General features: G+C 71.7%; 47 protein-coding genes and 1 pseudogene (1 of these 48 only partly in view). 20 read left to right on the top strand and 28 right to left on the bottom strand.

Annotated features, from left to right (window positions below; translation table 11 throughout):
* Window positions 1-335 (top strand): annotated as a pseudogene (gene rpsA, locus ACIA5G_RS50490) (30S ribosomal protein S1); the annotation flags it as partial.
* Between the two features lie 136 nt (window positions 336-471).
* Here rpsA and ACIA5G_RS50485 read toward each other — a convergent pair.
* Window positions 472-1,086 carry a TetR/AcrR family transcriptional regulator gene (locus tag ACIA5G_RS50485; RefSeq protein WP_395937131.1) on the bottom strand — a complete coding sequence of 205 codons (615 nt, stop codon included), beginning with the start codon at window positions 1,084-1,086 and terminating at the stop codon, window positions 472-474.
* 210 nt (window positions 1,087-1,296) lie between these two features.
* Between ACIA5G_RS50485 and ACIA5G_RS50480 the strand changes: the two genes are divergently transcribed.
* On the top strand, window positions 1,297-1,932 hold the full coding sequence (locus ACIA5G_RS50480; RefSeq protein WP_395937120.1) for an HD domain-containing protein: 636 nt from the start codon (window positions 1,297-1,299) through the stop codon (window positions 1,930-1,932).
* A gap of 5 nt (window positions 1,933-1,937) precedes the next feature.
* A complete protein-coding gene (locus tag ACIA5G_RS50475; protein ID WP_395937118.1) occupies window positions 1,938-2,384 on the top strand; it encodes an OsmC family protein in 447 nt (148 codons plus the stop codon).
* Window positions 2,385-2,394: 10 nt separating this feature from the next.
* Here the strand turns inward: ACIA5G_RS50475 and ACIA5G_RS50470 are convergent, their stop codons facing one another.
* Together ACIA5G_RS50470 and ACIA5G_RS50465 are read right to left on the bottom strand one after the other, a co-directional pair.
* Window positions 2,395-2,643, bottom strand: coding sequence for a hypothetical protein (locus ACIA5G_RS50470; RefSeq protein WP_395937116.1), 249 nt, complete (start codon window positions 2,641-2,643; stop codon window positions 2,395-2,397).
* Window positions 2,644-2,792: 149 nt separating this feature from the next.
* Window positions 2,793-3,020, bottom strand: a complete 228-nt coding sequence (locus ACIA5G_RS50465; RefSeq protein ID WP_395937114.1) for a hypothetical protein — start codon at window positions 3,018-3,020, stop codon at window positions 2,793-2,795.
* A 152-nt stretch (window positions 3,021-3,172) separates the two neighbouring features.
* On the opposite strand from ACIA5G_RS50465, the gene coaE reads away from it, so the two are divergent.
* A complete protein-coding gene (gene coaE, locus ACIA5G_RS50460; protein WP_395937112.1) occupies window positions 3,173-4,357 on the top strand; it encodes a dephospho-CoA kinase in 1,185 nt (394 codons plus the stop codon).
* Here coaE and ACIA5G_RS50455 read toward each other — a convergent pair.
* From ACIA5G_RS50455 to ACIA5G_RS50425, 7 genes are all read right to left on the bottom strand, one after another.
* The gene (locus tag ACIA5G_RS50455) at window positions 4,354-4,977 is read right to left on the bottom strand and encodes a response regulator (RefSeq protein ID WP_395937110.1); all 624 of its coding nucleotides are present in this window, start codon (window positions 4,975-4,977) and stop codon (window positions 4,354-4,356) included. The genes coaE and ACIA5G_RS50455 overlap by 4 nt on opposite strands.
* A complete protein-coding gene (locus tag ACIA5G_RS50450; RefSeq protein WP_395937108.1) occupies window positions 4,974-6,242 on the bottom strand; it encodes a sensor histidine kinase in 1,269 nt (422 codons plus the stop codon). The genes ACIA5G_RS50455 and ACIA5G_RS50450 overlap by 4 nt, the downstream gene beginning before the upstream one ends.
* Window positions 6,239-7,747, bottom strand: a complete 1,509-nt coding sequence (locus ACIA5G_RS50445) for a glycosyltransferase family 39 protein (protein WP_395937106.1) — start codon at window positions 7,745-7,747, stop codon at window positions 6,239-6,241. Before ACIA5G_RS50445 ends, ACIA5G_RS50450 begins: the two co-directional genes overlap by 4 nt.
* A gap of 93 nt (window positions 7,748-7,840) precedes the next feature.
* Window positions 7,841-9,352 carry an ArnT family glycosyltransferase gene (locus ACIA5G_RS50440; RefSeq protein WP_395937104.1) on the bottom strand — a complete coding sequence of 504 codons (1,512 nt, stop codon included), beginning with the start codon at window positions 9,350-9,352 and terminating at the stop codon, window positions 7,841-7,843.
* A complete protein-coding gene (locus ACIA5G_RS50435; RefSeq protein ID WP_395937102.1) occupies window positions 9,343-10,086 on the bottom strand; it encodes an ABC transporter permease in 744 nt (247 codons plus the stop codon). The genes ACIA5G_RS50440 and ACIA5G_RS50435 overlap by 10 nt, the downstream gene beginning before the upstream one ends.
* 11 nt (window positions 10,087-10,097) lie before the next feature.
* Window positions 10,098-11,003, bottom strand: coding sequence for an ABC transporter ATP-binding protein (locus ACIA5G_RS50430; RefSeq protein ID WP_395937100.1), 906 nt, complete (start codon window positions 11,001-11,003; stop codon window positions 10,098-10,100).
* A 69-nt stretch (window positions 11,004-11,072) separates the two neighbouring features.
* Window positions 11,073-12,551: an MFS transporter gene (locus ACIA5G_RS50425; RefSeq protein WP_395937098.1), complete on the bottom strand. Its 1,479-nt coding sequence runs from the start codon at window positions 12,549-12,551 to the stop codon at window positions 11,073-11,075.
* 120 nt (window positions 12,552-12,671) lie between these two features.
* On the opposite strand from ACIA5G_RS50425, the gene ACIA5G_RS50420 reads away from it, so the two are divergent.
* The gene (locus tag ACIA5G_RS50420) at window positions 12,672-13,304 is read left to right on the top strand and encodes a TetR/AcrR family transcriptional regulator (RefSeq protein WP_395937096.1); all 633 of its coding nucleotides are present in this window, start codon (window positions 12,672-12,674) and stop codon (window positions 13,302-13,304) included.
* Here the strand turns inward: ACIA5G_RS50420 and ACIA5G_RS50415 are convergent.
* Window positions 13,301-13,819 carry a DUF402 domain-containing protein gene (locus tag ACIA5G_RS50415; RefSeq protein WP_395937094.1) on the bottom strand — a complete coding sequence of 173 codons (519 nt, stop codon included), beginning with the start codon at window positions 13,817-13,819 and terminating at the stop codon, window positions 13,301-13,303. The two genes, ACIA5G_RS50420 and ACIA5G_RS50415, sit on opposite strands and share 4 nt — an antisense overlap.
* A 101-nt stretch (window positions 13,820-13,920) precedes the next feature.
* Between ACIA5G_RS50415 and ACIA5G_RS50410 the strand changes: the two genes are divergently transcribed.
* From ACIA5G_RS50410 to ACIA5G_RS50390, 5 genes are all read left to right on the top strand, one after another.
* The gene (locus tag ACIA5G_RS50410) at window positions 13,921-15,339 is read left to right on the top strand and encodes a DUF5685 family protein (RefSeq protein ID WP_395937129.1); all 1,419 of its coding nucleotides are present in this window, start codon (window positions 13,921-13,923) and stop codon (window positions 15,337-15,339) included.
* Between the two features lie 105 nt (window positions 15,340-15,444).
* The gene (uvrB, locus tag ACIA5G_RS50405) at window positions 15,445-17,601 is read left to right on the top strand and encodes an excinuclease ABC subunit UvrB (RefSeq protein WP_395937092.1); all 2,157 of its coding nucleotides are present in this window, start codon (window positions 15,445-15,447) and stop codon (window positions 17,599-17,601) included.
* A gap of 80 nt (window positions 17,602-17,681) precedes the next feature.
* A complete protein-coding gene (locus tag ACIA5G_RS50400) occupies window positions 17,682-17,954 on the top strand; it encodes a type II toxin-antitoxin system VapB family antitoxin (protein WP_395937090.1) in 273 nt (90 codons plus the stop codon).
* Window positions 17,951-18,349: a type II toxin-antitoxin system VapC family toxin gene (locus ACIA5G_RS50395; protein ID WP_395937088.1), complete on the top strand. Its 399-nt coding sequence runs from the start codon at window positions 17,951-17,953 to the stop codon at window positions 18,347-18,349. The genes ACIA5G_RS50400 and ACIA5G_RS50395 overlap by 4 nt, the downstream gene beginning before the upstream one ends.
* Entirely contained in the window at window positions 18,346-18,693 is a 348-nt protein-coding gene (locus ACIA5G_RS50390; protein WP_395937086.1) for an MmcQ/YjbR family DNA-binding protein, read from the top strand. Before ACIA5G_RS50395 ends, ACIA5G_RS50390 begins: the two co-directional genes overlap by 4 nt.
* On the opposite strand, the gene ACIA5G_RS50385 is transcribed toward ACIA5G_RS50390, so the two are convergent.
* Window positions 18,690-19,079 carry a VOC family protein gene (locus tag ACIA5G_RS50385; protein ID WP_395937084.1) on the bottom strand — a complete coding sequence of 130 codons (390 nt, stop codon included), beginning with the start codon at window positions 19,077-19,079 and terminating at the stop codon, window positions 18,690-18,692. The two genes, ACIA5G_RS50390 and ACIA5G_RS50385, sit on opposite strands and share 4 nt — an antisense overlap.
* 58 nt (window positions 19,080-19,137) lie before the next feature.
* Window positions 19,138-20,529, bottom strand: coding sequence for a S28 family serine protease (locus ACIA5G_RS50380; protein ID WP_395937082.1), 1,392 nt, complete (start codon window positions 20,527-20,529; stop codon window positions 19,138-19,140).
* A 236-nt stretch (window positions 20,530-20,765) separates the two neighbouring features.
* Here ACIA5G_RS50380 and ACIA5G_RS50375 point away from each other — a divergent pair, with 236 nt between their 5' ends.
* Window positions 20,766-21,269, top strand: a complete 504-nt coding sequence (locus ACIA5G_RS50375) for an SRPBCC family protein (RefSeq protein WP_395937080.1) — start codon at window positions 20,766-20,768, stop codon at window positions 21,267-21,269.
* On the opposite strand, the gene ACIA5G_RS50370 is transcribed toward ACIA5G_RS50375, so the two are convergent.
* The 4 genes from ACIA5G_RS50370 to ACIA5G_RS50355 are packed head-to-tail and all read right to left on the bottom strand — an operon-like array spanning window position 21,266 to window position 26,321.
* Complete coding sequence (locus ACIA5G_RS50370) at window positions 21,266-22,012, bottom strand: enoyl-CoA hydratase/isomerase family protein (RefSeq protein ID WP_395937078.1); 747 nt, start codon at window positions 22,010-22,012, stop codon at window positions 21,266-21,268. The genes ACIA5G_RS50375 and ACIA5G_RS50370 overlap by 4 nt on opposite strands.
* 31 nt (window positions 22,013-22,043) lie before the next feature.
* A complete protein-coding gene (locus ACIA5G_RS50365; RefSeq protein WP_395937076.1) occupies window positions 22,044-22,517 on the bottom strand; it encodes a hypothetical protein in 474 nt (157 codons plus the stop codon).
* A 7-nt stretch (window positions 22,518-22,524) separates the two neighbouring features.
* On the bottom strand, window positions 22,525-23,457 hold the full coding sequence (locus tag ACIA5G_RS50360; RefSeq protein WP_395937074.1) for an ABC transporter permease: 933 nt from the start codon (window positions 23,455-23,457) through the stop codon (window positions 22,525-22,527).
* Window positions 23,454-26,321 (bottom strand): alpha/beta fold hydrolase, encoded by a 2,868-nt coding sequence (locus ACIA5G_RS50355; RefSeq protein ID WP_395937072.1) that lies wholly within the window; start codon window positions 26,319-26,321, stop codon window positions 23,454-23,456. The genes ACIA5G_RS50360 and ACIA5G_RS50355 overlap by 4 nt, the downstream gene beginning before the upstream one ends.
* A 295-nt stretch (window positions 26,322-26,616) precedes the next feature.
* Here ACIA5G_RS50355 and ACIA5G_RS50350 point away from each other — a divergent pair, with 295 nt between their 5' ends.
* The 3 genes from ACIA5G_RS50350 to ACIA5G_RS50340 are packed head-to-tail and all read left to right on the top strand — an operon-like array spanning window position 26,617 to window position 29,960.
* A complete protein-coding gene (locus ACIA5G_RS50350; RefSeq protein ID WP_395937070.1) occupies window positions 26,617-27,579 on the top strand; it encodes a TerC family protein in 963 nt (320 codons plus the stop codon).
* Window positions 27,580-27,631: 52 nt separating this feature from the next.
* The gene (locus tag ACIA5G_RS50345; protein ID WP_395937068.1) at window positions 27,632-29,581 is read left to right on the top strand and encodes a S9 family peptidase; all 1,950 of its coding nucleotides are present in this window, start codon (window positions 27,632-27,634) and stop codon (window positions 29,579-29,581) included.
* A gap of 46 nt (window positions 29,582-29,627) precedes the next feature.
* A complete protein-coding gene (locus ACIA5G_RS50340) occupies window positions 29,628-29,960 on the top strand; it encodes a hypothetical protein (protein WP_395937066.1) in 333 nt (110 codons plus the stop codon).
* A gap of 305 nt (window positions 29,961-30,265) precedes the next feature.
* Here the strand turns inward: ACIA5G_RS50340 and ACIA5G_RS50335 are convergent, their stop codons facing one another.
* The 4 genes from ACIA5G_RS50335 to ACIA5G_RS50320 all read right to left on the bottom strand — a co-directional run bounded on the left by ACIA5G_RS50335 (window position 30,266) and on the right by ACIA5G_RS50320 (window position 33,977).
* The gene (locus ACIA5G_RS50335) at window positions 30,266-30,922 is read right to left on the bottom strand and encodes an RES family NAD+ phosphorylase (RefSeq protein ID WP_395937064.1); all 657 of its coding nucleotides are present in this window, start codon (window positions 30,920-30,922) and stop codon (window positions 30,266-30,268) included.
* A 51-nt stretch (window positions 30,923-30,973) separates the two neighbouring features.
* Window positions 30,974-31,555 (bottom strand): DNA-binding protein, encoded by a 582-nt coding sequence (locus tag ACIA5G_RS50330; protein ID WP_395937062.1) that lies wholly within the window; start codon window positions 31,553-31,555, stop codon window positions 30,974-30,976.
* A 477-nt stretch (window positions 31,556-32,032) separates the two neighbouring features.
* Complete coding sequence (locus ACIA5G_RS50325; RefSeq protein ID WP_395937060.1) at window positions 32,033-33,010, bottom strand: LacI family DNA-binding transcriptional regulator; 978 nt, start codon at window positions 33,008-33,010, stop codon at window positions 32,033-32,035.
* A 106-nt stretch (window positions 33,011-33,116) separates the two neighbouring features.
* Window positions 33,117-33,977 carry a helix-turn-helix domain-containing protein gene (locus tag ACIA5G_RS50320; RefSeq protein WP_395937058.1) on the bottom strand — a complete coding sequence of 287 codons (861 nt, stop codon included), beginning with the start codon at window positions 33,975-33,977 and terminating at the stop codon, window positions 33,117-33,119.
* Window positions 33,978-34,145: 168 nt separating this feature from the next.
* On the opposite strand from ACIA5G_RS50320, the gene ACIA5G_RS50315 reads away from it, so the two are divergent.
* Together ACIA5G_RS50315 and ACIA5G_RS50310 are read left to right on the top strand one after the other, a co-directional pair.
* Window positions 34,146-34,619: an MmpS family transport accessory protein gene (locus tag ACIA5G_RS50315; RefSeq protein WP_395937056.1), complete on the top strand. Its 474-nt coding sequence runs from the start codon at window positions 34,146-34,148 to the stop codon at window positions 34,617-34,619.
* Window positions 34,620-34,638: 19 nt separating this feature from the next.
* Window positions 34,639-35,406: an ABC transporter permease gene (locus ACIA5G_RS50310; protein ID WP_395937054.1), complete on the top strand. Its 768-nt coding sequence runs from the start codon at window positions 34,639-34,641 to the stop codon at window positions 35,404-35,406.
* Here ACIA5G_RS50310 and ACIA5G_RS50305 read toward each other — a convergent pair.
* From ACIA5G_RS50305 to ACIA5G_RS50295, 3 genes are all read right to left on the bottom strand, one after another.
* Window positions 35,369-36,055 carry a histidine phosphatase family protein gene (locus ACIA5G_RS50305; protein WP_395937052.1) on the bottom strand — a complete coding sequence of 229 codons (687 nt, stop codon included), beginning with the start codon at window positions 36,053-36,055 and terminating at the stop codon, window positions 35,369-35,371. The genes ACIA5G_RS50310 and ACIA5G_RS50305 overlap by 38 nt on opposite strands.
* A 63-nt stretch (window positions 36,056-36,118) precedes the next feature.
* Complete coding sequence (locus tag ACIA5G_RS50300; RefSeq protein ID WP_395937050.1) at window positions 36,119-38,002, bottom strand: Na+/H+ antiporter; 1,884 nt, start codon at window positions 38,000-38,002, stop codon at window positions 36,119-36,121.
* A gap of 33 nt (window positions 38,003-38,035) precedes the next feature.
* A complete protein-coding gene (locus ACIA5G_RS50295) occupies window positions 38,036-38,443 on the bottom strand; it encodes a nuclear transport factor 2 family protein (RefSeq protein WP_395937048.1) in 408 nt (135 codons plus the stop codon).
* A 55-nt stretch (window positions 38,444-38,498) separates the two neighbouring features.
* Here ACIA5G_RS50295 and ACIA5G_RS50290 point away from each other — a divergent pair, with 55 nt between their 5' ends.
* A complete protein-coding gene (locus ACIA5G_RS50290; RefSeq protein ID WP_395937046.1) occupies window positions 38,499-39,884 on the top strand; it encodes a carboxylesterase/lipase family protein in 1,386 nt (461 codons plus the stop codon).
* A gap of 33 nt (window positions 39,885-39,917) precedes the next feature.
* Here the strand turns inward: ACIA5G_RS50290 and ACIA5G_RS50285 are convergent, their stop codons facing one another.
* The 4 genes from ACIA5G_RS50285 to rnhA all read right to left on the bottom strand — a co-directional run bounded on the left by ACIA5G_RS50285 (window position 39,918) and on the right by rnhA (window position 45,293).
* A complete protein-coding gene (locus tag ACIA5G_RS50285; protein ID WP_395937044.1) occupies window positions 39,918-42,995 on the bottom strand; it encodes a glycosyl hydrolase 2 galactose-binding domain-containing protein in 3,078 nt (1,025 codons plus the stop codon).
* A 118-nt stretch (window positions 42,996-43,113) separates the two neighbouring features.
* On the bottom strand, window positions 43,114-44,346 hold the full coding sequence (locus tag ACIA5G_RS50280) for a hypothetical protein (RefSeq protein WP_395937042.1): 1,233 nt from the start codon (window positions 44,344-44,346) through the stop codon (window positions 43,114-43,116).
* A 44-nt stretch (window positions 44,347-44,390) separates the two neighbouring features.
* Window positions 44,391-44,771, bottom strand: coding sequence for a YchJ family protein (locus ACIA5G_RS50275; RefSeq protein WP_395937040.1), 381 nt, complete (start codon window positions 44,769-44,771; stop codon window positions 44,391-44,393).
* Between the two features lie 60 nt (window positions 44,772-44,831).
* On the bottom strand, window positions 44,832-45,293 hold the full coding sequence (gene rnhA, locus ACIA5G_RS50270) for a ribonuclease HI (protein WP_395937038.1): 462 nt from the start codon (window positions 45,291-45,293) through the stop codon (window positions 44,832-44,834).
* A gap of 85 nt (window positions 45,294-45,378) precedes the next feature.
* Here rnhA and ACIA5G_RS50265 point away from each other — a divergent pair, with 85 nt between their 5' ends.
* The 3 genes from ACIA5G_RS50265 to ACIA5G_RS50255 all read left to right on the top strand — a co-directional run.
* Window positions 45,379-46,086, top strand: coding sequence for a Crp/Fnr family transcriptional regulator (locus ACIA5G_RS50265; protein ID WP_395937036.1), 708 nt, complete (start codon window positions 45,379-45,381; stop codon window positions 46,084-46,086).
* 110 nt (window positions 46,087-46,196) lie between these two features.
* A complete protein-coding gene (locus tag ACIA5G_RS50260; protein ID WP_395937034.1) occupies window positions 46,197-46,364 on the top strand; it encodes a hypothetical protein in 168 nt (55 codons plus the stop codon).
* Between the two features lie 205 nt (window positions 46,365-46,569).
* A protein-coding gene (locus tag ACIA5G_RS50255) for a hypothetical protein (protein ID WP_395937032.1) crosses the window boundary here: on the top strand, window positions 46,570-46,649 show its beginning. It continues 886 nt past the right edge of the window; only the first 80 of its 966 coding nucleotides appear in the window; its start codon is at window positions 46,570-46,572; its stop codon lies beyond the right edge, outside the window.

Here is a 46,649-nt window from a genome sequence, read left to right as displayed (position 1 = left end):
TGGCCGCCGAGTACGACACCGAGGGGAACTACATCTACCCCGAGGGCTTCGACCCGGACACCCAGGAGTGGCAGGAAGGCTTCGACAAGCAGCGTGAGGAGTGGGAGCGCCAGTACGCCGAGGCGCACACTCGTTACGAGGCCCACATGAAGCAGGTCCAGAAGGCCGTCGAGGCCGACGCGGAGGCCGCGGCCGACGCGGCGACCGGCATCGAGGGTGGCGCGGAAAGCTACACCTCGGGCTCGGCTCCGGCCGACACGAAGAGCACCGGTGGCACCCTCGCCTCCGACGAGCAGCTCGCGGCGCTCCGCGAGAAGCTGTCGGGCGGCGCGTGAGCCTCAGCGCTCTGAGCTGAACCACCACGAACCCCCGGTCCACTTCGGACCGGGGGTTCGTGGTTTTCGCGGCCTCGTCGGACGTCATGAACGACTCGTTCATCGCACCAGCCCGGGGCGCATCGGCCGGGAGCGCTCAGCGGTTGTGCAGGCCCAGGCCGGTGATCATCGCGATGACCCCGCGGCGGTACATCTCCTCGTTCGCCTCTTCGGTCGGCGGGATGAACCAGTCCGGCAGGGGCGTCCGCGAAGCCAGCATCAGCTCCGACCCGACCAGGCCGTGCATCGCCGTCCACAGGTGGTACGCCGCCGTGCGGGCGTCCGCCGCCGGGAGACACACCCGCTGGACCCGGCCGATGAACAGGCCGAACGTCGTGCGCAGCACCGCCGACCGCAACGCCGGGTCGGGGTCGAAGCCGGGCACCGGGCGCTCGAACATCAGCGCGTAGCGGGCCGGGCTCGCCAGGGCGAAGTGCCGGTACTCGAGTGCCAGGTGCAGCAGGTCCCCGATGCCGTCCGGGCCCGCCGGCGGCAGCGCTTCCAGCATCTCCCGCAACGAGTCGAAAGTGCGCTCGTACAGCGCGTCGAGCAGGCCCGAGCGTCCGCCGAAGCGGGCGTACACCGAGATCGTCGACGCGCCGGCGGCCTCGGCCACCCCGCGCACGGACAGTCCCGGAACGCCGCGGTCGAGCAGCACCGACAACGCCGCTTCGAGGTACCGCTCGCGGTTGCCCTGTTCGGCGGGGCGCATCGACAAGTGCCTGGTGGCCACGCGCACCCCCTTCGCAGCAGCCGGCACAGCCGGCTTCCGGGTGACCCACCCGCAGCAGAAGATACGATATCCGGCGTCTCTTGGGAATGCGCCGGATGTCCGGATGTGCGGGATTCCCGTCCGGTGGGCACAGGTCCGAGCACCCAGCGCGCTGGCATCGTCGGAAGTCTCCGACGAAAGGGCTTTCCGATGACCACCTCAGTCGCCGATGTGACCGTCCCCGACACCGCGCTCGCCCGCGAAGCCGCCGAGCTCGTCCGGGACACCGCCGGCCCGCTGCTGTACGACCACTCGTCCCGCGTCTACCTCTTCGGCGCGCTCCAAGGCCGGCGGCGCGGCCTCGACTTCGACGCCGAACTGCTCTACGTCGCGGCGCTGTTCCACGACCTCGGGCTCGTCGACGGCCACCGCACCGACCGCCGCTTCGAGCTCGACGGCGCGGACGAGGCGCGGCGCTTCCTGCTCGGCCACGACGTGGACCCCGAGAAGGCCCGGATCGCCTGGACGGCCATCGCGCTGCACACCACGCCGGGCATCCCCGAGCACATGGAACCCGAGGTCGCGCTGGTGACGGCCGGGGTCGAATACGACGTCCTGGGCATCGGCTACCAGGACCTCCCCGCCGAGGCGCGGGCCGCGGTCGTCGCCGCGCACCCGCGGCCGGACTTCAAGCGGCGCATCCTCGCCGCGTTCACCGAAGGCATCCGTGACCGGCCCGACACGGCGTTCGGGAACGTCAAAGCCGATGTCCTGGCCCGGTTCGTGCCAGGCTTCGTCCGGCAGGACTTCGTCACCACGATCTTGGACTCACCCTGGGAGGACTGACCCGGATGGCACACCCCGAGCCCGGCACCGTCGTCGTCACCGCGAGCGGCGACGGCACCTACACGCAGCAGGTCACCACGGCGACCCACACGCTGCTCGTCGACGAACCGGTCGCGGTCGGGGGCGCCGGCGCCGGCCCGAACCCGTACGAGCTGCTGCTCGCTTCGCTCGGCTCGTGCACGGCGATCACGCTGCGGATGTACGCCGACCGCAAGGGCTTCCCGCTGGCCAAGGCCACGATCCGGCTCCGGCACGACCGCATCCACGCCGAGGACTGCGCCAAGTGCGAGACCGAGCGCGGGATGATCAGCCGGATCACGCGGGAGATCGAGCTCGAAGGTGAGCTGGACGACGACCAGCGCGCCAAGCTCATGCTGATCGCGGACAAGTGCCCGGTGCACCGGACGCTGTCGTCGGAAATCGCGATCGAGACGAGCGAAACCGGCCGGTGAGCGGCGGGCGTCAGGCGGCGCGCGCGACCACCGGCCGCACCGTGGCGACGCCGACGGCCGGTACCCAGATGCGTTCGAGCGCGGCGGCGCGGGCCTTGCGGCGGAGCCCGGCGAAGCTGTGCTTGGCCGGCACCAGCAGGGCGCTCAGCCAGGTCCGCCGGTAGTCGTCGAGGGCCACGGCCACGGAGCGGTGAAGAACGCAGTGCACCAGCCCCGGCGTTCCGAGCCGGTGCTTCCCGGCGTGCTTGCTGTCCGCCATCGTTCCTCCGTGTGGGCGACCCTGACGCGCGCACGGTACGCAATCGCGCCGCCGGAGGTGGGGAATCCACGCGGCGTGTCCGAATATCGGTTGAGTCACGCGTCACGATCGTCTTGCGGATCACCCGTTCGTATGCCCCGGTTACGCCGTTACGCGGGCGGGGCCGTGACCTCGCTCTTCGTGCACGTCGTGGCGAACGGGATCCACGTGCTCTTCACCGTGTACAGCGTGCGGAACGACTGGGCGTGCACCCGGTAGACCCCGGACAGGCAGTGGGCGACCGGCTCGGCCGGCCTCGCCGCCGTGACCTCGGGTACCGCCAGGGCGAGCCCGCCCGCCCCCAGCGCCACGACCGCCGCCCTGCCGATCTTCGTCATCCTCATGATGGTCCCTCCCCTTGACCAGGCGGGCCGGTGACCCGCTGCCCGTCGCATCGGAAAACGATTACCCGCGTTACGGGGCGGGTGCGCGTGTCACACGAATGGGCGCACCAGGCGCTGACCCCGATGGCTTGACTAGGGTGATCGGCATGTTGCGCGTGGGGCTGACGGGTGGGATCGGGGCCGGCAAGTCGACCGTGGCGAACCGGCTGGAAGAGCACGGCGCCGTGCTGGTGGACTCCGACCGGATCGCCCGCGAGGTGGTCGAGCCCGGCACCGAAGGGCTCGCCCGGCTCGTCGAGGAGTTCGGCGCCGAGATCCTGGCCGCGGACGGCTCGCTCGACCGGCCCGTGCTCGCGGCGAAGGCGTTCGCCGACGACGAGTCGCGGCACCGGCTGAACGCGATCGTGCACCCCCTGGTCGGCGCCCGCACCGGGGAGCTGATGGCCGCCGCCCGGCCGGACGCGGTCATCGTCCACGACATCCCGCTGCTGGTCGAGAACGGCCTCGCGACCGCCTACCACCTGGTCGTGGTCGTCGACGCGCCGGTCGAGGTGCGGGTCCGGCGGCTCGTGTCGGCGCGCGGGATGGCCGAGGAGGACGCGCGGGCGCGGATCCGGGCGCAGGCTAGTGCCGAGCAGCGCCGCGCCATCGCGGACGTCTGGCTGGACAACGGCGGCGCCGAAGACGCCGTGCTCGCCGATGTCGACGCGCTGTGGGCGGACCGGCTGGTGCCGTTCGAGGCGAACGTCCGGCTGCGGCGCCCCCGGCCGCCGATGTCCCCGAAGATCGCCGAGTACGACCTCACCTGGCCGGCGCAGGCCGAGCGGGTGCTCGCCCGGGTCCGCGCCGCGGCCGGGGAGCTGGCCCTGCGCGCCGACCACATCGGCTCGACCGCCGTCCCCGGCCTGCCCGCCAAGGACGTCCTCGACCTGCAGGTGACGGTGGCCGCGCCGGACGACGCCGAGGCCTTGACGGAGCTGCTGTCCGACGCGGGCTTCCCCCGGCTGGACGGCGACTGGTACGACGACGCCCAGGACGGCGGCGAGCCGTGGCCCAAGCGCCTCCACGTCGGCGCCGACCCGCGGCGCCCGGTGAACCTGCACGTCCGCTCGACGGAGACGCCCGCGTGGCGGCTCGCGCTGCTGTTCCGCGACTTCCTGCGCGCGAACCCGGACGAGCGTGACGACTACCGCGACGTGAAGCTGCGGCTGGCCGAGGCGCACGCCGAGGACGGCACGGTCGAGGCCTACGCCGACGAGAAGCAGGAGTGGGTGAACGCCGCGTTCGGCCGCGGGGAGAAGTGGGCCACGGCCACCGGCTGGACGCCCTAGGAGCCCAGTAGTCCGCGCTCGAACGCCACCGCCACGGCGGCCGCGCGGTCCTTCACCCCGAGCTTCGTGTAGACGTGGATCAGGTGCGTCTTGACCGTCGCTTCGCTGATGAACAGCTTCTTCGCTGCTTCCTTGTTCGTCGATCCGCGGGCGACGAGGGTGAGCACCTCGAGTTCTCGCTGGGAGAGCGATTCCTGGGCCGGCTCGCGCATCCGGCCCATCAGCCTGCCGGCAACGGCGGGGGAGAGCACCGCTTCGCCGCGGGCGGCGGCCTCCACGGCGCGGAACAGGTCCTCGCGCGGGGCGTCCTTGAGCAGGTAGCCGGTCGCGCCGGCTTCGATGGCCGGGACGACGTCCGAATCCGTGTCGTACGTCGTGAGCACCAGGACCCGCGCCGGGTTGCCCAGCCGGGCCAGCTCGGTGATCGCCGCGACGCCGTCGGTGCCCGGCATCCGCAGGTCCATCAGCACGACGTCGGGGCGCAGCCGCTCGGCCAGCACCACCGCTTCGGCGCCGTTCGCCGCCTCGCCGACCACCTCGAAACCGCGGCCGGTGAAGATGCCGCGCAGTCCGTCGCGGACGATCGGGTGGTCGTCGGCGATGAGCACGGTGATCGTCACGCGGAGGCCTCCGGCAGGGGCGGGACGGCGGGGAGGGCGGCCGAGACGGCGGTGCCGCCGCGTTCGGACTCGATGTGGAGCGTACCGGCCAGCCGCTGGATGCGGCGCCGCATGCCGGCCAGCCCGAAACCGGGCCCGGGTCCGGGGGTGAAGCCGACACCGTCGTCCCGGACGTCGAGGGTCACTTCGTCGTCCATGTAGGACAGCGTGAGCCAGACCCGGCCGGCCGCCGCATGTTTGTCCACATTGGACAGCGCTTCCTGGGTGACGCGCAGGATCGTCGCCTCGACCTCCGGGTGCAGCCGGCGGGGCGTGCCGGTGGTGGTGCACGCGGCGGGCACGCCGGTCCGCTCGCTCCACCGCGTCGCGACGTCCGCCAGCGCGTCGGGAAGTGTTGCGGTGTCGAGGGGTTCGGGGTGCAGTGCGCGCACCGACCGCCGGGCGGCGGTGAGGTTCTCCCGCGCGAGCGCGGTGGCGGAGTCCAGGTGCCGCCGCCACTCGGCCGGCTCGTCCCCGGCCAGCGCGGCCGCTTCGAGCTGGGTGATGATCCCGGCGAAGCCCTGCGCCAGCGTGTCGTGGATCTCGTGGGCGAGCCGCTGCCGTTCGTCGAGGGTCCCGGCTTCCCGGGCCTGGCTGAGCAACTGCCGTTGCAGGCCTTCGTTCTCCGCCTGCGCCACGTCCAGCTCCTCGAGCGTGCGGCGGCGCTCCTCGTTCTGGCGGGCGACCGCGGACGACAGCAGCCCGCCGCCCCCGATGGCCCCGGTCTGCACGATGACGATCGTGATCCAGAGGCCCGGCCGCTCCTGCAGGGCGTGGACCGGCCCGCCGCTGCCGAGGGTGTTGATCAGCAGCGACGTCACCGCCAGCGCGGCGAAGGCGAGCCACAGGGGCCGCAACCGCATGGCGGCCAGGAACGCGAAGATCATGAAGATGACGTACGTGACGTCCCGGGCTTCGAGGACGCTGCCCAGCCCGATGACGCCGAGGAACGTGAGCAGGGCGAAGGCCGGCTGATCGCGCAGCCGCGACGGCGCGAAGACCGTCGTGCCGAGCAGCCAGCACGTGGTCGCGGCGACCAGGGCGCCGGTGGTCGCCCACCAGCGGCCGTCGTGCCCGCCGACCCCGAGGGTGACCGCGGTCGCGATCGCCAGCAGCAGGCCGGCCAGGTACCGCTCGACCCGGTGCAGCCACGGCTGCCACTCGCTCGGGGTGCGCCCCGGCTCCGGGGGCCACAGCGAGCGGTTCCAGTCGATCTTGGCGGTCACGCTCTCATGTCCTTGAGCGCGGGCCAGATCTCGGCCCAGCTCGCGGTCCGGCCGGTGAGCTGCCAGACCGGCAGGTGCGCGCTCGCGTTGCGGACGCCGAGGGTGTTGCCGACCTGGCCGACGATCCGGGCGTCGCCGAAGTGCTTCGCGAGTTTCGAAGGGTCGTAGCCGACGAAGAGGACGTTGTCCGCGTTGTCGTCAGGGCGGCCGAAGTACCAGAAACCCCGGCTGGGGCTGTACGCCTCGGGCAGGCCGTGCTCCGGCCCGTACCGGTCGAGCGCGCCGGCCTGCCAGTAGCCGCCGGTGACGATCGTGGTGCCCGGCGGCGCGGTCCGGTACAGCGCGGCGACGTCGCCGGCGAGGTCCGGCCAGCCGATCTCCTCGGCCGCGTAGGCGGGCCGCGGCGCACCCGGGTGGTCGACGAGCCAGTGCGCGGGCCACACCGGCAGCGTGAACGGCAGGCTGAACAACGCCGAGAGCACGAAGACCGGCCAGGTCGGCACCCACCGCCACCACCGTGCCGGTTCGCGTGCTTCCAGGTGCACGGCCGCCGCGGCCCACAGCACGCCGAACATCCCGGTCGCGTAGTAGTACCGCCCGTTCGCGACGAGGAAGACCACAACCACGCCCAGCGCCGTCCAGCCCAGGAACCGGTACGGCCGCAGGTCTTTGCTGCCGAGCAGCACGGCGACGCCGTAGAGGACACCGAGCGCGCCGATCACCCAGCCGGCGCCGGCCAGCAGGTCCGGGACGAAGCTTTCGCGGCCGCCCGCCGCGTCGACCTCGGCGCCGACCGCGTCCCCCATGGCGAGTTGCGGCCAGCCGTTCGCGCGCTGCCAGAGGAGCGTCGGCACCAGTGACGCGGCGGCGATCAGCGCGCCGAGCCAGAGTTGGGGGCGGCGCACCAGTTCCCGCGGACCGAACACCAGGACCGCGAGCCCGGCCACCGCCCAGAACGCGGCGATGAGGAGCTTGTCGTTGAGCGCGATCGCCGTCACCACACCGAGCCACACCAGCAGGGAGTCGGCGCGGGTGCGCACCCAGCGGACCAGGAGCCACAGCACGAGCGTCCACAGCAGCGGGTCGATCGTCGACGTCGCCAGGTAGTGGCCACTCCCGACGAACTGCCCGCAGATCGCGTACGCCGCCGCGGCGCGGACCTGCGCCTTGCGCCGCCCGCCGAGCTCACGCGCGATCAGCGCGGTGACGACCACCCCGGCCGCGGTGGCGGCGATCGCGGGCAGCCGGAAGACCACCAGCGAGCCGGGCGCGAGGGTGTTCATCGCCCACGCCAGGAACGGGACGAGCGGCGGCTGGTCGGCGTACCCCCAGGCGAGGTGCTTGCCGGCGGCGAGGAAGTAGAGCTCGTCTCCGAAGTAGCCGTAGCGGCCGGCGGTGAGCAGCAGGACGGCGGCCACCCCGGCCGCGAGCAGGGCGACCGGCCGCCGGGCGAACGGCGCGAGCTCGGCTTTCGCCTGGTCGGGGGCCGTGGTCACGGCGTCCATCGTGCTCCTGTTCCTCGTCCGGCCCGGTCCTTCCCGCACCCTACGTGCCGGGGCCCGGCGGCACCGCCCCGATGGTGACGCCGGGCACGCGGCTCACGTGTGGGTGTTCACGAGCTCCGGCCAGAGCGCGGGCCACGGCTCGGTCCGGCCGGTCGCCAGCCACAGCGGGACGCCGTCGAAGTAGCTCGGCTTCGTCCCGCCGGTGTCCACCTGCCCGATCGGCCGCAGTTCGGTGAAGTGCCCGAGAAGCGGCCGCGGATCCTGCCCGACGAAGAGGACGTCCGTCGCGCCTTCGGCGGGGACGGCCAGCGTCGCGTAACCGCGGTTGCCGCTCGCCGGCTCCGGCAGGCCGAGGTCGCGGCCGTAGCGGTCGAGCGCACTCGCCGCCCAGTACGTCTCGGTCACCACCGCGGTGTGCTCGCGGCCGGGCAGCCGGGCGAACGCGTCCGCCACCGACCGGGTTCCTTCCGGCCAGCCGATCTCGGCGAAGGCGAACACCGGCGCCGGCAGCGCCGGGTGCTCGGTCAGCCACGACTGCGGCCAGATCGGCAAGGCGACGGGCACCACCAGGATCACCGCGAGCGCGTAGCCGGGCCAGGTCGCGATCCACCGCCACCAGCGCGCCGGCTCCCGGCGTTCGAGCGCGACCGCGGCCACCGCCCAGCAGAGCGGGTACATCCCGGCGACGTAGTAGAACCGGCCGTTCACCGCCAGGAACACGACGGTCAGCACCAAGGTCGTCCAGCCGAGGAAGCGCAGCTCGCGGCTGCGCAGCAACCGCCACAGGCCGTAACCCAGCAGGACGGCGCCCACCGGGAGCCCGGCGGTGAGCAGGGCCGTGGGCAGGAACGTCAGCCGGCCGCCCCAGGTCCCGCCGACCTCCTGCGAGATCGCCGCGCCCATGCCCAGTTGCGGCCAGCCGTGCGCGGCCTGCCAGAGGAGCGTCGGCACCAGCGCCACCACGGCGATCGCGGCGCCGGCCCACAACGCCGGCCGGCGCAGCAGCTCCCGCGGACCGCAGACGAGGAGCGCGACCCCGGCGGCGAGCCAGAAGCCGCCGACGAGGAACTTGGTGTAGAGCGCGACCGCCGTCACGACGCCGGCCCAGACGAGCAGGCCGTCGGCGCGGGTGCGCAGCCACCGGACCAGCAGCCACAGCAGGACGGTCCACAGGAACGGGTCCACTGTGGACGTCGCGAGGTAGTGCCCGCCCGCCAGGAAGTTGGTCGCCACGGCGAAGGTCGCGGCGGCCAGTGTCTGCGCCTTCGCGCCACCGCCGAGCTCCCGGGCGATCAGCGCGGTGAACACCACGCCGCCGAGCATCACCAGCAGCGCCGGGATCCGCAGGACGAACGGCGAGTGCCCGAGCTCGTCCATGATCCTGGCCAGCAAGGGAAGCAGCGGCGGCTGGTCGACGTACCCCCAGGCGAGGTGCCGCCCGGCGGCCAGGAAGTAGAGCTCGTCGCCGAAGTAGCCGTAGCGGTTCGCGGTCAGCAGCAGCGGGACCGCCATCAGCCCGGTCACCAGCGCCACCGGGATCCGGGCGACCGGCGCGACCGGCCGGATCCCGGTGGCCGTCGTGGCGGGCGTGGTGGTCACACCCATCGGAACACCCGGGCCGCGATCGTGGTGCAGACGACCGCGCAGGCCGCCAGCGCACCGAGCTGCAGCAGTTCCGGGGCGTTCCCGGCCCACGTGGCGCGCAGCCCGTTGAGCGTCGCCCCGAGCGGCAGGATGTCGGCAACGTGTTGCATGACCGGCGAAAGCTGCTCCTTGGGCACCCAGACCCCGCCGAGCGCCAGCATCGGGAAGAACAGCGCGGTCCCGATGCCGCTGGCCGCGCGGCCGGTCGGCGCGAGCGCCGCGACCAGCAGGCCGACCGAGAACAGGGCCGGCGCGCCCAGCACGATCGTCAGCAGGAACCCGCCGGGGTTGCCCGGCAAGCTGATGCCGAGCGCGAGCCGGCCCACCCCCACGATGAGCAGGACCACGACCACCGCCGCGGCCAGGTTGACCAGCAGCTGCGCGGCGAGCAGCCGGCTCGGCGGCACCGGGCTCGCGGAAAGCCGCTTCAGCAGGCCCTTTTCGCGGTAGGTGCCCATGGTGTTCGGGAACTGCGTCAACGCCAGCATGGCGAGCAGGATCGTCACGGCCATCGGCGCGATCACCGTGGCCAGCGCGCTCTGGCCGCCGTACTTCGGGTCCGGGTCGTTCGCCCCGGGCAGCAGCCCGAACACCAGCAGCAGCGCCAGCGGGATGCCGACGACGACGGCCGGGGCGCCCGGGTCGCGCAGGAACACCTTCGCCTCGGCGGTGGTCAGCTTGGTCAGGACGGTCATGGTCTTCCCCCTCATTCCGGGCGGTGGCCGGTCAGGGCCACGAACGCGTCGTCGAGGCCGGCCTGCTCGACCCGCAGGTCACCGGCGATCACGCCGAGCCGGGCGAGCAGCGACGTCACCGCGTGCAGCACGTTGCCGTGGCCGCTGACGACGACCTGGCCGCCGTGCCGCTCGACCCGGCGGACCTCGGGCAGCGCCTCGAGCAGCCCGGGGCCGAGCGGCGCCGACGGCCGGAACCGCACGACCTGCTCGTCGGTCACCCCGGCGATCAGCCCGGCCGGCGTGTCGACGGCGACCACCCGACCGGCGTCGATCACCGCGATCCGGTCGCAGAGCCGCTCCGCCTCGGCCATGAAGTGCGTGACCAGCAGGATCGTCACGCCCTGGTCGCGCACGGCCTCGATCAGGTCCCAGGTGTCGCGGCGGGCCTGCGGGTCGAGGCCGGTGGTGAGCTCGTCGAGCACCGCGACCTCCGGGCTGCCGATCAGCGCGAGCGCGATGGACAGCCGTTGCTGCTGGCCGCCGGACAGCTTCTTGTACGCGGTGTTCCGGTGCTCGGTCAGCCCGAGCGTCGCGAGCAGCTCGTCCGGGTTCGCGGGAGTGCGGTAGAAGGCGGCGTAGAGGTCGAGCAGCTCGCCGGCCCGCAGCTTGTCCTGCAGCCGGCTTTCCTGCAGCTGCACGCCGAGGCGCTGGCGAAGCTCGGCCCGGTCGTGGCGCGGGTCGAGGCCCAGCACCGAAAGCCGGCCGGCGTCGGGTGTCCGCAGCCCTTCCAGGCATTCGACGGTGGTGGTCTTGCCCGCGCCGTTCGGGCCCAGGACACCGAAGATCTCACCGCGCTCGACGGTGAACGACACGTCGTCGACCGCGACTTTCTCCCCGTACCGCTTGTGCAGGTGCTCGACCTCGATGACCGGCATGCCGCCGTCCCCCTTCGATCCGTTCCGTGACGGATCGAGCGTCCCGCGCGGACCGGGGCCGGCGAATCATCAGGACGGTCCGGGTCCGCGTCCCCCGGCGGCGGACCCCGCATCCACCGTTCGGAGGATGCGCGAAGGGCTGCGGCGGTGTGCCGCGAGCACGAACAGGAAGGTGAGCACGATTCCGCCGGCGATGACGAACACCGCCGTCCGGATCCCGCCGCCGGTCGCGACCCGCAGCGCGTCGCCGTCGAGGTCCCGGGCCCGGGCGTTGGCGATCAGGACCAGCACCGCGAGCCCGGCCGCGGCGCCGATGCCGGAGCCGGTGGTGACGATCCCGGAGGCGACCCCTTGCTGCGGGTCGGGCACCCGCGTCGCCGCGGCGATGTACATGGCCGTGAAGACCATCCCGTCACCGGCGCTGACCGCGATCAGGCCGGGCACGAGCGAGACGTAGGAGCCGTCCGGCGTCAGCGTGAGCCCGAGCAGGCACGCGCCGAGCGCGCCGGCGGCGAGTGCGCCGAGCAGGGTGCGCCGGACGCCGATCCGGGTCACCACCGGTCCGGCCAGCAGCGAGCCGGCGACGACCACGGCGGTGGGCAGCAGGAACCCGAGCCCGGTGGCCAGCGCGCCGTAACCCCAGACGTCCTGGAAGTGGATGGACAGGAAGTACAGCAGCGAGCCGAAGGTGGCGGTGAACATGAACGCGACCACCAAGGCCAAGCGGAGGCTGGAGTTGGCCAGCAGGTGGCGGGGCAGCAGCGGGTCGGCGCTGCGCCGCTCGATCACCGCGAAGGCTCCGATCAGCAGGGCTCCCGCACCCAGGGCGGCCACGATCTCCGGCGAGCCCCAGCCCGCGTCCGGTCCCCGGACCAGCGCGAACGCCAGCAGGGTCACCGCGCCGGTGACGCTCAGCGTGCCGGCCAGGTCGAACCGCCGTCTCGGCGCACGGGGGCGGTCGGCGCCGATGAGCGCGAACGCCGCCACGAGCGCGGCGCCGGCCAGCGGAACGTTGACGAAGAACACCGCCTGCCACCCGAATCCCTGCGTGAGCACCCCGCCGAGCAGCACGCCGATGACGAGGCCGGCGGCGCCGGCGCCGCCCCACACGCTCAGCGCGCGGTTGCGCTCGCGGCCTTCGGCGAAGGACGTCGTGATGATCGCCAAGGTGCTGGGGAAGACCAGCGCGCCGCCCAGGCCCTGGAGCGCGCGGCCGGCGAGCTGGAGGAGCGGCACGGTGGCCAGCCCGCCGACGACCGACGCGACCGCGTACAGCGCCAGTCCGGTCACCAGCATCCGCCGGCGGCCGAGCAGGTCGGCGGCCCGGCCGCCGAACAGCAGGAACCCGCTGGACGCGATCGCGTAGGTGCTGATCACCGCCTGGAGGGTCTGGGCGGAGTAGCCCAGGTCCCGGCCGATCTCGGGCAGCGCGACCACGACGATGTACTGGTCGAGGGAGACGATCAGCATCGCGAAGGCCAGCAGTGCCAGCCGTGCGCCTGAATGGTCGCGGCGCCTCGTCGAGGTCGATTCCGGTTGGGTCAGCATGAGTTCCTCCTGGTCGTCACTCCGGTCGCTGCTGAACTGTACGCTTCAGTACATATGAACTCAACTGTTCAGTTCAGATGAACTGGACGGCACAGTTCAGTGGCTTGGTATGCTGCGAAGATGACCGAGACGCGACGGCGCACCCCCACCGGCGAGCGCGCCGACCTCAAGCGCCGGGCGATCGTGGACGCCGCCCGCGAGACGTTCCTCGCCCGCGGCTTCGAAGCCGGCATCGACGTCATCGCCCGGCAGGCCGACGTCTCGAAGGTGACGATCTACAACCACTTCGGCAGCAAGAGCGAGCTGTTCCACGCGGTCATCCACGACGCGCTGAAGGAAGCGCTCCAGCAGTCGACGCTGGCCCTGGAGAAGAGCCTCGCCGAGTCCGACGACATCCGCGAGATCCTCGTGCAGACGGCGCGAGGCTGGGTGGCGGGCATGGCGCAGCCGCAGGTGCTCGCGCTACGCGCGCTCGTCGCCAGTGAAGCGCAGCGGTTTCCCGAACTCGGCCAGGCGTGGAAGGCCAACGGCCCCGACCTGACCTCCGCCATCCTCGCCGGGGAGTTCCGCAAGCGGATCAACGCCGGCGAACTCGCGATCCCCGACGTCGAACTGGCGCTGGTGCAGCTCTACGCGCTGGTCCTCTACCCGCACTTCACCCACGCCGCCTACGGTGAACGGATCGGCGAGCAGCGCACCGACGACCTCATCAACCGGGGTGTGGACATGTTCCTGGCGTACTACTCGGCCTAGGGATGGCGCCGCCAGGTGAGGGCGATGTCCCGGGTGGCCAGCCAGGCGGTGAGGTCGTAACCGTGTGCGGCCAGCCCTTCCACCGCGGCGTAGGTCGTCTCCAGCGCGGACTCGGCGTCTTCGGCGGTGAGCAGGCCGGCGGCGTGGGCTTCGAGGAGCTCGTCGGTGTCGATCACCCGCAGTGACAGCTTGTCCTTGAGCACCAGGTCGACGTAGAGGTCGGTGGCGACCCAGCGCGGGCCTTCGCGGCGGACGCGGACGACGTCGAGGTAGAAGTCCTGGTCGCGTTCGTGGCCGGGGGAGAACCAGAAGTCGGTGATCCGCAGGCCGAGCCCGGGCAGCAGCCACGACTCGAGGTAGTGGAACTGCGCGCGGCCCGGCGTCGGGCGGGCGAGGTACAGGCCGAACGGTTCCTCGCGGTACTCCTCGACCTCCCGCACGATGCCTTTCGGGTCGATGTTCGCGCGCTCGGCGGGGTCGAAGATCTCGACCTTCGGCGGGTGCAGTTCGGCCATGGCGCTCATCCTGCCGGGCCGGTCACGAATCGCGCACTTCCGCCGCGCGCGCCACACGTTCGGGCTAAGGTTCGCCGACCGTGAGCCGAGGGGAACTGCGGATGTTCGGGATCATCAGGCCGTGCCGGCACCGGCTGTCCGGCGACCTGCACGCGGACTGGCTCGCCCACCTGTGCGGGCTCTGCCTCACGCTGCGCGACGAACACGGCCAGCTCGCCCGGGTCGTCACGAACTACGACGGGCTGATCATCTCCGCGCTGGTCGAGGCCCAGACCCCGGGCGCCGAGCGGCGGCGGGACGCGGGCCCGTGCCCGCTGCGGGGCATGCGGTCGACGTCGGTGGCGCGGGGCGAAGGCGCCCAGCTCGCCGCCGCGGTGTCGCTGGTGCTGGCCGCGGCGAAGGTCGGCGACCACGTCGAGGACGGCGACGGCGCGTTCGGCAGGCGCCCGGTGGCGGCGGCCGCCCGCCGGGTCGCGGCCCGCTGGACGGCGCAGGGCAGCCGCACCGGCAGCCGCGTCGGGTTCGACACGACGGTGCTCACCGAGGCGGTTGCGCGCCAGGGCTCCCTGGAGAGCGCGGTCCGGCTCGGTGATTCGGCGCTGCTCGCGACGGAGCCCGCCGAGCTGGCCACGTCCGCGGCGTTCGCGCGGACGGCGGAGCTGGCCGGACGGCCGGGCAACGTGGCCCCGCTGGCGGAGGCGGGCAGGCTCTTCGGCCGGGCGGCGCACCTGCTGGACGCGGTCGAGGACCTTTCGGCGGACGCAGCCGTCGGGGCGTGGAACCCGTTGCTGGCCACGGGAACCGGGTTGGCCGAGGCCCGCCGCCTGTGCGACGACGCGGTGCTCGGGGTGGAGCTGGCGTTGCGAGAGGCGGAGTTCGCGGCGCCGGCGCTGGTGCACGCGTTGCTGGTGCACGAGCTGCGCCAGGCCGTGCGGCGCGCTTTCGGCCACGGCGGGACCGGCTCGGCACACGGGCACGGCGGCGGAGATCCGTGGTCGGGTGGTGCCGCCGGGCAGCAGCCGCCGCCCGGGTGGATCGGACCGGGGCCGACGCCGCAGCAGCACCCGCACCAGGCTCCGCCGGGGTGGATCGGCCCGGGGCCCGCTCCTCAGCAGTATCCGCACCAAGGTCCGCCCGGAGCCCCGGGACCCGGTTCCCGACAAGGCTTTCCGCCGCCGGGGCCGGTTCCGCCACCCGGTGCGCCTGGTCCCGGTGGCCCGGGCGGACCCGGTGGCCCCGGTGGTCCGGGAGGGCCCGGCGGCCCTGGCGGCCCCGGTGACTCCGGCGAACCCGAGCCGCTCCACGGCAAGGGTGGCGGCCTCTGGTACCCGAAGTTCGCCGTCCCGCCGAAGAAGCGGAACTTCTTCCTCGGCTGCGCGATCGCGCCGTACATGTGCTGCACCTGCCAGTTCTGCTGCCGTGATCCCTATCCCGGGCCGTGGAGCGGGAAGCCGCACTCGAGCTGCGGCTGCGACTGTGACTGTTGCGACTGCTGTTCCTGCTGCGACTGCAGTTGCTGAAGGGGCGACGAGCGACCGGCGGCGAAGTCGCGTCCGTCACGGGGCGCCGGCCCCGCTGACCAGGGCCGACGGAAATTGTCGGTGGTGGGGCCTACTCTGGTCGACGTGGCTTTCGCAACCGAACACCCCGTGCTCGCCCAGTCCGACTTCCGGCCCGTCTCGGAGATCCCGCGGACCGGCGGCCGGTTCGAGGTGATCAGTGACTACCAGCCCGCCGGTGACCAGCCGGCGGCGATCGACGAGCTCGAACGCCGGGTCAACGCGGGCGAGAAGGACGTCGTGCTCCTGGGCGCCACCGGCACCGGCAAGTCGGCGACCACGGCGTGGCTGATCGAGCGCGTCCAGCGGCCGACGCTGGTGATGGCGCCGAACAAGACCCTGGCCGCCCAGCTGGCGAACGAGCTGCGCGAGCTCTTCCCGAACAACGCGGTCGAGTACTTCGTCAGCTACTACGACTACTACCAGCCCGAGGCGTACATCGCGCAGACGGACACCTACATCGAGAAGGACTCGTCGATCAACGACGACGTCGAGCGGCTGCGGCACTCGGCGACGATGAACCTGCTGTCACGCCGGGACGTCATCGTGGTCGCCTCCGTCTCGTGCATCTACGGCCTGGGCACCCCGCAGTCCTACCTCGACCGGTCGTCGATGCTGAAGACCGGCATGCAGCTGGACCGGGACGTGTTCCTGCGGGCGCTGGTGGACGTGCAGTACACGCGCAACGACATCGCGTTCGCGCGCGGCACGTTCCGGGCGCGCGGCGACACGGTGGAGATCATCCCGGCGTACGAGGAGCTGGCCATCCGGGTCGAGTTCTTCGGTGACGAGGTCGAGAAGCTCTACTACCTGCACCCGCTGACCGGCGACATCGTCAAGGAGGTCGACGAGGTCCGGATCTTCCCGGCGACGCACTACGTCGCGGGCCCGGAGCGGATGGAAAAGGCGATCAAGGGCATCGAACAGGAGCTCGAGGAACGCCTCGCGGAGCTGGAGCAGCAGGGCAAGCTGCTGGAGGCGCAGCGGCTGCGGATGCGCACGGCCTACGACATCGAGATGATGCGGCAGGTCGGGTTCTGCTCCGGCATCGAGAACTACTCGCGGCACATCGACGGCCGCGGCGCGGGGTCGGCGCCGGCGACGCTGATCGACTACTTCCCGGACGACTTCCTGCTGGTGATCGACGAGTCGCACCAGACGGTGCCGCAGATCGGCGGCATGTACGAGGGCGACATGTCCCGCAAGCGCAACCTGGTCGAGTTCGGCTTCCGGCTGCCGAGCGCGGTCGACAACCGGCCGCTGACCTGGGAGGAGTTCTCCGACCGGATCGGGCAGACGGTGTACCTGTCGGCGACCCCGGGGCCGTACGAGATGGGCCAGGCGGCCGGCGAGTTCGTCGAGCAGGTGATCCGGCCGACCGGCCTGGTCGACCCGAAGGTGGTCGTGAAGCCCACCGAGGGCCAGATCGACGACCTGGTCCACGAGATCCGGGAGCGCGCGGAGAAGGACGAGCGCGTCCTGGTCACCACGCTGACGAAGAAGATGTCCGAGGACCTCACGGACTACCTGCTGGAGCTGGGCATCCGGGTGCGGTACCTGCACTCGGAGGTCGACACGCTGCGCCGGGTGGAGCTGCTGCGGCAGCTGCGGGCGGGCGACTTCGACGTGCTGGTCGGCATCAACCTGCTGCGTGAAGGTCTCGACCTGCCGGAGGTGTCGCTGGTGGCGATCCTCGACGCGGACAAGGAGGGCTTCCTCCGGAGCGGGACGTCGCTGATCCAGACGATCGGCCGCGCGGCGCGAAACGTGTCGGGCGAAGTGCACATGTACGCGGACAAGATCACCGACTCGATGCGGCACGCGATCGAGGAGACCGACCGCCGCCGCGAGAAGCAGGTCGCGTACAACGTGGAGCGCGGGGTCGACCCGCAGCCGCTGCGGAAGAAGATCGCCGACATCCTCGACCGGGTGTACAGCGAAGCCGAGGACACCGAGCAGGTCTCGGTCGGCGGTTCGGGCCGCAACTCGTCGCGGGGCAAGAAGCCCGAGCAGGGTGACCGCGTGCGCAGCTCGGGCATGCTGGTCGACAAGGACGTCTCGAAGATGCCGCGCGCCCAGCTGGCGGACCTCATCCAGCAGATGACCGACCAGATGATGCAGGCGGCGCGAGACCTCCAGTTCGAGCTGGCGGCCCGGCTGCGCGACGAGATCCAGGACCTGAAGAAGGAACTCCGCGGAATGGACGCGGCCGGCATCAAGTAGCGCTCGCCGGCGGTCCGTGGTGGCCTGCCCGCCACCTCGTCGAATGGTGATAACTACACCATTGAAGGTAGACTTACACCATGGCTATGAACATCAAGGATCCGGAGGCCGAGCAGTTGGCCGCCGAGGTCGCCGAGCTGACGGGCGACACCAAGACCGGTGCCGTCCGCGAAGCCCTGCGGCTGCGCCGCGACCAGCTCGTGGCGCGGGAAACCGCTGCTCGTGACGGCGCCGCGTTCGTCCGGTTTCTCGAGGAAGAGATCTGGCCCCAGGTGTCTCCCGAAAACCGGGGCGTGCCGATCGGCAAAGCAGAGCGGGAAGAGATCCTTGGTTACGGGCCGGGTGGCGTGTGATCATCGACAGTTCCGCGATCATCGCCGCGATCATGGGTGAACCCGTGGCCAAGGTTCTCGGTGCGGCGATCGGCTCCGCGCGGTCCTGCCGCATCGGCGCACCGACGCTGGTCGAGACGACTCTTGTCCTGGTGCACAAGGAAGGTCCGCGGGGCAAGGCGCTGTTGGCGGACTTCCTGCAACAGCGGCGGTTCGACGTGGTCTCCTTCGGTGACGCGCACTGGCGTTCGGCACAGGTGGCCTTCATGCGGTTCGGCAAGGGGAGGCATCCGGCCGGGCTGAACTTCGGGGACTGCCTCACCTATGCCACCGCGTTCGTCGCCGGGGAACCGTTGCTGTGCATCGGGGACGACTTCCCGCAGACCGATCTCGAACTCGTGAAGCTCGGGTCGTGAACATCGAAGCCGTTGTCGCGTACTGCCTCGCCAAGCCGGGCGCCGAGGAGACCTACCCCTTCGGTGACCACGTGCTGGTTGCGAAGGTCGGTGGCAAGGGCTTCGCCTTCATCGGCCAGGACGAACCCGGCAGTGTCGCCGTCAAATGTGGTGCCACCGAAGAAGAAGCGGCCGAGCTGCGTGAGCGGTACCCGGATGCGGTCTCCGTGATGGACTACCTCGGCCGCTACGGCTGGAACCGCGTCGAGCTCGGCGCCGGAGTACCGGACGCCGAGCTCGAGGAACTCATCACCGTGTCCTATGAGGACGTTGTCAACCGGCTGCCGAAGGCGAAACGCCCTTAACCAGGCGCCGGTGCGTTCTCGTCCGGCTGCAGCATGCCGAAGATGTTGCCTTCGGTGTCCTTGCAGTAGGCCAGCCACCCCACACCCGGCACCGGGCTCTTCGGCAGCGCCAGCGTCCCGCCCGCGCGGTTGACCTCGGCGAGGGCCCGGTCGAGGTCGTCGACGCCGACCGTGTTCACGTAACCGTGGACCGGCGCCGTCTCCTCGGGCGCCGGGCCGACCCGGGGGACGAGCCCGCCGTTGATGCCGTCGCCTTCGCCGGTCGAAATCACCCAATAGGGGACGTCGCCCCAGCGCTCGAACTTCCAGCCGAACACCGTCGTGTAGAACGCCACCGCGCGTTCGGGGTCACCCGCGTGGATCTCGAAGTGGACGGGACGAGGCATGCCGCCTCCTCAGGCCGGGCCGTCAGGTGCCGTGAGACTACGCCCGGCCTGAGGAAAGTCACAGCGGCGGACGCGCCGAAAGGGTGAGGTCGGCGTCGAAGTCGGGGAACCCGGCCGGCGCGCTGCGGGCCGACAAGGCAGCAGCCGGCGGCAAGCCGGCCCAGCGCCGGACGGTTGCCGTCGCCGCCGCGGCGTCGGCCGGGGCCAGCTGGGCGATCTTCGACCCGTGGTTGCCGCCCTGGACGTAGTACCGGTACGAATCGCGGCTGCCGAAGCCGAGCTCGAACGGCTCGGCGCCCCACGGGTCGTTCGAACCGTAGACGAACAGCAGCCGGCTGCCGCGGGACTTCACCCAGAAGTCGACGTCCGGCATCGCCAGGTAGTCGAACCGCGGCATCTTGACCGACGAAGGCACGAACGTCTTCGGCTGATCGGCGCCGGGGTAGCGGAGCAGGTCACGCAGGTAACCGTCATACGCCTCGGGCGAGCCCAGCTGGACCGCCGCCTGGTAGTAGTACGGGACGTAGGGCGCGAGGTCCTGGTCGGAGTAGGTGTTGAGGCTCTCCACCTTCTCGTACCAGGCGTAGACCTCGGCCGCGGGCGCGCCGGCCTTCGGCACCGTCGCGCAGTCCGCCTGCGTCTGGTACTGCCAGAAGGCGAAGTACGAGTCGATCACCGAGATCTCGAGGGACTTGTCCGCCGAGCCGACGATCGAGAACGTCAGCCCCCGCTTCGCCGCGTCGACCGCCGCGATCGCGCCCAGCTCGTCACGCCGCTTCAGCGCGTCTCGCTGGATCGCCTTCAGCGCGTCGCGGCACCCCGGGTCGTTGCCGACGCGGGAGAGGAACCGGTTGTAGACGTCGAGCGGGTCGATGACGTCGTTGGGTGCGACGTACGGGATCGTCGCGTCGACGTCGTCGGGGAAGAAGCGGCGGAAGTACGTTGCGGTCATGCCGCCCTTGCTGCCGCCGGTGGCCAGCCACTTGCCCGGGTAGATCGCCTTGAACGCCTGCACCGCGCGGTGTTCGTCCGCGGCGGCCTGCCAGATCGTCAGCTGCTTCGCCCAGTTCTCCGGCTCCGGCCGTGACGGCGTGAAGTAGCGGTACTCCATCGAAAGCTGGTTGCCGTTGACGATCTGCGTCGGCTCCGAGCGGTTCGGCGCGGTGTTGACGTTGTAACCGCTGGTGAAGGCGACGGTCGGCGCGGTGAAGTCGCGGTGCAGCAGGGTGAACCGCTGCTGGAAGGTGCCCGCGCCGGGGTGCCGGTGGTCGGCGGGCTGGGTGTAGGTCAGCTGGAAGAAGCGGTAACCGGCCGGCGCCGGGTTCTCCGACACGACCGTCAGCCCGGGGATCTTCTGCAGCTCGGCCTTGATGTCGGGGGCCGCGCTCACCGCGGGCGCCAGCCCGGCGAACGCGAGCAGAACCGCCGCGGCGGTGAACAGTCTGCGCATGGAAGCACTCTCCCCAGGTCCGGAACCCACCGTGGGACCCTCACAGAATCGGCCGTGGTCGGCAATCGGCTGACCGGGCGCACCCTCGGGCGGAACCCGACTTTCGGCGGGTGGCGTGGCCGCCGGGTGGCGTCCTCCACCTTGCCCGACCACGCGCATCGTGCGAGTTGTCCGCGTGATCAGCGCCACGTTACGGTCCAACGCTGTAGACACCGTCATCGAGCGAGGGGTCCGCCATGAAGGTTTCCGATTGTCCGACGACCCAGGTCGAGGTCCACATCGACGCGCCGCCGGCCGAAGTCTGGTCGTGGCTACTGGACGTCGACCTGCCCGCCCGGTTCTCCAGTGAATACCAGGGCGGCGGCTGGGTCGAGGGCTCCGAGCCCGGCCTGGGCGCGCAGTTCCGCGGCCGCAACTCGCACCCGGTCGCCGGGGAGTGGGAGACGGTCTCGACGGTCACCGGGTACGAGCCCGGGCGGCTGTTCGCGTGGTCGGTGATGGACGTGACCAACCCGGCCGCGTCGTGGAAGTTCGAGCTCGTCGAGGACGGCGACGGCACGCTCCTGCGCCAGTGGGCCCAGATCGGCCCCGGCCCGTCCAACCTGACGACGATCATCGCCTCGATGCCCGAGCACGAGGACGAGATCGTCGCGATGCGGCTCGGTGAGCTGCAGGACAACATGCAGAAGACGGTCGAGGGCATCAAGGCCCTGGCCGAAAGCGGCGTGCACGCGAGCTAGCGGAGCACTTCGTCCACATAGGACTTGACGGCGCCGAGCGCCTCGGGGGACCGCCACATCCGTTCCACCTGCGGGTCGTCGGCGTGGCGGTACTCGGCGATCCGCTCGTGGAACGGCTGGCGGATCTGGGCCTTGGTGTGGGCGAACGGCTCGGCGGGCAGGTCGCCGAGCCGGGTCGCGACGGTGACCGCCCGCCCCAAGACCTCCTCGGGCGGGGCGAGTTCGTCGGCCAGCCCGCGGGCCAGCGCATCCTCTCCACCGACGGTCGCCCCCGAGTACGTGAGCGAGGGCAACGGCGCCGTCCCGTACGTGCAGCGGAGGATCTCCAGCGCGGCCAGCGGGAACGGCAGCCCGACCAGCAGTTCGGTCACCCCGATCCGGCCGGGCCCGGTGGTGAGCACACGGTGGTCGCACGCGGCGGCGAGCACCGCGCCGCCGGCGATGGCGTGCCCGTTCAGCGCGGCGACCACCGGCCGCGGGCAGCCGAACACCGCGAGCAGCGCGTCCGACAGCAGCGGCAGGAACTCCGACACGTACGCCGCGCCGCCGTCGTGGATCCGCTTGAGGTCGACACCCGCGCTGAAGATGCCGCCGGTGCCGGTGAGCACCACGGCGCGGGCCTGCTCGACCTCCTCCAGCCGGAGCACGAGCTCGCGGCACGAGTCCGTGTCGAGGGTGTTGGCCTTGCCGTGGTCCATCCGGAGCACGGCGACGTCCTGGTGGCTCTCCAGCGTGATCGGCACGGCCCGACCGTACCCCGGCGCGGCGGAACTCTCAGGTTCTGCCGCTCAACCGGACGACGCCGAAGTGCTCCCGGCGCACCAGATCGGTGACCTCGGCCGAGGTCGGCAGCCGCCCGGCCGGGAACCGGAGACCGATCTCCCGGGCGGCGCGGCGCAGGCCCAGCTCGGTCATCCGGTCCAGGTAGGTGCGCACGACCGCCGCCTCGTCCTCGACGAGAACACCGTGCATCGGCGTGGTCCGGCCGCGGAACGTCACCTCGGCGTCCGCGCCGCCGGTGAAGTTCAGCCGCCAGCCGGCTGAGGTGAGGACGTACGGCCCCGCGTCGTCGTGGTGGGCGGTCACCGGCACGCGGTAGTGCCGCCCGGACCGGCGGCCGGGGAAGGCGAGCAGCATGAACTCGCCCACGCCCCGGCCGAGCGGGCTCGGCAGCACCACGCGCAGCACCGCGTTGAACGTCCGCACCAGCGGTGCGGGCGGGTGGTGCCCTTCGACGACCGCGGCCATCCGCGCCTCAGCTCGTGATGTCCTTGCGGGCGAACCGCCGCCCGGCGTACAGGAAGAACACCGTTCCGTAGAGCACCGCCGAGAGCAAACCACTGGCCAGGTTCGTCCAGTCGACGTCGGTGGAGATCAGGTCCATCCACGAGAACGCGTAGTGCGTCGGCAGGTAGTTGCGCAGGCCCTCCAGCGCGGTGATCTGGTCGAGGATCTGCGACAGGATCGCCACCAGCACCGCGCCGCCGACCGCGCCGAGCGGGGCGTCGGTCGACACGCTCAGCGCCAGCGCGAGCCCGGCCACCCAGGCCAGCTGCAGGATGATGTACACAGTGGACAGTGCGATGGCCAGGAGGCTGTCGCCGAAGGACACCGCGTCGCCGGTCGGGCTGATCGCGTCACCCGCGCCGTACCAGAGCACGCCGACGCCGAGCGAGACCAGTGGCAGCAGGATCAAGGCCGCGGCCGACAGCAGTCCCGAGACGATCGCCTTCTGCCGCAGCACCCGGTGCCGTGGCACCGGCACGGCCAGCAGGTACTTCAGGCTCGACCACGACGCCTCGCTCGCGATGGTGTCGCCGAAGAACAGCGCGACGATCATCGGCAGCAGGAACGTGCCCGACACGAACAGCGCCAGCACCACGAAGTTCGGCGCGGAAGCCGTGGCCAGGTCGACGAACCCGCCGCTGCGCCGGTTCGGGTTCGACTGCCCCGCCTCGAACGCGATCACCAGGATGAACGGCAGCAGGGCGACGAACCCGAGCAGGAACTGCGTCCGCCGCCGCTTGAGCTGGCGCCGCAGCTCGACGCCGAGCCGCAGCGTCCGCCGCGCGGAGTAGCCCGCGACGGCGCCGTCCGGCCCGACCTCGGTGTGCTCGTGTGACGCGACGTCGGTCAGCTCGTCGAGTGCGTGCGGGTCGGTGTGGACCCCGGAATTCGAAGTGTTCACGACTCGTCTCCGACCAGTTGCAGGAACGCGTCTTCCAGCCGGCGCCTCGGCCCGGCCTGCTCCACCGCGACGCCGGCGCGGACCAGCGCCGCGACCGCTTCGGCACGCGGCAGCCCGTCGAGGTCGGCGTGCACCAGGTCGCCGTCGACGTCGACCGAGGTGACCCCGCCGGCCGCCTTCAGCGCGGCGGCGGCCGCCTCCGGGTCGTCGACCCGGAACGTCGCCTCGCCGCCGGCCGCGGCCAGCTCGCCGACCTCACCCGAGGCGACCAGCGCGCCGCGGTGCATGACCACGACGTGCGTGCAGGTCTGCTCGACCTCGGCCAGCAGGTGGCTGGACACCACCACGGTGCGGCCGGTCGCGGCGTAGCGCTGCAGCACCTCGCGCATCTGGTGGATCTGGGGCGGGTCGAGCCCGTTGGTCGGCTCGTCGAGCACCATGAGTTCCGGCAGGCCGAGCATCGCCTGCGCGATCGCCAGCCGCTGCCGCATGCCCTGGCTGTAGGTCCGCACGCGCCGGTCGACCGCGGAGCCGAGCCCGGCGATCTCCAGCGCCTCGCCGAAGTGCGCCCTTTCCGCCGGCCGTCCGGTGGCCGCCCAGTACAGCTCGAGGTTCGCCCGGCCGGACAGGTGCGGCAGGAAGCCGGAACCCTCGACGAACGACCCGATGCGCGAGAGCACCGGGGCGCCGCCGGTGATCTTGTGCCCGAAGACCCGGATGTGGCCCTTCGTCGGCGTGATCAGGCCCATCAGCATCCGCAGCGTGGTCGTCTTGCCCGCGCCGTTCGGCCCGAGCAGGCCGAGCACCTGGCCCGGCTCGACGCGGAACGACAGGTCGTTCACCGCGACGAACCCGCCCGGGTACTCCTTGCGCAGCCCCTCGATGACCAGCGGCGTCTTCGACAGTTCGGGGTCGATGTCGGTGGCCCGGCGGCGGCGCAGCGCCGCGAAGAGCACCACGGCCACGCCGATCACCAGCGTCACGCCGATGCCGACCAGCTGCCCGACCGGGGCCGGGGAGCCGACGGACGTCCCGGGCACGACCGGCACGGCCAGCGCGGTGCCCCCGGCGAGCGCGATCCGGAACACCGCGGGCGCGGCGGGGGAGGCGAACGCCTGGTCGGTGGTGCCGACGACCAGCCGCAGCGAGTGCCCGCCCTCGATCGGGCGGACGATGCCGGGGAGCGTCACGGTGACCTCGACCGGGGTGCCGTCGGCGGGCAGCCCGCTCACCCGGAACGGCGCGATCGCGTTCGACGGCAGCACCCGCGAACCGTCTTGCCCGACGTCGTAGAGCTTCGCGAACAGCACCGCGTCCGGTTGCGGGTGCGCGGGGTCCGCGGCCACCTGCAGCCGCACGGTGGAGGCGCCGCTGACGACGACCTGCCCGTCCACCCGCGCCGTCGTGAACTGCGCGGCCTGGCCGGGCGGGTCGTTGCTGAACAGCGCGCCCAGCCGCGACGAGCTGCTCGCGACGCCGTTGAGCCCGGGGATCCCGCTGACCGCCGACGGGTTCGCGCCGGCGGGACGCACCACCGCCTGCGCGGGGCCGGTCATCGGCAGCAGCCGGCGCTCGGTGGCCGGCCCGGTCAGCCCGGGGTAGGTGTCGGCGGTGACCGTGCGGACCGACGGTGTTCCGTTGGCGCGCAAGGTGCCCTGGACGTCGTAGCTGAACCCGGTGCCCGGGTCGCCGCCGTTGACGGCGTCCCAGAGGAAGTCGCCGATCTTCGCGCGCAGCTGCGGTCCCGGCTTCCCGCCGTCGTGGCCGCCGGTGTACCAGATCGTCCGGACCTTGCCACCCGCCGCGGTGATCTGCCGGGCGCTCGCGTCGGACTGGTCGAGGCCGAACAGCGTGTCGCTCTCGCCCTGCACCAGCAGGGTCGGCACGGTGATCTGGTCCGTCACCGACGCGGGGGACACGCGGCGCAGCAGGTCGACGCTCGCCTGGCTCGTCTGCCCCGTGGTGCCGAGCTCGGTGTAGGCGCGGCAGACGGCGGCGGTGAACCGGCCGCACGGGTCGGCCGGCCCGCCGCGGGGCCCGCCTCCGCCGGCCGGCGCGGCCGGGACGGCGGCCGCCGCGGCACCGGCCCCGGTGGCGGCGGTGGACCCGCTGTCGGTCTCCTGCCCGGCTTCCGGCGCTTCGGCCGAGGGCGAGCCGCTCGACGCGGCGCCGGAGCCGGCCGAGAAGAAGATGCCGGCCCAGCTCTTCTTGAACACGCCGTCGGTCGCGAACGCGCCGGCGGCCGGCGTGCCCGACGCCTTGAGGCCGGGGGTGGCCGCGTTGGGGACCAGCCCCTGCGCGAGGTCGTTGTAGGTGATCACCGGGGCGATCGCGTCGACGCGCTTGTCGGTGCCGGCCAGCAGCAGCGAGAGCGCGCCGCCGTAGGAGGCGCCGGTGACCGCGACCTTCGGGTCGCCGCCGGCGTCGGTGGTCACCTGGTGCTGCGCGACGAGCCGGTCGATCAGGCGGCTCGCGTCGGCGACCTCGCCGTCCGGGTCGTTGAGCCCGATCTTGCCGGTGCTCTTGCCGAACCCGCGCGCGGACCACGTCATCACGACGAAGCCCTTCCGCGCGAGCTCACGGGCGTCGTCGGCGACGCTGTTCTTGTCCCCGCCGAAGCCGTGCGCGAGCAGCACCGCGGGGGCGGGCACGGTGGCGGGCAGGTAGGTGGTCGTGTCGATCTTGACCTGCTCGGCCGAGCCGGGCGCGGCGGGCATGTCGATCAACGCGTCCTGCGTGGGCACCGGCGGGGGCGCCGCGGGCCGCGTGATCCAGAAGACCGCGCCGGCGGCCAGGACCACGACGACGGCGGCGAGCGCGGTGAGGCGGGCTCCGCGGGAGCGCGGGAGCGGGAGTCGGGGCACGAGGTGACCGTATGTGAACTTTCCTGAGAGTGTCCTCACCGGCTCACCTCGATCACACGCTCGGGAGCACCGGGTGATCGGAATTACAGGCCCAACCCGGTGACGTGGGCAACCCCGGCTGGCGTTGAGGTGGGGCGACCCTGCACACTGAACGCGCTGTGAGGGGAGTATTCCTTCGCGGCGGTGTCGTCAGCACGGTGGCCTTGCGTCCCCCGGCACCGTCGGCCGGTGTTCGCACCGGCGGAAGAGACCTCCGGTTAGTTGCTCATGCGCACTATCCGGAGGTTCGAGTTCCATGACTGTCCCCCTGTGGCTGTGGATCGCCACGATCGGTGGCCTGCTTGCGCTGATCGCGCTGGACCTGGTCATCGTCGATCGCAAGCCGCACGAAGTGACGACGGGGGAAGCCGCTCGCTGGGTGATCTTCTACGTCTCCTGCGCGGTCCTCTTCGGCGCTGGCGTGTGGATCTTCGCCGGGCACGAACCGGGTGTCGAGTTCTTCACCGGGTACATCACCGAGTACTCGCTGAGCGTCGACAACCTCTTCATCTTCATGATCATCATGGCGTCGTTCAAGGTGCCCGCCATCCATCAGCACCGTGTGCTGCTGGTCGGCATCCTGCTGGCGCTGGCGTTCCGCAGCGTCTTCATCGCCATCGGCGCCGCGTTGATCGCGCAGTTCGTCTGGGTGTTCTTCCTCTTCGGCGCGATCCTCGTCTGGACCGCGGTCAGCATGCTGCGCAACAAGGGTGAGGACGAGGAGTACCACGAGAACGCCGTCACCCGGCAGGTCCGCAAGTTCGCGCCGGTGACCGACGACTACCACGAGCACAAGTACATGGTGAAGATCAACGGCAAGCGGATGATCACGCCGATGCTGCTGGTGATCGTGGCCATCGGCTCGGCCGACCTGCTCTTCGCCGTCGACTCGATCCCGGCGATCTTCGGCATCACGCAGGAGGCGTTCCTCGTCTTCACCGCCAACGCGTTTGCGCTGATGGGCCTGCGGCAGCTGTACTTCCTGCTCGGCGGCCTGGTGACGAAGCTGGTCTACCTGACCTACGGCCTCGCGGTGATCCTCGCCTTCATCGGCGCGAAGCTGTTCCTGCACGCGCTGCACGAGTACCACGTCGTGCCGGACTGGCTGGACATCAACAACTGGATCTCCCTCGGCGTGATCGTCGTTGTGCTCACCGTGACCACGGTGGCGAGCCTGGCGAAGGCCCGGCGCGACGAGCGCAAGCAGGTCGCCGCGTAAGTTCCGACGAAGGTCGTTCGCACGGCTAAGGATTTCGGGTACCGTCGAGGACGTGCGTCCTGCCGACATCGAAGACCTCGTCGTTCCCGGCCGTCCCGCCCTGCGCGGGAACCTGCTGCTCACCGCGCTGAAGAAGCCCGACCTGAAGACGAACGCCGCGCACAGCGCGCTGCGGCGGGTGTCCCTGGACGGCGGCGGCGAGGCCGCGTGGACCCACGGTCCGCGCGACTCGGCGCCGTCGATCTCCCCGGACGGGCGCTGGGTGGCGTTCCTCCGCGCGGGGGAGGGCAAGGGCGCCGACGGGAGCCCGCAGCTGCACGTGATGCCGGCCGACGGTGGTGACGCCCGGCAGCTGACGGCGCTGCAGCTCGGGGCCGGGGAGCCGGTCTGGGCGCCGGACTCGCGGCGGATCGCCTTCACCGCCCGCCTGCCCGAAGCCGGCCGCTACGGCATCGAGGACGCCGACGGGGAGACCCCGGAGCCGGCTGCCGAGGCCCCGCGCCGGATCACGCGGATGGACTACCGGATCGACGACGTCGGTTTCCTGCGCGACCGGATGCAGCGGCTGTTCGTCGTCGACGCACTGGCGGAGGAAGGGCTCCTGGCGCCCGAGCCGCTGACCGGCGACGGCTTCGACGTCTCCTTCCCGGTGTGGACGCCGGACGGCGCCCGCGTGGTCTTCACCGCGCCGCCGGACTGGGGCGCGGCCGAGAGCGAGTCGCGCGACGTCTGCGCGATCTCCGCCGAGGGTGGTGAACCCGAGGTCGTCGTGCGCACCGTGGGCTACTCGGAGCGGCCCGCGTTCGGCGCCGACGGCACGTTGTTCTACTTCGGACAGTCCTTCGAGGAACACCGCGAAGCGGCGATGACCGGGCTCTACTCGGCCACGCCCGAGTTCGGCGCCGGTCCGGTGAAGGCACAGCGGCTCACCGACATCGAAACGGTGGACATCGAAACCTCCGCGGGCCCGCCGGCGCCGCGCGGGGCCGACGTGCTGGTGGCCGTCCGCCACCGGGGCGCGGTGGAGCTGCGCGCGGTCCCCGTCGACGCCACGGACGCCCCGCTCGCCGACCTGCCGGTGGTCTACGCGGACCGCACCGTGGTCCGGTCGTTCACCCTGGACGGCTCGGTGCTCGCGGCGGTGGTCGCGACCCCGGCGACGTCGGGGGAGGTCGTGCTGCTCGGCGACGACGCGCCGCGCGTGCTGACCGACTACTCGAAGCCGTTGCAGGACAAGGGAATCCGGCCGATGGTCGAGCTGGAGACCACGGCGCCGGACGGTTACCCGGTGCACGGCTGGCTGGTGCTGCCCGACGGCGAGGGCCCGCACCCGGTGCTGCGCGTGGTGCACGGCGGTCCGTTCACCCAGCAGGACTGGGCGGTGTTCGACGAGGCGCAGGTGTACGCGTCCGCGGGCTACGCGGTGGTGCTCGGCAACCCGCGCGGCGCGGCGGGCTACGGGCAGACGCACGGCCACGCCATCACGCACGGCTTCGGCACGGTCGACGTCGACGACGTCCTGGCGCTGCTGGACAAGGCGCTCGAGCGCCCGGACCTCGACGCCTCGCGCGTCGGCATCATGGGCGGTTCGTACGGCGGGTTCATGACGAGCTGGCTGGCGGCCCACCACGGCGAGCGGTTCAAGGCGGCGTGGAGCGAGCGCGCGGTCAACGCGTGGGACTCGATGGTCGGCAGCTCCGACATCGGCTACTTCTTCGTCGACGCCTACATCGGCAGCGACCCGGCGGTGCAGCGCGACCGTTCGCCGCTCTCGTACGCGGCGCAGATCAAGATCCCGTTCGCGGTGGTGCATTCGGAGCAGGACTGGCGGTGCCCGCTCGAGCAGGCGCAGCGGATGTTCGTGGCGCTGCGCCGGGCAGGTGCACCCGCGGAGCTCGTGCTGTTCCCGGGTGAAGGCCACGAGCTGTCCCGCTCCGGCCGGCCGCGGCACCGCGTCCAGCGCTTCGAGGCCATCCTCGAATGGTGGGCGCGGCACCTGTGACCGCGCCGGTATTGCTTCGGTGCGGGCCGCCTGCGAACGTCGGCCCATGACGGTGCCCGAGGTGGACTTCGAGCTCGAGACCTGGCGGATGGTGTTGTTCCGCAAGGGACCCCGCGCCGACGAGCACTCCGACGAGATGGCCCGGGAGCTGCGGGCCCGCCATCTCTCGGCCGCCCGCCGGCAGCTCGCGGCGGGATCGCTGCTGTTCGCCGGTTCGGTGCCGGAGCCGTCGGCTTCGCTGCCGGTGACGGGCGTGGCGTTCTTCCGGACGTCGGAGGCGGAGACCCGCGCGATCCTCGACGCGGATCCGGCCGAGCAGGCGGGGTTGATCGCGTCCGAGATCGTGGGGTTCGTCTGCCCGCGGGGGACGCTGGGCTGAGCAGCCGCGCGCGGAGATCGCGCGCTCGGTGGTTGCCTGGTTGAGGCGGTCCGGCTCGGTGCGGACCGGCGGAACGATCTCCAAGACCTGCCGGAGCACGTCCATGTGCCGTTCGAGTACGGCGGGGAATTCCGGCATGTACTCGCTGAAGATCTCCACGGCGGTCCCGTCCTCCGCGTAGAGGTCGGGGTGCGGGCCTGTTCCTCGCGTACGACGAGGTTCGTGGTCGCCAGGCTGCAACCTCCACCGCACTGGAGGTCAACAGCGGGCGGCGACCTGCGGGCGATCCTCCCGCTGCTCGACGCTCAGTTCAGCAGCGTGTAGTTCAGCTCTTCGCAGACGCGGCCGAGCGGGACGTCCAGGCCGGGGTGGTCCAGCGGCAGCAGCACGTCCGGCGCGATCGGCAGGGCCGCGCCCGCGGGTGGGTCCCAGATGCAGATCGCGGGGTCGCCGGAGTCCATCGACGAGCGGTACCAGAGGCCGTCGAGGTCGCTGAAGGCGCCGCGGATCGCGCGGGCCCAGGCCTGCGTCAGCTTCTTCGGCCCGCTCGAGATCTCCTGGGACGCGCCCACGCGCGTCGGCCAGAGGCCGGTCAGGTCGAGCAGGCGCAGGGTGCGGGTCGGGCGGACCACGACCAGCCGGGGACCGCGCGTGCGGCGGTCGACCGTCGAGCTGGTCTGGAAGACTTCGGCGACCGAGGTTCGCACGGTGAGGCCGAAGTAGAGGACCCCGTTCGCGGGATCGGTGACCGGCGCGCCGCCGCGGCCGGGCGACTGCTGGTCGAACCGGCCGTGCGGGAGCGGGCCGGTGTAGCGGAACGAGTTCCACTGCTGGGGGTGGTTGCCGTGCGCCGTGAAGATCCGCACCAGCCTGGTCGCGGGCTGGACCGTCACCACGTCCTGGGCACGGTTCAGCTGCCGGACCAGGACGGATCGGGCGGGCGGCAGCGGGAGCCGGGCCATGGGTCGGGGGTGGTCCGTCCTTGTCGGTGATCTTGCTCGGGAGGCTCCAGCCTAGAACGGCGAGCCGAGCGTGGCGATGAGGCGCGCGACGTGGTCCGGGTCACCCCCGGAAAGGAGCCACTGCCGCGGGGTCGCGGGGTGCTCGTTGATCACCAGGTCGGGCTGGGGGGTGCTCATGAACGCGGCGACCACGAGCGCGGGCTGGTCTTCGGGCAGCGCCTTGAGGACGACCTCCAGGCCGGGCAGCACACCCGAGCCGGCGAACTGCCACGCGGGGAGCCGCCAGCCGCCGTCCTTCCAGCCGGTCAGCCTGCCTTCCTTGAGGCGGTGCCGGATCCGGCTGTCGTCGACGCCGAGGGCCTTCGCCGCCTCGTTGACGCTGAGCGCGCCTTCGGCGAGCACGGCGTGGGCGGCGACCGTGCGGGCGCGAAAGTCCGGTTCCTCTTCGCGCCTCGGTGACAGATCCAGGCCGACGTCGGCGAGCGCGGCCCGCTGGTCGGCGGAGAAGTAGTGCGAGGGATCCGGATTCGGTGGTGAAAGTCTGCGCGCCGCGTCTTCGACGAGCGTGAGGAACTCGTTCGCGTCGACCTTCAGGCCCGCCTTGGCGAGGATGTTCTCCAGCGCTACAGACATGCCGCTCAGATTAACCCGAAACAGCGCGCGTGTGCGGGTTCGTGCGGTTTCGTGCCCGGTCTGTGGGCGAATTCACCAGAGATCGACACTTACCGCACATCAATCAACACGTTGAGTAAGCAACTTCCGGTAAGTCTCCCCGGATCGGGCGAGGTTGTCCAGACTTGACACTCCGGGGTCCCGGCCTTACGTTCCGTGTGAGTAAACGATTTCCGCTCCGTGCTCACAGGATCCGGCGGGTTGGCGCCGGCCATGGGGGACACAGGGGGTGGGGCGTGCCTGGGGGGCCTGGCACGAGCCGGCCCCTCAGGCACGTCTGTCCCAGCCTTCCCGGCTTCAAGCCGACCCTCCAGGCACGCGACCCGACCTGCCAGGTACGTGAGCCGACCGTCCAGGTACGCGAGTCGTCCGTCCAGGTACGCGAGCTGGCCTTCCAGGTACGCGAACTGGCCTTCCAGGTACGCGTGTTGGCCTTCCTCAGCGGCGCGAACTCTTCCGCTCGATCAACCGGGCTTCGAGCGTTGTGGTCGTCGCGTCGCGGCTGCTGTCGGTGATCCGGGCCAGCAGGAGCTGCGCCGCCACCCGGCCGACTTCGTACGCCGGCTGCGCGACCACCGTGAGCGGCGGGTCGATGAGCGTCGTCCAGGGCGCGTCGTCGAAGGAGACGATGCCGACGTCCCGTCCGGAGCGCAGGCCTCGCGACGACAGTGCTTCGAGCACGCCGATGGCCATCGTGCTGTTCGCGACCAGCAGCGCGTCCGGTGGTGACGGCTCGTCCAACAGCTCCAACGCGGCCAGCCGCGCCCCTTCGGCGCGGTACTCCGCCCGCCGGGACAGGACGTTCGCCTCGCCGACGACGTCGGCGTACCCCGCGAGCCGGTCGTCGGCCGTGCGGACGCCGGCCGGTCCGGTCAGGCAGCCGACGCGGCGGTAGCCGCCGGCCAGCAGGTGCCGCGTTGCCTCGGCGGCCGCGTGCCGGGTGTCGACCAGCACCTGGTCGCCCGCGTCCGCCGGCAACGGCCGGTCGACCGCCACCAGCGGCGTGCCCTGGCGGCGCAGGCCTTCGACGTTCGTCGACCGGCCGGTGGGCGAGAGCACCACCCCGGCGACCCGCTCCTGCAGCGCGACCTCGATGTAGCGGCGCTCCTTGTCCTCGTTCTCGTCGGAGTTGCAGAGCACCACCGAGTACCCGGACCGCTGCGCGAGGTCCTCGACGCCGCGCGCGATGGCCGTGAAGAACGGGTTCTCCACGTCGGAGATGATCAGCGCGAGCACGGCCGTCTCCTGCCGGCGCAGGTTCCGGGCCAGCCCGTTCGGGTGGTACCCGAGCTCGGCGGCGGCCTCCTGGACCCGCGCGGCCAGCGTCGGGTCCACAGTGGACTTCCCGTTGAGCGCGCGCGACACGGTCGCCGTGGAGACGCCGGCCCTCGCCGCGACGTCGCTGATGGTGGCCACACGCCCTCCCTGATCACTCGTCGAGGGGGAGAATAGCGCTCCTGGTAGTCGTTTACCGTCCGCTTACCTTCCCGGCGGACGTTCCCCTTCCGGTTGCCCGCCCGGGTTACGCCGAACGCCGCCGGTCACGCACCGGCGCGTCCACAGTGGAGGGATCGCGGAAGTAGGCGCGCGGGGTGAGCCCGGTCAAGGCCCGGCAGTCCCGGCTGAGGTGCGCCTGGTCGGCATACCCCGCGGCGGCGGCCAGCGCGGCGAGCCCGGGCGCGCGCGAAGCGAGGGCGACGGCGCGCTGGAACCGGGTGACCCGGAGGTAGGTGGCGGGACCGTAACCAACCGCTTGGACGAACCGCCGCCGCAACCGCCGCTCACTCACGGTGACAGATCCGGCGGGATCCTCGACCCGCGCCGCCGCGACGTCCGGCCCGCCCGCTCGGGTGACTCGCGCGGGGCCGGGCAGGGAGAGCATCGCCGCCGCTTCGGCGACCTGTGCCAGGTCCGGCTGCGTGAGCATCGCCGCCGCCTCGGCGACCCTCGCCGCCCCGGCGTCGAGCCGTGCGATCAGCGCCGCCACTGCCGGATCCGGCGGTGGGACCTCCGGCGAAAGCCGGGACGCAACCGCTTGCGCCGGCGTCAGCTCACCCGAGAGCAGCTGCTCGGCCAGGACCTCCCCGGCGTGCCCCCACAGCTCGTCCAGCGACACCCGGCGATCGCGCAGCTCGTCCGCCGCCACACCGAGGACCGCCGATGCGCGCCCCGGCGTGAAGCGCACTCCGCGCAGCTCCGCGTTCGGCCGGGTCACCGAGGACCACGCCGACGTGTCCGGGCCCGCGATGAACACCCCGCCGTCGCCCACGACCAGGTCCAGGCAGCCGTCGGGGACGATCCGCTTCGGCCCCGCCGAAGCGGACCGCCACACACAGCGCGCCACACCCCGCAGCGGCCCGGGTGGCGCCGCCTCTTCGTACACACCCGAATCATGCACCCGGGGTCCGACAAAAACCGTGCCGGTGCCCGAGCACCCGATTGGGTGAAAGTTGGACTTCTCGCGAATCGGCGCTAACGCGTTGTGAGGTCACGGCGAGATATAGGTCGACGCACTCGACAGGGGTGCGCGCGACGAGAGAAGACCTCTCCCATGGGTGTTCCCACCGCGACCAGGCCGGACCGCGACTGCGCGGAGCGGGCCAAGTCGGCCGGAAGCGTCGTCGTTGTCCTGTTCGTGCTCGCCGCGGCCTTCGTCGTGACGTCGTACGTCGTGCCCCGGTCCGCGCGCGGGCCGGCCAAGGAGGAGCCGGTGGCCGCGCCGGTCGTTCCGGCCGCCGTCGCCACCGTGAGCCACTCCGTCGTCTACGAGCTGCTCGGCCCGGACGGCGCCCGCAACGTCACCTACGCCGCGGCCGGCTCGGCGCTGACCCAGCAGGCCGAGGTGACCACACCGTGGTCGGTGTCCTTCACCCGGGTCGGCCCGGCCGACCGCACCGAGTTCTACAGCATCGCCGCGCAGAACCCCGGCCCCGGCGAGCTGCGCTGCCGGATCCTCGTCGACGGCGCCGTCGTCGCCGAGAAGTCCGTGACCGAGCCGGGCCGGCTCTTCAGCTGCGCCGTCTGACTCCTGCAAGATCGGGCGGGTGAACGACGCCGCGATCACCTTCGGGCCCGCCCTGGTGGCGGTGCTCATCCTGCTCGCCGTCGCCGGGGCCGCCGTCGTCCGCTGGGGCGAGCTCGGTCAGGGGCGCGCCGTGCTGATCGCCGCCGCCCGGGCGGTCGTGCAGCTGGCCCTCGTGTCGCTGGTGATCACCGCCGTGCTGCGCTCGGCCCCGCTCACCGGGGCGTTCGTGCTGCTGATGTTCGGCATCGCCGCGGTGACGTCGGCACGCCGCGCCGGCCCCTGGGCGAACCTGCCGTGGACGGCCCTCGCACTGGCCGCCGGCGTCGCGCCGGTGCTCGCCCTGGTCCTCGGCGCCGGAGTCGTTCCACCGAAACCGATCGCGATCGTCCCGATCGCCGGCATCGTGATCGGCGGCGCCATGACCGCGACGTCGCAGGCCGCCCGCCGGGCGCTGGACGAGCTGAAGTCCCGCCACGGCGAGTACGAAGCCGCGCTGGCGCTGGGGTTCATGCCCCGCCCGGCCGCGCTCGAAATCTGCCGTCCCAGCGCCGGGCACGCGCTGATCCCGGCACTCGACCAGACCCGCACGGTCGGGCTGGTGACGCTCCCCGGCGCCTACGTCGGCGTCCTGCTCGGCGGCGCCGGCCCGATCCAGGCCGGCCTGACCCAGGTGCTGGTGCTGATCGGGCTGCTCGCCGCCGAAGCCGTCTCGATCCTGGTGACCGTCCAGTTCGTCGCGGCCGGGAAGCTCAGCCGAGCGGGTTGGCCAGGTGGCCGGTGTCGTTGAAGCGCCGGACGATCCAGTTGTCGCCGTGCAGCACCAGGTGGGAGATCGACCCGTTGTCGGCGCCGAGGAACGCGAACCGCTCGACCGAACGGCTGGCCTGCGCGAACACCTCGCCGATCACGCCGCCGTGGGTGAACACGGCGACCCGCTGGTCGGGGTGCGCGGCGGCGATCCGGGTGAGCGCGGCACGCAGCCGGCCGCCGAACGCCTCGTCGGACTCCGCACCCGGGATGACGTCCCAGCGCTGCTCGGCCCACAGCCGGTCGACGATCGGGTGGCCGTCGGTCGTGTGCTTGCGGAACAGCCCGTTCTCCCAGTCGCCGAGGTGGATCTCGCGCAGGTCCGGCTCGACGACCGGCGTGATCCCGAGCTTCTCCGCCAGCGGCGCCGCGGTCTGCACGGTGCGGCGCAGGGTCGTCACGTAGATCGCGTCGATCCGCTCGCCGGCCAGCCGGACGCCGACGCGCTGGGCGTGGTCACGGCCCTCCGGCGCGAGGTCCGGGTCGGCCTGGCCGTCGACCAGGTCGAACGGCCGGCTCGCGCGCGCCGGCGAGGACTCGCCGTGCCGGACCAGGAAGATCTCCGTCGCGCCCGGCGGCGGGCTGAACCGGTGCTGGCGGTATTCGATCTCCTGCTCAGGCGTGCTCATGCAGCGACGGTACAGCGGCGCGAAGCGCCTCCGTTGAGGGTGGTGGTGGGGAGGAAGGCGGAGTTAGCCGAGTTGCTTGTCCACGAAACACCATCGCCACGTCTCGCCCGGCTCGAAGCTGCGCATGACCGGATGCCGGGATTCGTGGAAGTGCAGCGTGGCGTGCCGGCGCGGTGAGGAGTCGCAGCACGCGACGTTGCCGCACTTGAGGCACATCCGCAGGTGCACCCAGGTGGTGCCTTCCTCGATGCACGCGGCGCAGGTGTCCGGCGAGCTGGGGTCCTTGTCGACCCACTCGTGGGCCAGGTGCTTGCACGAGCCGGCCGTCGCGGCCGGGGTGCGCAGCTCACGGCCTTCGACCTCGGGTTCTTCGTCGTTCCGGTCGAGCATCGACTCCTCGATGTCGAGCCGCTCCAGGACCTTCCGCAGGACGTCGTCGTCGGCGCTGCCGCTGTCGCGGGCCTTGAGGAACTGCTCGCGCTCCACGTCGAGGAGGTCCAGGCGCAGGCGGCGGTAGGCGTCGCTCGGGGTCTCGGCCAGCGCGCTCTGCCGGCCGAGCTGTTCCCACGCCGAGTCGGCGCGGTGCCGCAGCCGGTCCTGGAGCCGCTGGATGACCTCCGGCGGGTCGTCCGGCTGCCGGATCTCCTCGAGCCTGGCCAGCGCCGCGGTGGTCATGTCGTGCAGCACGGACGCCTCCTGCAGCGCGTCCTCCGCCGGATCCGGCCGGGGCAGCCGCAGCCGCCGGATCAGCGGGGGCAGCGTCATGCCCTGCAGGGCCAGCGTGCCGGCCACGACGACGAACGCCGCGAGCACCAGCACGGCCCGCTGCGGGGTGTCCGCGGGCAGCACGAACGCGGCCGCGAGCGTGACCACCCCGCGCATGCCCGCCCAGGAGATCACCGCCGAGTAGCGCCACGGCCAGATCTTCGCCCGGGTCTTGCCGGGCAGGAACCGCCGTTCCAGCCGTTTCACGGTGCCGATGCCGACCAGCCACACCATGCGCGTGAGGATCGTCGCGCCGAGCACCGCGACGCAGATCCAGGTGAGCAGTCCCAGCGACAGCCCGGATTCGCTGACTTCGGACAGGATCCGCCGCAGCTGCAGCCCGATCAGCAGGAAGACCATGTTCTCCAGCAGGAACGCGATGGTCTGCCAGTTCAGCCTGCTGGCCAGCCGCGCCGAGCCGGAGAGGATCTTCGGGGCCTTGTGCCCGAGGATCAGCCCGGCGACGACCACCGCGAGCACACCGGACCCGTGGATCGCCTCGGCCGGGATGTAGGCGATGAACGGCACCGCGAACGACAGTGCGGTGTCGAGCACCGGCTCGTTCATCCGGGCCCGGATGAACGCGGCCACGAACCCGATGACCAGCCCGACCACGATCCCGCCGATGGCCGCGCGGAAGAAGTCCGCGCCGACCTGCCACAAGCTGACCGACCCGGCGAGCGCGGCGATGGCCGTGCGCAGGGCGACGAGCGCGGCGGCGTCGTTGAAGAGGCTTTCGCCCTCGAGCAGCCGGATCAGCTTGCGGGGCATGCCGACGCGGCGGGCGACGACGCTGGCCGCGACCGCGTCCGGCGGCGCCACGATCGCGCCGAGGGCGATCCCGCCGGCCAGCGGGAGGTCGGGGATCACGGCCCAGGCGACCAGCCCGACGCCGAAGGCGGTGAACACGACCAGCCCGACCGACATCAGCCCGATCGCCCCGCGGTTCTTCCGGAAGTCGACCAGCGACGTTTGGATGGCCGCCGAGTACAGCAGCGGCGGCAGCAGGCCGAGCAGCACGACCTCGGGGTCGAGGTGGTACTCGGGCACGCCGGGGACGTACGACGCGCCGACGCCGACGACGATCAGGCAAAGCGGGGCGGACCAGTCCAGCCGCCGCGCCACCGCGCTGACGACGAGGACCGTCACGACCAGCGCCACTATCTCTGCCGCTATGTGCACGGGCTAATCATTACCCGTCCGCCGCGGCGGGTGTCACCTGGCCAGCTCCGGGAGCACCTCGGCGACCAGCTGGGTGTCCATGTACTCGGTGATCTCGCGGATCCGGCCGCCTTCGAGGCGGAAGACGAAGCAGTACTTGTTGTCGTACGGCGGCCCGGCCTTCGTGGCGACGCGGCCCTGCGTCTCGACCACAACGACGTCGTCCTCGGCGACGAACCGGCTCGCGGTGCTGGTGTAGGTGCCGTCGAACTGCTCGCCGAGCGGGCCGAGCAGGTCACGGCGGACCGAGTCCTTGCCGGTGAAGGTGCCCGACCAGCTGTTGTGCCCGCTGACGGTCCACGCGACGTCGTCGGCCATGGCGGCGAGCAGCGGCCGGATGTCGCCGGTCGCCCAGGCGTCGAAGGCCGTTCTCAGGAGCTGCTTGTTCTCGGCTGCGGTCATGGCTCGTAGTCAACACGCTGGAGCGCGCTCCAGGGCAAGTTCGTAGGCTGGGTTCGTGACGACGGTGGAGATCGCGGCCGGCGCCCTGCGCGGGTCCGAGCGGGACGGGGTCAGGACCTTCCTCGGCGTGCCCTACGCCGAGCCGCCGGTGGGGGAGCTGCGGTTCCGCGCGCCCCGGCCGGTGCGGCGGTGGTCCGGGGAGCGCGACGCGACGAAGTGGGCCGCGCGGGCGCCGCAGCCCGAGCTGACCGGGCGCAGCTTCACCGGCGACGAAGACTGCCTCTACCTGAACGTCTACGCCCCGGCGTCGCCCGGCTCGTACCCCGTGCTCGTGTGGATCCACGGCGGGGGCGGCGTGATGGGCGCGCCGCACCAGTTCGACGGGTCCGCCTTCGCACGGCGAGGTGTGGTCGTCGTGACCGTCGCCTACCGGCTCGGCGTGCTCGGCATGCTGCACCTGCCCGGGGTCGCCGACTCCAACCTGTCTCTGCGCGACCAGGTCGCCGCCCTGGAATGGGTGCGGGACAACGTCGGCGCGTTCGGGGGCGACCCGGGCCGTGTCACGCTCGCCGGGCAGTCGAACGGCGGGCGCACGGTCGGGACGCTGCTCGCGGTGCCCGCCACGCGCGGGCTCGTGCGGCAGGCGATCGTGCAGAGCGGCACCGGCGTCGGCTCGGTCGTGCACACCCCGGCCGAAGGTGCGGCGGTCGCTTCGGCGGTGCTGTCCGAACTGGACGTCTCGCCGGAGGACCTGGCGACGCTGCCCGTGAAGCGGATTCTCGAGGCGCAGCAACGGGTTTCGGCGGTGTCCGGGACCAAGGTGACCTACCGTGTGGTCGTCGGCGACGAACTGCTGCCGGAACGGCCGCTGGACAGCGTCCGCGACGTCCCGCTGCTCATCGGGACGACGGCTGACGAAGAAGACCTGTTCAGCTGGCTCCAGTCGGGCGGCGCGAAGCTCCTGGGCGTCGGTTCGACGATGCTGGACGCAGCCGAGATCGAGAAGGCCGTCGCCGCTTATCGCGAACTTCTTGATTGGCCGGAGGATCAGATCCGTAACCGGGCGCTGACCGCGGGGGACTGGTGGATCCCGGCGATCCGCTTCGCCGAGAGGCAGCCGGACGCCTGGATGTACCGGCTCGACTGGCGGATCGCCCCGCGCGGTCGCGGTCTCGGCGCGCCGCACGGGCTCGACCTGCCGTTGGTGTTCGACGACATCCGCAACAAGAACTGGCGGTTCCTCTTCGCCGGCCGGACGTTCCCGGCCGAGCGGATGCAGGTAGTGGCGACGGAGATGTTCGGCGCGTGGGTCCGGTTCGTCGCGACCGGCGACCCGGGCTGGCCGCGCTACCGCCCGGAAGACCGGGTCACGCGCATCTTCGACGACGTCAGCACGACGGTGTCCGATCCGGACCGCGACCAGCGTCTCCTCTGGGACTGAGCCGGGGCGGCGCGACACCGCCCCGGCTCAGGCCTAGACGGTGATCTTGTCGACGTTCGGGCCGCCGTTGGCGGTTGTCGCGGTCGCCTTGATCTTGTTCGTCCCGGCGGTCAGCGTCACCGGAATCGTGACCGTCTGCCAGGTGTCCCAGTTCCCGGTGCCGCCGAAGGCCACCGCGGACGCCACCTTCGTGCCGTTCACGGTGACGTCCATCGGCCGGTTCACCGTGGTGCCGTTGGCGAACCGCAGGACGACGTTCGCGGAACCCGCCGCGGCCGCGGCGACGGAGAACTCCACCGCGCTGCCGACCGTGTTGTCGTAGTTGACGAACCCGGTGCCGGTGAACCCGGCGTGGTTCGACTCCGCGACGCCGCTGGTGATCGTGGCGTTCTCAGCCTGGTAGTCCACCGGGGTGCCCGGGCCGGGATCGACGGTGCCGTCCGCCGGGATCGTCTTCGTCCCGGTGTTCCAGCCCGCGACCCGCACGGACGGCTTGGCGCCCTTGAGGTCCGCGGTCCGGTAGGTCGCGGTCAGCGTGGTCGACTCGCCGGGCCAGAGGCTGACCTGGTTGTCGGTCCACCGCACCGGCAGCACCGGCGCACCCGCCGCGCCGACCACGTGCGCGTCGACGAAGAACGCCGGCACCTTGCCGGTTGAGCCGTTCTTCAGCGTCACCTTGGTGGTCGTGGTGCCGTCGGCGTTGGCCGTCGAGTTCGCGGTCGTGTCGACCGCCACCTGGCCCAGGCCGTTGAGCCCGGACAGGTCGGCGTACGACGTCGTCGGCGTGTAGTACCAGTCGCTGTTGGCCCAATCCAGGGTGTCGGCCTTGGTGGACAGCCAGTAGACGTTGCGGCTGACCTCCTTGCCCGATCCGTCGGTCAGGACCAGCTTCGCCAGGTACGTCGTCGACAGCCCGCTCACCGAGCCGATGGTCAGCGCGGTGGTCTTCGCACCGTCACCACCCACCGACACGGTCTTCGACTGGTTGAACTTCTCCGTGCCGTCCAGGTTGTACAGCTTCACGGACGCGGTGAGGTTCGACGCCGCGTCGTGGTTGTGGTTGACCACCACCACGGACTTGGTGTCGTACGAATACTGGATGTGCAGCGGCTCGTTCGCCTTCTTGGCCCCGAAGTAGGAGCCGTTCTGGTCGAGGTAGGCGTCGAACAGCTGCCAGTGCAGCGAAGTCCAGCCGCTGTTGAGCATCCAGTAGATGATCCCGGTCGACGGGTTCGAGCCGTCGCTGAAGTTGCGCGAGTGCGACTCGAACTCGGCGCGGACGTTCTCGTACTGCGCCAGCTGCGCCTTCCGGACGAAGTCGTCGAGGCTCGCCGGCTTGCCGTAGCGGCCGGTGAGCGCGTCGCCGAAGAGCTTCAGGTTGGCGAACGTCGAGGACGACGACCGGTGGTACTGCGCGGTCGACGGGCTCTTCCATATCGTGTCCAGCTCGCTCGATGACATCATCCGCTTCAGCGTGTCCATCGTCGGGATGTCCGGCCCGGCACTGGTCTCCGAGTTGAAGCTCCAGGCACCGCCGAGGTCGCTGTGCGCCTTGTCGTACCAGTAGTTCGGCGGGACGTAGTCGTACGGCCCGTTCATCTTCATGCCCGACGAGCCGAGCTGGGGTGACGACTTCGCCGACGCGGCCGGGACCACCGGGGTGGGCCAGTCCGCGGCGTTGAGCGCGTCGAGGTAGTTCTTCTCGATCGTCGCGTCGGGCGCGAAGTCACTGCCGATCAGGAACGAGATGACGCTCGGGTGATCGCGCAGGCGCTCGGCCTCCGCGGTCATCGACGCCTTCGCGACGGGGTAGTCCGCAGCGGTCCACGGGTCACCCTTCTCGTCGCCGTTGACCTGGCCTTCCCACTTGTCGCAGCACTCCCAGCCGGGCAGTGTGAGCACGCCCATCCGGTCGGCGAGGTCGAAGAACTCGTCCGGCTCGATGTGCCCCTCCAGGCGCACGGTGTTGAGCCCGAGGTCCTTGACGTAGGCGAGCTTGTCCGCCGCGAACTGCTCGTTCCAGCGCAGGAACAGGTCCGGCGAGTAACCGCCGCCCTTGATCAGCAGCGGGCGCCCGTTGATCGTGTACGACCGGCCGCCGCTGGAGTTCTTGTTCGCCGTCACCTGGCGCACGCCGAAGCTGGAGTGCGAGGTGTCGGACGCCGTGCCGCCGACGTTCGCGGTCAGGTCGAGGTCGTAGAGCGGCTGCCCGCCCATCCCGGCCGGCCACCAGACCTGCGGGTTGTCGATCCCGACCACCGGGAACGTGACGGTCTTCTTCTCCTTGGCCGCCAGGGAAACCGTCTGGCTGATCGGTTTGCCGGCGACGGTGCCGGAGACCGTCGTGGACACCGCGGCCGCCGAGTCGTTGCGGACGTCGGCCTTCACCGTGAGGTCGGCGTGGCTCTGGGACGGCAGCTTCGTGATGACGTGGCCGCCGCGCAGCGCGACCGGCCCGCTGCGGCGCACCAGGACGTCCCGCACGATGCCCATGTTCTGGTCCGGCGGGGTCTGGGCCCAGTCGATCCAGCCCATCGACAGGTCCTTGTTGGGGTCGTTCGGGTAGACCTTGAACGCGATGCTGTTGGTCCCGGCCTTGACCTGCGCGGTGATGTCCAGGTCGTGGCGCGTGTAGGCGCCGTTGACCTGGGTCTTGTCCGCGATCCGCGTCCCGTTGACCCAGACGTCGGCCTTCGACAGCACGCCGCTGAAGTCGAGGTAGGTGCGCTGGGTGGTGTCGGTGACGGTGAGGTCGGTGCGGTACCACCACGGGACCTTGAAGTCCGCGGCCGGCACGTTCTTCATGTTCGTCGAGTAGAAGGGGTCGGCGTACTTGCCGTTGGCCAGCAGTCCGGCGTAGACGGTCGAGCGCGGCCCGACCGGGTACCAGCCGGCCGTGTTGAAGCCGGGCTTCGAGACCGCCGAGTCGTCGCTGACCTGCGCCGACGTCTGGATCAGGAAGCCGGGCACCGCGGTGGCCGGCGCCGCGGCGGTGACCACCGCTCTCGCCTGCTCCTGCCCGGTCGCCGCCGGGACGGTCGCCCCGATCACGGCGACGGCGAGCACTGCCGCCCCGAGGAGGGTCCGGGTTCTTCTCTGCCGATAGCTCACTAGCGCGCCTCCTAGGCACCGTGGCGGCGTGGGACAGCGGGACCATCGTTAGGGAACTTTCCTAACAATTGCGGACGATCGTAGCGGTCCGGTCACCGGGAGAACAGGGGCGTTCCGGTCAGACCCGGGTCGCTTGCCATGCCGCCGCGGCACGCAGGGCCAGCAGGAGCGGCAGCGAACCGTCCTCCCAGATCCGCTGCGGGAGTGCCTCGCTCAGCGGGACACCGTCGCTCAGTGCGGCCCCGACCGCCGGGAGGTCGACGTCGAAGAGCGTCAGCCCGGCGCTGTAGAGGCGCTCGCCGCTGACCGGGCGGCGCGCGGCGATCTCCGTGCTGTCGACCGCCAGCTCGGTCACGCCGAAGAACTCGGGCTTCGCGCCGCGTTCCATCCAGCGCGCGAACCCGACCAGCTTCGTCTCACGAACGTCTTCGGGTTCGAGCCCGCTCTCCTCACACAGTTCGCGTTCCATTCCGGCGCAGACGGCGGTGTGGAGGGAGCGGCGCGGGCCGCCGTCGGGGGTGCGCAGGTCCCGAGGCTCGAGCGAGCCGCTGCCCGACGGCGCGAGCAGCAGCCCGCTGACGGAGTTGAGCGACGACTGCCGGACGGTGACGAGCTTGCCGTCGGTGGTGAAGGCGACGGTGGAGACGCCGACGAGATCGGCCAGCGTGCTGCTGCCGAGCTCCCGGAGCGCGCCGTCGGTGTCGGTCAGTTCGGCCTTGCGGAGGTCGTACTCCTCGCCGGTGTCCGCGCGGGTAATGCGGAGCGTGCCGAGCTCGTTCGAGCAGACGGCGTCGAAGAACCGGGCGCGGTGCAGCCGGATCGGCGCGGGCCGCGTGCCGGCGGCGGGCAGTGGATCGCCGCGCATGCCGACGATGGGGCCGTTGAACAGCAGCCGGCCGCGCGCCCGCAGCGGCAGCACGTGCGGCGCGGTCGCTTTGAGGGCGGGCGGCAGCCGGTAGGGCTCTTCGGCGACGGCGATCGTGTGCCGTTGCGTCCAGAGGTCCCGGTCGATCGCGTCGCTGACCAGCGCGGTCCCGCGGGCGGGCACAGCGAGGTAGTCCGACGGCGGGTAGGCCGACGGCGGCGGCAGTTCGGCGGTCGGGAAGGGCGCCGCGATGGTGGTGAACTCGAACCCGGCCCAGCGGCGGCGCAGCAGCCGGACATCCCGGGTGAAGGTGGCGACACCGAGCCCGAGCGCGACGACGGAGAGCACCACCCCGACGGCGCTCGGCAGGATGGTGACCACCCCGAGCAAAACCCCTAGCCCGGAGGCGGCGAGCGGCCACTCCCGGGCGCCGATGAAGCCGAGATAGTCCGCCTTCGCCCGGGCGCGGCGCGTCAGTTTTCCCATCGCCGCACTGTTTAGCACGGCGGCGGCGCTGCGTGGGGCGAGTTTCAGGCTTCCGCGTCGAGGTAGACCCAGTGGCCGTCCGCGCGCCGGAACCGGCTGTTCTCCTCGAGGAAGCCTTCCCGGCCGCGGTGGCGGTAGTGCGCCCGGAACTCGACGGTGCCCTCGGTGTGCAGCAGGCCGCCGTCGGTGCGGCCGAGGATCTCCAGCCGCGTCCACTGCTGACCGGCGTCGAGGGCCAGCCGCCGCGGCCGGGTGTCCGGGTGCCAGGTGCGCAGCAGGTAAGCGGTGTCCCCGACGGCGAAGGCGCTGAACCGCGACCGCATCAGCAGTTCGGCCGTCGGCGCCGCGAGACCGCCTTCGTGGAACCGGCCGCAACAGGCGGCGTAGGACTCGGCGAGGCCACACGGGCACGGGGCGGGAGGCATCGGCGAATTGTGCCACGGCGGGCCGGCCGGCGGAACGGCGCCGCGACCGTCCACTCAGGACTAATCGGCGTTGACGGGCTTCCCGGAATCCCGTGCCTCGTGCGCACCCCGCACCGCGAGCTTGTCCGCCCGCTCGTTCTCCGGGTGCCCGGCATGCCCCTTGACCCACAGCCACTCGACCTCGTGGCCGCCGACCGCCGCGTCCAGGCGCTGCCACAGGTCCGCGTTCTTGACCGGTTCGCGCGCCGTCGTCTGCCAGCCGTTCTTCTTCCAACGGGGCAGCCACTGCGTGATCCCGTTGCGCACGTACGTGCTGTCCGTGAACACGCGCACCTGCGACGGCCGGGTCAGGCTCTCCAGCGCGCGGATCGGCGCGGTGAGCTCCATCCGGTTGTTCGTGGTCGGCGTGGCCTCGCCGCCGTAGAGCTCGCGCTCGTGGCGGCCGTAGCGCAGCACCGCGCCCCAGCCGCCCGGTCCGGGGTTCCCGCTGCACGCACCGTCGGTGTAGATCTCCACGTCCACGCGGCGACCCTACCGGTCACGACCCTCGCCCCCGGCCGCCACGCCGGGTTACGGTGGAGATCCGGAGCGGAGCGGGAGGCCTCCGATGAACGCGCACGACGACTCGGTGGACGGGGCGCTCCTGGCCTACCTCGCCGACCCCGATCGGGACTACCTGCTCGCCCGGGGCACCCGCCGCCGGTTCCGGGCGAACGACGTCGTGCTGATGGAGGGTGACCCGTCCGACCACGTCCACGTGCTGGTCGCCGGCTGGGTCCGGGTCTCCACGATCGTCGAAGACGGCCGTGAGGTGCTCTTCGGGCTCCGCGGTCCCGGTGAGGTGCTCGGCGACCTCGCGGCGGTGACCGGCCTGCCGCGGACGGCGTCGGTCCGGGCGATCGAGCCGTGCACCGTCTTCCAGCTGAGCGGCGCCCAGTTCGTCGCGGTGCTGCGCAACCGGCCGGAGATCGCCATCGCGACGATCAAGACGGTCGCGGCCAGGCTCCGCAACGCCGAGTCGGCGCGGGTCGACTCCGCCGCCTACGACGTGAGCCGGCGGGTGGCGGGGTTGCTCGTCCGGCTGGCCGAAGAGCACGGCCGCGCCGTCCCCGAGGGGGTCGTCGTCGAGGACTCGCTGTCGCAGACCGACATGGCCGCGCAGGTCGGCGCCGCCCGGCGGACCGTGGCGCGGGCCCTGCACATGCTGCGGGAGCGCGGGATCGTCGAAACCGGCCGCCGCCGGATCCTCATCCGCCAGCTGCGCGTCCTGCGCGCCCTCGCCCGTTCTGAGCCAAACGGCACACAAGGCCCGTGACAGCGGGCATCTGACTCCCGCCGCCGCCCGGCGATTCTGGAGCCCGGCCGGAAAGAAAACGATGCCGACCGGCCGGATTTCATTTCGAGCGAGGTCGGGGAGTGCTTGTCGTGAACGTCTACTGCAGGATTTTGACCCTGGTGAAATCGGTCTTCGCCGCGTTCGTGGTCGGTGCACTCGCGGGATTCCTCGCGGCCACCGGAAACGCGGCGGAGCCGGACGCGCAGACGTCCCGCGGCACCGCCCCGATCTCCGCCTCGGCCTGGGCACAGCGATGAGGAGGTGTGTGATGGAGAGCCACTCGATCTGGGCGCTGATCTTCGGCGCCCGCTGACCCGCGGTGCAGCCCGGCCGGCCGACTCGTGGGGGGCCGGCCGGCCGGGCCATTCCGCGAAAACGGTGTCCGGAATTTGTCACCCCGGCGCGGAACCGCCGCTGGTAATCTGAACCGTTCTTTCCGACGCGGGACCGGGAGGGGGTGGGATGACGCCGGAGAACTCCGCCGCGTTCGTCCCCGAGCTGAACGAACTGCGCCGCGGCCGCGGGCTCGACGCGGCCGACCT

The organism is Amycolatopsis sp. NPDC051758, from assembly GCF_044453095.1.
GTDB lineage: Bacteria > Actinomycetota > Actinomycetes > Mycobacteriales > Pseudonocardiaceae > Amycolatopsis.
The sequence above is the reverse complement of the archived record's forward strand: the minus strand, read 5'-3'. Positions and strand labels throughout refer to the sequence as shown.

Bases quoted from the DNA above. Each gene is read 5' to 3' on its own strand.
- ACIA5G_RS50380 (WP_395937082.1), bottom strand. From the start codon at position 20,529: ATGCGCAGACTGTTCACCGCCGCGGCGGTTCTGCTCGCGTTCGCCGGG.
- ACIA5G_RS50400 (WP_395937090.1), top strand. From the start codon at position 17,682: ATGGCTATGAACATCAAGGATCCGGAGGCCGAGCAGTTGGCCGCCGAG.
- ACIA5G_RS50485 (WP_395937131.1), bottom strand. From the start codon at position 1,086: ATGCGCCCCGCCGAACAGGGCAACCGCGAGCGGTACCTCGAAGCGGCG.
- ACIA5G_RS50420 (WP_395937096.1), top strand. From the start codon at position 12,672: ATGACCGAGACGCGACGGCGCACCCCCACCGGCGAGCGCGCCGACCTC.
- ACIA5G_RS50265 (WP_395937036.1), top strand. From the start codon at position 45,379: ATGAACGCGCACGACGACTCGGTGGACGGGGCGCTCCTGGCCTACCTC.
- ACIA5G_RS50470 (WP_395937116.1), bottom strand. From the start codon at position 2,643: ATGGCGGACAGCAAGCACGCCGGGAAGCACCGGCTCGGAACGCCGGGG.
- ACIA5G_RS50330 (WP_395937062.1), bottom strand. From the start codon at position 31,555: ATGTCTGTAGCGCTGGAGAACATCCTCGCCAAGGCGGGCCTGAAGGTC.
- ACIA5G_RS50445 (WP_395937106.1), bottom strand. From the start codon at position 7,747: ATGGACGCCGTGACCACGGCCCCCGACCAGGCGAAAGCCGAGCTCGCG.
- ACIA5G_RS50430 (WP_395937100.1), bottom strand. From the start codon at position 11,003: ATGCCGGTCATCGAGGTCGAGCACCTGCACAAGCGGTACGGGGAGAAA.
- ACIA5G_RS50410 (WP_395937129.1), top strand. From the start codon at position 13,921: ATGTTCGGGATCATCAGGCCGTGCCGGCACCGGCTGTCCGGCGACCTG.
- ACIA5G_RS50435 (WP_395937102.1), bottom strand. From the start codon at position 10,086: ATGACCGTCCTGACCAAGCTGACCACCGCCGAGGCGAAGGTGTTCCTG.
- ACIA5G_RS50335 (WP_395937064.1), bottom strand. From the start codon at position 30,922: ATGGCCCGGCTCCCGCTGCCGCCCGCCCGATCCGTCCTGGTCCGGCAG.
- ACIA5G_RS50295 (WP_395937048.1), bottom strand. From the start codon at position 38,443: ATGACCGCAGCCGAGAACAAGCAGCTCCTGAGAACGGCCTTCGACGCC.
- ACIA5G_RS50465 (WP_395937114.1), bottom strand. From the start codon at position 3,020: ATGACGAAGATCGGCAGGGCGGCGGTCGTGGCGCTGGGGGCGGGCGGG.
- ACIA5G_RS50305 (WP_395937052.1), bottom strand. From the start codon at position 36,055: ATGAGCACGCCTGAGCAGGAGATCGAATACCGCCAGCACCGGTTCAGC.
- ACIA5G_RS50280 (WP_395937042.1), bottom strand. From the start codon at position 44,346: ATGGGAAAACTGACGCGCCGCGCCCGGGCGAAGGCGGACTATCTCGGC.
- ACIA5G_RS50385 (WP_395937084.1), bottom strand. From the start codon at position 19,079: ATGCCTCGTCCCGTCCACTTCGAGATCCACGCGGGTGACCCCGAACGC.
- coaE (WP_395937112.1), top strand. From the start codon at position 3,173: ATGTTGCGCGTGGGGCTGACGGGTGGGATCGGGGCCGGCAAGTCGACC.
- ACIA5G_RS50425 (WP_395937098.1), bottom strand. From the start codon at position 12,551: ATGCTGACCCAACCGGAATCGACCTCGACGAGGCGCCGCGACCATTCA.
- ACIA5G_RS50350 (WP_395937070.1), top strand. From the start codon at position 26,617: ATGACTGTCCCCCTGTGGCTGTGGATCGCCACGATCGGTGGCCTGCTT.
- ACIA5G_RS50275 (WP_395937040.1), bottom strand. From the start codon at position 44,771: ATGCCTCCCGCCCCGTGCCCGTGTGGCCTCGCCGAGTCCTACGCCGCC.
- ACIA5G_RS50480 (WP_395937120.1), top strand. From the start codon at position 1,297: ATGACCACCTCAGTCGCCGATGTGACCGTCCCCGACACCGCGCTCGCC.
- ACIA5G_RS50475 (WP_395937118.1), top strand. From the start codon at position 1,938: ATGGCACACCCCGAGCCCGGCACCGTCGTCGTCACCGCGAGCGGCGAC.
- ACIA5G_RS50415 (WP_395937094.1), bottom strand. From the start codon at position 13,819: ATGGCCGAACTGCACCCGCCGAAGGTCGAGATCTTCGACCCCGCCGAG.
- ACIA5G_RS50365 (WP_395937076.1), bottom strand. From the start codon at position 22,517: ATGGCCGCGGTCGTCGAAGGGCACCACCCGCCCGCACCGCTGGTGCGG.
- ACIA5G_RS50440 (WP_395937104.1), bottom strand. From the start codon at position 9,352: ATGGGTGTGACCACCACGCCCGCCACGACGGCCACCGGGATCCGGCCG.
- ACIA5G_RS50315 (WP_395937056.1), top strand. From the start codon at position 34,146: ATGGGTGTTCCCACCGCGACCAGGCCGGACCGCGACTGCGCGGAGCGG.
- ACIA5G_RS50340 (WP_395937066.1), top strand. From the start codon at position 29,628: ATGACGGTGCCCGAGGTGGACTTCGAGCTCGAGACCTGGCGGATGGTG.
- ACIA5G_RS50375 (WP_395937080.1), top strand. From the start codon at position 20,766: ATGAAGGTTTCCGATTGTCCGACGACCCAGGTCGAGGTCCACATCGAC.